The following is a 57,066-nucleotide window of genomic DNA, read 5'->3' on the forward strand; positions in this document are numbered from 1 at the left end:
AGGAGCTTCGGGTACGCGGCGAGGTGGACGCCGCGACCGAGTACCTGCAACTGGCTTACCGGGCGTCCGACGACGCCGGCGCCCGGGCCGCGCTGCAGGTGGAGACCGTGGCGAGCGAACGCCGCCGCAACCCGCTGGCCCCCAGCCGGCACCTGGACGAGCTGGCCGCCGCCGCCCGTGCCGGTCTGCTGTCGGCCGAGCACGGTGCGCTGACCGCCCACTGGCTGGCCGACGCCGGGCGCTCCGGTGAGGCGGCCGAGGTGCTGGCGCTGCAACGTGCGCTCACGGTCACCGACCAGGACCGGGCTCACCTGCGGGCCGCCGAGGTGTCGCTCGCGCTGTTCCACCCCGGCGTCCCGGATCCGGACCGGAACCCGCACCCCCTCGCGCCGGAGGAGCTCGCGACCCTGTCCCGGGCCGCCCGGCACGGTGTGACCGCCGACAACGCGTTGCTGGCGGCGCTGCGTGGCCGTCCCGAGTCCGCCGCCGCCGAGGCGGAGAACGTCCTGCGCAACGCTGACGCCGCGGCGGCCGGGCCGACCGCTCTGGCCGCGCTGACGGCCCTGCTCTACGCCGAGAACACCGACGCCGCGCAGCTCTGGGCCGACAAGCTGATGGCGGGGACCGGGGCGGCGGAGGGCGAGGCGGGCTACGCGGGACCGCGGACCGAAGCCGCCCTGCGCCGAGGTGATCTGGCCGCCGCTGTGCAGGCGGCCGCCGCGGTCCTGGACCGATGCCCGCTGCCGCCGCTCGGCATCTCCGCCGTGTTGCCGCTGAGCAGCGCGGTGGCCGCCGCCGTCCGGCTGGGCGAGATCGAGCGGGCCGAGAAGTGGCTCGCCGAGCCGCTGCCGGACGCCGTCCACGACAGTCTGTTCGGTCTGCACCTGCTGATCGCGCGCGGCCGGTACAGCCTTGCGGTGGGCCGGCCCGAGGCGGCGTACACGGCGTTCCGGGACTGCGGGGAGCGGATGCGCCGGTGGGACGTCGACGTTCCGGGGCTGGCCCTGTGGCGGGTGGAGGCCGCCGAGGCACTGCTGTCCGGCCGCGACCGGGAGGAGGGCCGGCGGCTGATCGACGAGCAGCTCACCCGGGCGATGGGGCCCCGGTCCAGGGCCATGACCCTGCGGGTACGAGCGGCCTACGAACCGCCGGCGAGGCGGATCGACCTGCTCGACGAGGCGGCCGACCTGTCGCTGTCCGGCAACGACCAGTACGAGCGGGCGCGGGTGCTGGCCGATCTGAGCGAGGCGTTCAGCGCGCTGCGGCAGCACGGCCGGGCGCGGGGCGTCCTGCGGCAGGCCCGGGACCTGGCCGCCCAGTGCGGGGCGGTCCCGCTGCTGCGCAGGCTGGGTGTCAAGGCCGGCCGGCGTGGCCGCCTCGGCCGGCCGCCGCGGGGGATCAGGTCACTGACCGACGCCGAGCGCCGGGTGGCGACGCTGGCCGCCGCCGGACAGACCAACCGCGAGATCGCCGACCAGCTCTTCGTCACCGCCAGCACGGTCGAGCAACACCTCACGAACGTCTTCCGCAAGCTGGGTGTGAGGGGCCGCCAGCAGTTGCCGGCCGAACTGGCCGGCCCTGAGCGTCCGGGCTGACCTCCCTTTCCGGGACGGCCACGCTCAGGCGGCGCCCCAGGTGACCCGCAGCTCGGCCGGGCTGAACAGGCCGAGGCCGTTGTTCATCGGCACCTCGCCGGCCGGCCGGACGTCCGGGAAGCGTTCGAACAGGCGGGTCACGGCGACCTTGATCAGGACCCGGGAGAGGTGCTGGCCCGGGCACTTGTGAATGCCGTACCCGAAGGCGAAGTTGTGCTCCTGCACCCGGGTGACGTCGAAAGTGTCCGGGTCGGCGAAGACCCCCGGGTCGCGGTTGGCCGTCGAGTAGAGGGGGATGACGTTGTCGCCGGCCGCGATCGTCTGGCCGTGCAGCTCGACGTCCTCGACGCAGACCCGGGGCACGCCGAACTGGTTGAGCGGCAGAAAGCGCAACATCTCCTCGACCGCGCCGTCGATCAGCGCCGGGTCGGCCCGGATGGCCGCCGCCTGCTCGGGGTGGGCCAGCAACGCGTACAGGCAGTAGCCGACCATCTGCTGCACCGAGTCATGCCCGGCGAACAGCAGCACGGCGAACACCCCGGTCGCCTCCTCGTCGCTGAGCAGGATCTCGTCCTCGCCGGCCTCGGCCAGCCGGTGCAGCAGGTTGTCGCCCGGTTGCGTCCGCTTGGCCCGGACCAGGGCGAGGGCGTGCGCGAAGAACTCGTCGGTCAGGCTCTTGACGTCGCCCAGGTCGGTGGCGCCGGTGATGGCCCGGATACGGGACTCCAGCCCGGCGCCCTCGTCCTCGGCCAGGCCGTACAGGTCGTTGATGACCAGGGACGGCAGGCGTTTGGCGTACCCCGGGACGAGGTCGGCGCCGGGGCCGGAGGTCTCGATGTCGTCGAGGCAGGCGTCCGCCGCCCGGCGGACGAACTCCTCCTGCCTGCGCGCGGCCCGGAGGGTGAAGTCGCCGGCGATCTTCTGCCGGTACCGGTTGTGCTCCGGCGCGTCCATCCCGGAGAACCAGCCCGGTCGCCGCTCGGGCAGCATCCCGGAGGGCGCCGCCGAGCTGAAGCGTGGGTCGTTGGTGACCAGCTTGACGTCGTCGGCAGCGGCCACGAGCCAGTGCTTGACGCCGAACATGTCGAAGGAGCCGATCGTTCCGCTCTCCAGGACCGCGCGGTGGCCGTCCTGGATCGCGAACGGGCACCGCCCGGCCGCGGTGTTCTCCTGGTGAACTTCGGTGCTCATCGGCGGTCCTTTCCGGCCGGGACGGTGACGACACCCTCGATCTCGACCAGCAGGTCGGAGCGCGCGATGTCGGTGTTCAGGATGGCGACGGTGGCCGCGCGCGCCAGACGATCGGCGCAGATCCGGCGTACGGCCGGAATGTCCTCGCGGTGGCGGACGTAGACCTTCAGATGGTCGAGGTCGGCCAGGGTGTGGTGCCGGGACAGCCCGTGCCGCCCCAGGTTCCCGGCGCTGATCACCCGGCCGATATTGGCCAGCGCCACCTCGCACTGGCCGGCGACGTCGCCGCGGTGGACGGTCTCGTGGCCGAGGATGCCGCCGGTCGCGGAGACGAAGAGCCGGCCGTCGCCCGGCCCCGGCGGCGCCAGCCAGGTGGCCCGCGAAAAGATCGGCGGGCGCGGGCCGTAGTGCTCCGGATAGCGGTGAGCCGTGAGTACGGCCGGGTTCTCCACGTTGACCCGGTCACCGCCGCGGGCAGCAAGGAAATAGCAGGTGATGCCGCCGCCGTGGGCTCCGACACCGGTGGCGGCCGGCATGGTCGCCGGGTCGATCCCGCAGGCGTCCAACGCCTCCGCCCGGCCCACGCAGAAGTCCCGGTAGACCTCCAGGCCGTCGGCGTTCGCCGTGTTGATGCCGCTGAGGTAGTTCCAGGTGCGGACCAGGCTGGGGTAACCGAGGGTCGCGGTCAGATCGAAGATGCCGGTGTACGCGGCCGCGGTGCCGGCCGCGTACCGGTCGGCCTCGGGCACCCGGGCGACGCCGAAGAGATAGTGGGGCGTACGGGCCCACGCGACGCCCCCGTGGCGCCCGGACTCCTTCGGCCCCTCCGCGCGCCACGCCTCGGCGAAGGACTCGTCCTCACCGGTCGTGGTGTGCACGGACGCCCGCGGGTGACCGTCGGCCAGGGACACCTCGGTGTGCCCGGTGCCGTGTTCGATGACGCCGAGCAACGTCTCGTCGCCGTCGAGATCGGCCGATCCGAGCTTCTCGAAGCTGCAGTACGGTGCCATGACTGGCGCGGACAATCGCCTCACCCTCCCTTGCCGCTCCCGGGCGCATGCCAGTTAGAAAATATGTGCGTGTCAATTACCGCAACCCCCTAGGAGAAGGCGCATTCGGCGACCGCACATTCCCAGGGGGATATTTAGGGGGTGACCGTCCTCGACCGGCTGCTAACGTCGCCGTCATCCTCTCGCGAATTGCTTTGGTGCCGTTTCTCATTTGTTGTGTCCGTCAGCGATTCATCGTTTACTCGCCCGCGCCGAGAGAGAGGTGGCATGCAGACCAGAATTCTGTGCCAGCGCGACATCAAACGGATTCTCGCGGTGGTCGGCCGCGACGTCGTGATGGATCGGCTGATCAGCGAGCTGCAGCGGGAATTCGCGCGGCTGGGACGAGGCGAGACGGACCCGCCGCCACCACGCACCGGTTTCGCCCGGCGCGGCGACGTGCCGGGCGTCATCGAGTTCATGCCGCACCGGGCGGCGGGCGTCGGCGTGACGATGAAGACGGTCAGCTACAGCCCGCAGAACCCGGAACGGTTCCACCTGCCGACCATCGTCGGCACGGTGTCGCGGCTGGACGACGACAGCGGCAGCCTGGTCGCGCTGGCCGACGCCGGCACCATCACCGCCATGCGCACCGGGGCGGTCGCCGGCATCGCCACCCGGCTGCTAGCCCAGCCCGGCAGCACCACCCTCGGTCTGATCGGGGCCGGTGCCCAGGCCGTCACCCAGGCGCACGCCCTCAGCCGCGTCCTGCCGCTGGAGCGCATCCTGGTCAGCGACATCCGGCCGGCGCACGCGGAATCGTTCGGCTTCCGGGTCGCGTTCCTCGGGCTGGCGGTCGAGGTCACCGACCCGGCGACGGCCACGGCCGCGGCGGACGTCCTCAGCACGGTCACCTCGGTGCCGGTGGGCGGGGGACCGGTCGTGCCGGCCGCCCCCCGGTCTGCCCACCTGCACGTCAACGCCATCGGGGCGGACGAGCCGGGCAAGACCGAGCTCCCCCGGGCACTGCTCGACGACGCCTTCATCTGCGTCGACCACCCGGGGCAGGCCCGCACCGAGGGCGAGTTCCAGCAGCTGCCCGACCGGGAACTGGGCCTGTCCCTGGCCGACCTGTGCGCGGCGCCCGAGATCGCCGCCCCGCACCGCCGAGGCGTGAGCGTCTTCGACTCGACCGGCAGCGCGTTCGCCGACCACATCGCGCTCGACGTGCTGCTCGGCTTCGCCGACGAGCTTGGCCTCGGCCGCAAGATGACGATCGAGTCGGCGCCCGAGGACGTCCTGGACCCGTACTCGCTGCAGTGGTGACCGGGGCTCCGGTCACCGATCGGATGCGCTGGCCCGGTGGGGGTCGGCGCCGGCGGTGGTGGAGCGGGTGTCGCCATGACCGCCGTACCAGTCCAGGACCAGCAGGCACGCGTCGTCGGGCAGGGCGGGGCCGGCCACGTCGAGGACGAGGTCGCCCAGCACGCGGACGACCTCTCGCGGGTGCAGCCGGGTCAGGTCCTGCAATCGGGCGGGCAGATCGATCGCGGCAGCGCCCCGCTCCAGCATGCCGTCGGTGACCAGCACCAGACGATCGCCGGGCAGCAGCTGCAGCGAGCTCGCCCGGTACGGCTTGTGCCGTAGCACCCCGAGGGGCCGGTTGACGGACAGCGCCACGTGCTCGACGCGCCCGTCGCGGACCAGCAGCGGCGTGGGGTGTCCGGCGTTGACGACATCGAGGACACCGGAGGACAAGGTGAGGCGGCCGAGAAGCCCCGTGGCGAACAGCGACCCGGCCGGCGTGTTGTCGAGGACTGCCTGGTTCGCGGCCTGTGCCTGGTCGAGCAGGGTCGCGCCGCGACGGCGGGCGTTGCGCAGCCCGCTGACGCACAGGGTCGCCGTGATCGCGCTGTCGACACCGTGGCCCACGGCGTCGGTGATGCTCAGATGCAGCAGGTCACGGGCGAGGCTGTAGTCGAAGGTGTCCCCGCCGATGCTGGCGGCCGGTTCCAGCCATGCCGACAGGGTGAACGAGTCGGCTTCACAGGTGAACGCCTCGGGGAGCAAGCGTCGCTGGATCTCCGCGGCGAGAGTGAACGGGGTGGTTCGCTGACCCCATTCGAACAGGTCGGTGTGCCGTCGGTTGGCGATGACCACGAACGCCAGGGTGTGCGCGGCTCGTGACACCTGCTGCACCGTTGTCTCGGTCGGTGCGGACGGCAGCGCGATCTCCAGCAGGCCGATGGCTTCCCCGCGCTGGGTGACCGGGGCGAGCACCACGAACTGGTCGCCGTCCCGCTCGACCAGGACCTGCTGCGTACGCAGCGCCTGCTCCTGAGGTCCGCCGTTGAACGGCAGCACCAGCGCGACGTCCTGATCCTGTCGGCGTGCGCCGGAAACCCGTCCGGTCGTGGTGTGGACCAGGCGTACCAGAGCGCGGCCGCTCATGTCCGCGACGAGAAACGACACCCACAACGCATCGAGGTTCGACCCGATGGTGCGGGTCACCGCCTTCACCGCGTCGACGGGGGCTGCCTTCTCCACCGCGAGCAGGACGTCATTCAGGTCGGCACCGCTCGCCGGGCTCTCGGTCACGGTGGCAGCATAGGCGCGATCGAACACGGCACCTTCAACTACCAGGTCGCGGCGGAAGTCTGCCGGTCACGCCGCGGTCGCTCCTGGCCGGCGACGCTAGGAGTTGGCGCCGCTGATGAGCACCGTGATGCGGTGGCCGGCCAGGTCGCGGGCATGGTGGAGGGCGGCTGCCAGGGCGGTGGCACCCCCGGGTTCGACGGCGACGCGGAGGTCGTCCCGGCCTCGGACGGCAGCGCCCCACCGAGGGTCAGCTGATGCGGCCGACGCCGCCGAACAGGTAGACCTCCGGCTCGTCGGACTCCGGGTCGGGGCGCCAGCGTGAGCACGTCACGACGCCGGGCTCCAGCAGATCCAATCCGTCGAAGAAGCGCTCGAGCTCCACCTTCGTCCTTGCCCGGATCGGCGTACCGCCGCGCTCGGTGGTCTCCCGCATCACGCGCAGCATCGGCTCGCCATGAATCTCGGCGGTGGAATGGGTGAGCACCAGGTAGCTGCCGGCGGGCATCGCCTGCACCAGCCGCGCGACGCTGCCGTACGCCACGTCGTCGTCCATGAGGTGGTTGACGACGCCGAGGAGCATGAGTCCGATCGGCCGGGAGAAGTCGAGGGTCTGCCGCGCGGCCTCGAGGATCGTCTCCGGCTCCCGTAGATCGGCTTCGACGTAGTCGCAGGCACCCTCCGGAGTGCTGGACAGCAGCGCACGCGCATGCGCCATGACGAGGGGGTCGTTGTCGATGTAGACCACCCGGCAGCGCGGGTCGAGGGACTGCGCGACCTCGTGGGTGTTGTCCGCCGTGGGGAGCCCGGTGCCGACATCGAGGAACTGACGGAGACCGGCGTCCTCGACGAGGAAACTCACCACGCGCTTGAGAAAGGTGCGCTCGGACTTCGCGCCGACGGGGATGTCCGGGATGTGGGCCATCACCTCATCGCCGGCCTCCTGGTCGGCCTTGAAGTTGTCCTTGCCGCCGAGCCAGTAGTTCCAGATCCGCGCCGAGTGCGGAACCGTGGTGTCCAAGTCGGAGCCTGTGGGGAGTCCGTGGTCCTCGGTCATGAAGGCATTCTTTCGCGCCGAAGGGGCGGTCACGCAAGTGCGGGCTCTGACGGCCGCCGGATAGGTTTGGCCGTATGTCACCGAGCCCCGCGCAGCTGCTTCCCGAAACCCGACGTGCGTTGATCCATCGGCTTGCCACGGGTCAGGTGGAGGGACGGGCGCCCTCGGTCGTCGCCGCCGTGGTGCGTGACGGCCAGGCTGTCTGGGCGGACGGGTGGGGAGCGGTCGACGGGAGAGCGCCGGATGCGGACGTGCAGTACCGGATCGGCTCGATCACCAAGATCTTCACGGCGGTCCTGGTGCTTCGTCTGCGTGACGAGGGGCTATTGGCGCTGACCGATCCGCTCGACAAGCATCTACCCGGCACCGTGGTGGGCCACGCCACGATCGGTGCCCTGCTGGCGCACACTGCCGGGCTGGTCGCTGAACCGCCGGGCGCCTGGTGGGAACGCACCCCCGCGGAGCTGCGACCCGAGCTGACCGACTTGCTGGGCAGTGATCCGCAAATCCATCCGGCCGGACAGCGTCATCATTACTCCAATCCGGGGTACGCGCTGCTCGGCGCTCTGGTGGAGAGGGTTCGTGGCCGGGCGTGGGGCGACGTGTTGCGCCGCGAGGTGCTGGAGCCGCTCGCGATGACCCGGACCACCTTGCTGCCGGTTGCGCCGCACGCCACGGGCTGGGCGGTGCATCCCTGGGCCGATGTGCTGCTGGCCGAGCCTGCCGTGGACACCGGCCTGATGGCGCCGGCGGGGCAGCTGTGGTCGACCGCGGCGGATCTGGCAAAGCTCGCCGCGTTCCTCATCGAGGGCGATGAGCGGGTTCTCCATCCGGACACGGTTGCGCGGATGCGCGCTCCCATGAGCCCACCGGAAACGACGGGTGCGGACAACGCGTACGGACTCGGCCTGCAGCTGGTGCGCCGTGACGGCCGGTCGCTGGCGGGGCACACCGGCTCGCTGCCGGGCTTTCTCGCCACCGTGTGGGTCAGCCCCGAGGATGCGCTGGGTGCGGTCGTGCTGGGCAACGTGACCGCGGGCCTGGCCGTCAGCGCCCTCGCCGCCGACCTGCTCGACACGGTCGCCCAGCGGGAACCGCGAATCCCGGCGCCGTGGCGCCCGCTCGCCTCCGTCGACCCTCAGCTGCTCAACCTCGCCGGCCCCTGGTACTGGGGACCGGCCACCTGGGTGCTACGCCCGTCGGCCGACGGTTTCCTGGAGCTGGCCCCGCTGGCCGGGGGCGGACGCGGAACGCGCCTGCGCCCCCTCGGCGACGAGGAATGGGAGGGGCTGAGCGGGTACTTCGCCGGCGAGCGGCTACGGATCCGGCGCGACGCGGCCGGCGTGGTCAGCCACCTCGATCTCGGCACCTTCGTCTTCACCCGGCAGCCCTACGACCCCACCACCCCGGTGCCCGGCGGTGTCGACCCGGCCGGCTGGCGACCTGGTCAAGCCCCTTGATCACCCCGAGGAAGCCACCGCGCCTGACGTGCTGGAGTCGCCGATCCGGCGGGCCTGCGTGGCCGCGGCCTCGGCTTGCTCGTTCAGCTGTTCCAGGGAGTTTCGCTGGTAGGTGACCTCTTCGCGGATGAGGACGCTGCTGCTGCCGATGTCCGCGATCCCCGCCGCCATACCCTTGATGGACTCGGCGACGGCTGCCGCGTCGTTGCGAAGGGAGCCGATGGTCTCCGTGATCTCCTCGGCGAAGCGGGAGGTGTCCCGGGACAGGTCTTTGACCTCGCTGGCGACCACGCTGAACCCGCGCCCGGCTTCGCCGGCGCGGGCGGATTCGATGGTGGCGTTCAGTGCGAGAAGATTGGTCTGGTTGGCCACGCGATTGATCGAGGCGGCCACATTGCGTACGCGGCTCAGGCTCTCCGTCAGCGCGAGCATCACCGAGTCTGTCTCACGCGCCTGGTCGACGACGCGGGTGGTCGCCGTGTCAGCGGCCGCCACTTGACTCTCGATCGAGGTCGCCGTCGTCCGCACTGCCTCGACCTGGGTGACGACGTGGCGCAGCGGGCCGGTGAGTAGCTCAGTCGTGGCGTCGAGGAGTACAGATGCACGGTACCGAGCATGTTTTTCCGCGTCGTTCTGCTTCTCCAGCACGCCGCGCATCTGCTCATCGAGCTTGTCGCGAGCCTCGAGGCTGGTACGCAGCTCCTCCTGCGCCTGGTCGCGGGCGGTGATCTCGCGCTCGTTGGAGGCGATGATGCGCTGATTCTCCCGCATCGTGATCACCATGCGGGCGAAGACGATGAGCAGCGCGCAGCCGGCCAGGGCTACGCCGGCCCAGATGAGGTCGAGCGGCTGCGCGAGGACGAGAACGCCCAGGGGGAGCAGCCCGAATGCGAGGGTGACGAAGATGGCTCGGTCGCGAGGTCCCTGGCCGGACCGCGGAGGCTGGTTCCATTGCGTCACGGCGACGGTGAGCATGGTTACTCCGGCGAGAACCAAGGGGTCGCCGAGTTTGTCGAGGCTTTCCGGGCCGATCAGATAGATGAGGTCGGCTGCTTCCCACGCCAGGACGGCGGTGGCCAGGACCGCGAGCTGGCGATCCAGCCGCCATCCGTTCAGCGAGATGGCACTGACCACCGCACCCAGCAGAACGAGGTCGGCGATCGGATAGAGAACATCGGTGAGCTGAGCCAGGAACGACGCGTCGCCGCCGGCCGCCAACGCGGGAGGCAGGGTCACACAGACGACCACCGAGGCGATGGCGAGGCCGCTGAGCATCCCGTCCAGCTTGGTCGCCCAGCCGGTGAGCCCGACGCGCTGCCGCGTCAGCACGAGCAGAGCCACATACTCACACGGATAGATGGCCAGCCATAACGGGTCCGCCAGCGACGGCACGGGAAGATCGCCGCCCCGTTCCAGAACCATGGCCGTCAGCCCGCCGAGAGCGTCGGCTATCAGCCCGGCGCCGATCACCGCCGGGACGACGCGGTTCTCGAGCCTCGCGGAGGCGCACCAGCAGCAGCACAGGGCACAGATGATGAGTACGGCGTTGAACAGCCAGGTGGCGAAGAAACTGGTGCCGGCTTCCCCGATGTCGAAGGCGGCGGGCACCCAGGCAGCCAGGCAGAGTCCGGCGCACAGGGCCAGCAGCTTCCGCACCCCGGCAGGAGCCGGTCGGACATCGGCCATATCGACAGCCTCGCCGATCCGGAGGTCCGAGGAACGCGTTTCGTGAACTTCGCCCCGCGGGATCCCGCGAAGAGGTTAGCGGGTGCCGAGCCCTGCCCGAACGGTCACTCCGGGTCTCGGCGCCAGGATCAGTAGCTCGGGCGGGGCTTAACGGTCGCTTTACATCGATACGCGTAAGCAGGCTCATACCAGTCAGGGGCACTGTAAACGGGTGAAGGGAATGATTGGATGCGCAAACTACGAGCGATGGCGGCCGTGGCCGCCATGGCGGTGACGGTCACGTCCATCTGGCCGGGCGGAGTGGCTCAGGCCGACCCGCCGAAGCCTCCGGCCACGCAGATCATCGGTGGCACCGACGTGCCTGACGGGAAGTACCCGTTCATGGCTTCGCTGCAGTTCCAGTGGGAGGGCGAAACCTCCTGGCAGCACGGCTGCGGCGGAACTCTGATCGATGGCCGCGGCGTGGTGCTCACCGCGGCACACTGCGTGAACTGGCTCGAGGAGGAGGGCGCGCCGCAGCTGCGCGTCGTCGTCGGTCGCACGGCCCAGTCCGCCGACGACGGCCTGGTGCGCGGTGTCGCCGGCATCTCGGTCTACGACAAGGCCGACGCGGCTCTGGTGTTCCTGGACGACTTCGTGCCGGGTATCACGCCGATCCAGCTCGTCACCCCGGGCACGGACGCGGCCGAGCGCCCGGGCAGCGACGTCATCACGGCCGGCTGGGGCAGCACCGTGCTCGACCCGGACGGCCCGGGCGGCGGAGGTCCCGGCGAGTACGCGCCGGACCGCCTGCAGGAAGTGACCGTGCCGATCGTGTCCGACGACGAGTGCAAGGTCTCGTATCCCAACCTCAAGCGGGGTACCGAGATCTGCGCCGGCCGTGCGGGCAAGGACTCGTGCCAGGGCGACAGCGGCGGCCCGCTGTTCGTCAAGGTTCCCGGCGCCCAGCCGAAGTACCTGCAGATCGGCATCGTCAGCTGGGGTTACGGTTGCGCCGCGACCGGCCGTCCCGGCGTCTACACGCAGCTGAGCAACAAGAAGCTCGGCAAGTGGGTCGCCCGGTTCGGTTCCTGATCGGACGGACGCGCCAGGGGTGGGTGGTGGCACTTGTCCCTGGCGCGACGCCCGTGGACGGCAGGGATGGTGATCTGCCCACCTGCTCACCGAACTCCGCGCGCACGGTCAGGCGAAGTGGTAGAACAGCGGCCAACCGGCGCCGAGCACCGCATTGCACAAGTAGAGGTAGCCCACCGCGTAGTGCAGCGCCCAGTCCTTCGTGACGATCGTCCAGGCGGCGGCCTGGATCGCCTTGCCCAGGATGGCCCGCGTTCATGCGGCGATGGCTCCACCGTCCACGGGCAGCACCGCGCCGTGAATGTAGGCGGCTTCGTCGCCGGCGAGGAAGGCGACGGCGGCCGCCACTTCCCGGGGGTTGCCGAGGCGGCGGGCAGGCAGTGCGGCGGCAACGGATTCGAGCCCGGCGCCGTCGTCGGTGCCCTCCGTCCGGATCGGTCCGGGGCTGACGGCGTTGACGCGTACGCCGCACGGCCCGAACTCGGCCGCCCAGCCCTGCGTCAGCAACAACAGCGCCGCCTTGCTGGAGCCGTAGAGTCCCGCGGCGACCGAACCGCGGTGGGCGGCGCCGGTGAGGATGTTGACCACCGCGCCGGAGCCACGCTCGGCCATGGCCGGTGCCAGCGCTTGAACCAGGAAGTACGGCGCTTTCACGTTGATGGCGAAGGTCGCGTCGAACCCTGCCTCGGTGGTGGCCGACGTCGGCCCGAAGGAGAACACGCCGGCGTTGTTGATGAGGATGTCGATCTGCCCGGTGACACCGAGCGCGCGCTCTGCCAGGCCGGCGGTTCCCGTCCTGGTGGTCAGGTCGGCGCCCAGGAAGTCCGCACTGCCTCCACGCTCGCGGATCAGCGTGACGGCGCTGGTCCCTCGTCCGGCGTCGCGGCCCGAGACGATCACATGGGCACCACGCGCGGCGAGGTTGTCGGCCACGGCGCGGCCGATGCCGCTGGTGGAACCCGTGACGAGCGCCGTACGACCGTCGAGGTTGGAGGGCGTGGAAAACGTCTCCCGCGATGCTGGCTCAGTCATGTCGGTCAGGTTCGCGGTCGTCGGCGAGTAGATCCAAGTCTCTTGCCAATCCGGCAAATTGTTGCGCTGACACTCGTTCGAAGGTGCACCCATGTCGACCCGAAGGACTGAGCCGTGCCCGACCGACCTGAGATTGTCTGCATCTGCGGCTCCACCCGCTTCGTGGACGAGATGCGCGCGGCGAACCGTGATCTGACCTTCGCAGGCGTCATCGTCGTCGCGCCAGGCGTCTTCCCGCGCGGCGGGGACCACGAAGCAGACGAGCCGATCACCGACGAGCAGAAGACCGTGCTGGGCGCCCTCCACCTGCGCAAGATCGATCTGGCTGACCGGGTTCTGGTCGTCAACCCAGGCGGGTATGTCGGCGAGTCCACGAGCAGGGAGATCGCCTACGCCCGCGCCACCGGCAAGCCGGTCTCGTTCACCGATCCGGTCTGACCCGTGGACGCTTCGTGGTGCGCGCGGCAACGAGTCTCCGTCAGCGGCGGAGCCGGGGGAGCAGGGTGATCAGGCCGGCGAGCAGGTAGACCGGGCCGAGGGCGGCGAACGCCGAGGTGAGGTACTGGCCGGCGGCCGCCGCTGTGTGGTCCCAGGACGCGAGGTAGCGCAGCCAGATCGCCGCGCCGATCAGCAGGGTGGCGGCGGGGGCGAGGGCCATCGCCGGCACCAGCCCGGCGCGGCCGCGCCGGGCGAGCAGGGCGGCGACGACCAGGCCGCCGGCGGCCGTCATCGTCCCGAGGTCCCGGTACAGGGAGGTGAGCTGGTCGGTGGGGCTGTTGACGACCAGCCACCGGACGGCCAGGGTGGCGACCACCGGAACGCCGACCAGCAGCGCCGTGCGAGAGGGGCGGGGACGCACGGCGGTCCAGCGGAGGCCGAGCACCCACAACACCGCCACCGTGATCGCGCCCGGCTTGAGCATGGCGTAGTAGCCCATGGTGGTCGTCAGCCCGGAAACCCAGCCGCGGGCGTTGACGATCGAGAAGATGTCGATGCTGATCCATAGCGCGCCGGTGAAGAGCAGCGTGTTCAGGATGGTGATCGCCGCCCAGGTCAGTCTGCCCGCCGGGCGACCGGCCGAGTGCCGGGCCCAGGCGCGGGCCAGCAGGCCGCTCGCCGCGGCCGCGCCTCCGACGGCGGGCGGGAGCAGGACGAGAATGGTGTTGTTGTCGAACACACCCCGCCCGAGGAACAAGGCTCCCGAGATGTGCGCCAGCAGCCCGGCTGCGGTCGCGACGGCCAGCGTCGCCGAGGTGACGCGGAGCCGCATCGGGCGGCCGGTGTGCTCCGCGACCAGCGCGGCCCGCCACAGCGCTGTTCCCCAGACCAGCGCGAAGAGGATTCCCGCGACCAGGCCGGTCAGATGGGTGGTCTGGCTGACCAGCCAGTTCCCGGGGCTCGTCGGCAGGGCCAGGTGCAGGACGGGCATCATCATCGCGATCAGCAGCCCGGCCGTCGCGGCGTCCAGGGGGCGAAGTTCCATCGTGCGGTGCGGATCATCGAGCGCCGCCAGGCGGCGCCGCGGTGAGGGATGGATCGCCTGGAGGCGGCGCCACCACCGGTGCCGTGGCGACGACGAGCCGCGCAGCAGGTCCAGCATGCCCGCCTCGCCGCCCTCCGCGGCGGTGAGGTCGGCCTCGTGCTCGCGGGACCGGAGCACGGCGGCCGCCACGACGGCGGCTACGGCGAGCAGGAGCAGGCTGCGTAGCGCGTAGTTCCAGTAGAAGGCGTGGGTGACCATGTTCATCAGCAGGAGCAGCGAGGCCTTGGGCAGCTCGTCCGGATAGGACCTCAAGACCTGCAGGTTGATCATCAGAATGGGCGTGAGCAGCGCGGGGATCAGCGCCCACCACAGGCCGCGGGTCAGCCAGACGAGGGTGACGTCGCCGGCGCGTACGTGGGCCGCCTCGTGCCGGAGCACCGCGTCGATCTGGTCATCCGGCAGGCGGCGCAGTCCACGGGGAAGGATGATCCGGGTGCCGCGCAGGGTGCGTACGGCGAACGCCTCCGTCAGCCGTTCGCCGCCGAAGAACACCTTGACCGCCGTGCCGGTCCGGGTGGTGATCCGAGGCTCGGCCGGGCTCAGTGGCCCGGCCCGCCACAGCAGCCGGTACGGCAGGAGCACCATCAGCAGCGCGCCCAGCAACAGCACCACGAGCGCTCCGCCGAAGGTGTACCCGGCCCGGTCCCACTCCACCGCGCTCAGGCACCGCAGGTAGACCGCGCCGGTGGCGACGTCCGGCACCGCGTCGAGCGGGCGTCCCGCGGCGCACACCTTGACGATCGCCACCCACCGTTGCCCCTGGATCGCGTTGAAAGTGGTATGCCCGGCGAACATGCCGGCCGCCGCCAGCAGCAGGAGAACAGCTCCGTACCGGGCCACGCCGGGAGAGGGCAGACGAACCAGCCGTGCCGGGGTCGCCGTGGCCGTCGCCATCTGGCGGACCGCGGTCACGCGGCGCGATCCGAACAAGGCAGTCCTCCGATGGGCGGGGTCGGGCGCGCCGAAACTGTCACAGGTCCCGTCTTGATCGCAGATTCGTGAAATCGGCCAGGTCCGGCATTCCGCTGTTATCCGGACCTTGCTTCAGCCGATCGGGTTCGCCGGTTCCGGTGTCCTGGCCGAGCCTCGGAGACGGTTTCTCATCGGCGTTGCCGCTCCGGACGGTGGCTGGCTCCGGCTCGGACGACGGCGACGACGCGGTGCAGGTTGGCGACGTCGGCGGTCGGATCGGCGTCCAGCAGGACCAGGTCGGCGTCCCTGCCCTCGTGCCGCTGCTCTCGAAGCCGTAGATGTCAGCCGTTCTGCCGGGCGAGGCTGAAGATCGCTATATTGGTGGTGGACGTGCGAAAGTCACGGCCCGGTAGGTAGTCCGGGTGGCACTTGTTGCTCGTACGAGATGGGGTTCTGCAAGGGCCTCCTCCCAGTGCGTCCCTTCCGAACAGTGAAGGGACTCCCCATGTCAGAACCCACCGTCCTGATCGCCGGTGCCGGCCTCGGCGGACTCAGCCTCGCTCAGGCATTGCTCGGCCACGGCATTCCGGTGCAGCTCTTCGAGCGCGACGCCACCCCGTGGGATCGGCCCCAGGGCTACCGCTTGCACCTGGAAGCCGACGCGCTCCACGCCCTGCGAGAGGTGCTGCCGCCCGAGCGCCACGCCCTGTTTCGGGCCACCGCCATGCGGACGACCGCCTTCACCACGATCCTGAACACGTCCCTCGAGGTCGTCAAGCAGATCCCGACCGATGATGGTCAGGACGCGGAGCACTGGCCGCAGTACGTCAGCGACGAGAACGTGCACTGCAACGTCGACCGCGCCACACTGCGGGAGATCCTGCTCGACGGTCTCGAGGAGCACATCCACTTCGGCAGGCAGGTCGCGTCGTACGAGTCCACTGCCGACGGCGTGACGGTTGCTTTCGCGGACGGGACGACCGCCCACGGCACCATCCTGGTCGGCGCTGACGGCATCCGCTCCGCCGTACGCGCTCAGCGTGCCCCGAACCTGCGGACCATGGACGCCGGGGTGCAGGCGATCTACGGCCGTATCCCCTGGGAGGCCGCCGTGGCGGTGTTGCCCGACGCGGTGCTGCAGGACATCTTCGCGATCGGCATGGACAACCGGAAGGTGTTTCTCGGCCTGGGCGCCGTCGACTTTCCCACCGAGCCGTCTGCCGCGGCCCGCGGGGCCGGCCGGCCCTGCCTGCTCGAGCCGCGCGGTAGATACGCCGTGTGCATCGTCGGCGGCCGTCACGAGCATTTTCCGCACAGCCACGACGAACTGCGAGCCATGCCGCCGGCTCGGCTGCAGGACGTGGCCCTGTCGGTGCTCACGGATTGGCCCGAGCCGGCCCGGCACGCGCTCGCGGCCGCGGAGCCGGAGTCGTTCTTCAGCGTCGGGATGGACACCAGCGTGCCGGGTCAGCTGGAGCGGCACGGCACCGTGACCCTGCTGGGCGACGCCGTGCACGCGATGACGCCGACGCTGGGCCGGGGCGCCAACCTCGCCATGCGAGACGGTGCTCTGTTGTCGCGCCGGCTCAAGAGGGTCGCTGACGGCACGTCCACTGTCGCGGAGGCACTCGCCGCATACGAGGACGAGATGGTCGCGTACGGATTCGACGTCGTCCGTGAATCGGTTCGGATGGGTGAACAGCGTATGTCGCAGAATCCTCTCCCGCGCTGACCGATGACGCGGTCGCCCCGGCCGTTCGCGACCGGGGCAACCGTGCCGGAATCTGTCGCCTCTACCAGCCGGCGGTCTCCTCGGCCCGGCGTAGCTCGCGGCTGGCCGGCTGGGCCGCCAGGAACAGAGACAGCACGGCGAACGCGCCGCCGGCCACGAACAGCAGCGACGGTGTCGGCCGGTCGAGCAACTCCCACGGCTGCAGGCCGCCCGCCCGTGGCCGGCCGCGCAGGGACGACGCGAGCAGCGCGGTCGCCGCCGGCACCGCGGCCAGGCAGAACAGCATGGCCAGACCGAACGGGAACGCGACCGCCAGTCGCGCCGGGTGGCCGGGCCGGCCCGTGCGGCGGCTCGCCCAGGCGAAGATCAGGAACGCGACCGTTGCGGCCGGCAAGCCACCGGCCGTGGCGCCGATCCAGACGCCGGCCGGGGTCGTGCGCTCGAATTCCGCCAATATCGAGGCGGCCGTGCCCGCACCGGCCGGGTCCACCGTCAGGGTCAGCACCAGGCCGTCGCGGTTCGCGCGGATGCGCGCCGGCGTCGAGGCTCGCACCGACCAGCCGGACGCCGCCAGCCGTGCGGACGTGTGACCGGTCAGTGCTGCCGGGTCGACGCCGGTCGGGATCCGGGCCTGCGCGACCGCCGCCGTCGCCTGGTACCCGGCGCCCGTGCCGAACAGCAGGCCGTCGACGTCGTCCCAGCTCAGATCCGTTCCCAGAAGCTCGAACTCGGTCTCCGCCGGCGACGGCCCCGGGTCGTGGATCGTGGCGAAGGAGCGGCCGGGCAACGCGTCGGCCAGCACTGTCCGCATCCGGGCGGGTGGCGGCAGCGGGTCGGCGGTCCGCCAGCCTGCCAGCGAGCCGAAGGCCGCGCCGAACAGGCCCGTCATCGCCGTGACGAGCACCGCCCAGGCGACCACCGTGCGGCTCGTGGGCCGGCCGAGCCGGGTGCGGAAACCGTGCGCGACCAGGTTCGCGGTCTCGCGTACGGTCGGGCGGCGGGCCTCGGCGATCAGTGGTTCCAACAGCTCGGCGCCGTGCTCGCGGCGGTAGTCGCGCGGGTAGGCGGCCAGCAGCCAGGCGTACGCCATCTCAGGCCACCCCCGGCCGGAGCGCGCCGCCGAGCCTGGCCTCCGCCGCGGTCGCGAGCTGGCGCAGGCGGGCGGTCTCGGCCCGCAGCGCGTCGCGCCCGGCCCCGGTGAGCCGGAAATAGCGACGACCGCGGCCGTCGACCAGTTCCTCGTGATCGAGCACGACGAGGCCCTCGGCGGTGAGCCGCTCCAGCGCCGTGTAGAGCGTGCCGGTCAGCAGCCTGACCCGGCCATCGGACAGCTCACGGACCACCTGGATCACCCCGTACCCGTGTCGGGGGCCCTCGGCCAGCGCGGTCAGGATGAGGAACGTGGGTTCCCGCATGGCCTTCATGACCCGGAAGTATAGGTAAATGATCAACCTATGGTCAACCGTGGAGCACGGTCGGGAACAGCGGTGCGTACGCGCTCTGGGCATTGCCGATGACCATCACCATCAGCAGCGGGCAGGCACCGGCCGACAGGACGCCGCCGCCCAGCGTCAGCCGGCGGCCGCGTCCACGGACCGTTTCGCCGGTGGCCGCCTGACGGAGGAGCCTTCGCCAGAGAAGGACGGTCAGCGTCACGAAAGCCACCAGCAGAACGCTGCAGATGACGGCCTTGGGCAGCTGCCACGCGAGACGGTCGTCGATCGCCTGCTGGAGCGGCGGTGAGATCTGCGCGCTGCCCGCCCGCAGCCACGCCTCGCCGAGCGGGGAGAACGTCGTTCCGGCAAGCGTCCGCCGAGGGTTGGCGACACTGGTCACGTTCGCCCAGAAGACCACGGACATCACCAGGCCGAGGGCCAGGCTCACCACTGCGAACACGACGTAGGTGCGCCGCGCGAAGGTGCGGCGGGATGCCCGTCGGCCCCGCACCCACGAGAACACGGAGAAGAGCAGCAGAAGGAGGGTGAAAAGGCCGCCGACGACCAGGAGCGCGGCGTGATAGTTCCGATCCTCGGTCAGTAGCAGGTCGTAGGCCGGGCTTGTCGAGAATGGCATGGATCGACCGTAGGAAAGGGCGGGTCGAGTCGGCATCGGACCTCGGGCCGGTTTCTGCCAGGCAGATCTCCCGCCCGCGGCCGATGGCGCGGCTCGCGCGACGAGACGCTGTCCCACGACTACGGCCGTCTGTCCATGCCGCACCTGTGCGGCATGGACCCGGCCGCGCGCCGTCACTCATACTCCTCGATGGGAGCTGACGCCGGACGCAACCTCGGGGGGCCCGGATGACGGCGATTCACGAAGACCGGGAAAGGCGCGCCGACCTGCGTCGCACGGCGCCCGCCGCGGTGGATCGGAGCGACGCCCTCGCCGAACATGCCCCGGGCGCTCTGATCGGTCTGCAACGCTCCGCCGGCAATCGAGCCGTCACGACGATGCTCCGGGGCGCGGCGACCGCGCAGCGTGCCCCCGCCGCGCCTTCGACCGCCGGTCGGGTCGCCGCGATGAGCCCGACCGAACGGCTCGTCGAGGCGTTCCAGCGGGCGCCGATCGCCGCCGCGGTGCGGGAGCGGATCCTGTCCGTCCTGTCGCCCGAGGCGCTGGTGGCGGCGCTGCTGTCGTTCGCCGCCGTGTTCGCGATCTCCCAGTTGACCCCGGTCGGGTGGGCCGCCGACCTGGTCCTGGCGCTCAGCGTCGTGTTCGTGGGCGCCGGGCTCCTGCGCGCCGCCCAGCATCTGGTCGCCTTCGCCGGCGCCAGCTCCGCGACCTCCGAGGAGGAGCTCGACCAGGCCGGTCAGGAGTTCGCCGACGCGGTCGCCGAGATCGGCGTCGACGCGGTTCTGCTGCTGCTCACCAGGAAGATCGGCCCGTCCGGCCCGTCCGGTGGCGCACCGCCGGCCGCCGGCCCGGTCGTGCTGATGGAGAAGGGCGGCACGCTCGCGGTAGTCGCCGTGAACACCGTGCCGGCCCAGGTCGCGGCCCAGGCCGGCATCGGGACCGGGGCGCTGATGTCGACCGCGTCGGGCGGCGGCGGGGGAGGGTCGGACAAGCCACCCGAGAAGGGTGAACAGACCGCCGCCGAGCGCGACTGGGAGAAGGCGGAGGCCGAGGCGGAGCGCCAGAGATCGGCGGCCGACCCGCCCAAGGACACCGAACACGGCCTGTTGCGGCAGCTGGAACGCGGCAAGCTCACCCCGGACGAGCTGGAACTCCTCAAGCAGGCCTTCCCACGCCGGCAACCGGACGGCGCGGTCGTGAAGATCCTCAACAAGGGCAAAGGCAGTTACACGGTGGTGGTGACCAACGCCAAGGAACAGAGCGTCACGGTCATCCGCGAGAAGTCCAAGGTGGAGCTGCGCGGCCTGTCCCGCAACAACGGCTGGGATCCGCCGTACGACTGACGAGCAGGTGTGGACGGTCGTGGGTCCGGTGGCGGTCACCGTCAGCTCTTCCCGGCGGTCGAGGAGCCACAGCCGCACCTGTGCGCCTCGGCGTCAGCTCCACGGCTCTTCGGCGGCCAGGTAGGGCTTGTCCGGTAGCGCCTTTCCGGTGAGGAAGGCGACAGCGGCGGCGCCGGTCTCGTCCGGCCTGTCGGCGAGGACGGTGTGCCCGGCACCGTCGATGGTCTGCATCACGGCCCTCGGGAAGGTGTCCCGGTAATCGCGGGTCACTTCCCAGTCGAGGTAGTCACACTGGGCGCGCAGCACCAGCAGCGGCGTTTCGTCGTGGCGCAGCTTGGGGCGGGGGTCGGCCGTCTTCGCCGCGGATCTGAGCGTGGCGATGTTGGCCCAGAGGCCGTAACCGGCCGGCCGGGCGTGGACCTCGGCCGCCGCGCCGCAGCCGGAGCTCATGTTGAGGCTGCCCACGAACTGCTGATAGAGCGCGTCCGCGGTGCGGTCGGACATCAGTGTGGCGGCGGCGCGCAGCCCGCCCACCTGACCCAGGAAGAACGTCGCCGCGAAGCGCCGGTGAGCCGCCGGCTGACGGCTCTGGTCCTGGCCGCCCGGTGCCGGGCTGCCGTCGCCGAAGGAGTCGCCGGACATGGCGCCGGGGCTCGCCACGATCGCCTTCGCGACCTTGCCGGGATGGGCCGCGAGATATTCAGCGGTGAGCTGGCCGCCCCAGGAAGACCCGACGAGCACCATCGCCGGGACGGCCAGCTTCTGCCGGATGGCCTCGAGGTCGGCCACATGCCGGGCCACCGTGTACTCGCTCGTCTCCAGCCGGCTCGACCGGCCCGAACCGACCTGCTGATAGTCGTAGACGGCGAAGCCGGCGGCCACGAGGTGCGGGGCGAACTCGTCGTTGCCGGATGACGGCGCGCCGGGACCGCCATGGACCATGATCACCGGCTCGGGGTGCGTCACCTTGTCCGCCATCCGGACGTAGGCGATCCGTGAGCCGGTCGGCAGGTCCCAGTACCGCACGGCCGCCGAGCCGGGCATTGCCGTGCCGGTGATCGGAGCGCCGAACCAGGCCCAGGAGAGCCCGGCCGCCATCGCCAGGGACAGGCCGGCCCGGACGCCGGCCCGGATACTCCCGCGACGCGCCCCGACCGTCGCGATCAGGGACGCGATCAGGGCAGCGGCGGCGTACGAAAGAATGGCATTTCCTGTCGCCCCGGCGGTGACGAGTAGCGCGGCGAAGAAGAACGGGACGGCGACGAGCACCGCCGCGGCCGCGAGGAATGCGCCGAGCAGTTTCCGGAATCGTCCCGGCGTTGTGGCGTCGATCATGGATGCGACGCTACGGAGACGACCGTGTCCTGCCATCCGCCTGCGGTGCTGCCCGCGCGTGGTACCGCGGTACCACGAGACTCCTCAGACGAGGCCGAGCCGAGGTATCCGGATGGCTGGGTGCCCGAGGGGCGGAACGCCGGGCCGCGTCGCGCACCTCGTACTGCGATCTTCGTATCCGGAGCCTGCGCCTGCACGACGACGCGGCCGTGGCCGGGCCGAGAGGCTGTGAGCAACGTTCACCACAGAAGTGGAGTGTCGCGTCATGGCAGGCATGCTCAGTCGTCTCGGTCGCTTTTCCTATCGCCGGCGGTGGCTGGTGGTCGCGGTGTGGTTGCTCGCGCTCGGCGGGGCGGTGCTGCTCGCCACCGGGTCGGAAGGACCGGTCAACACCAGGGCGACGATGCCGGGAATCGAGTCGCAGCAGGCTTTCGACCTGATCGCGGAGCGGTTCCCCGGTGCCGCCGCCGACGGGGCTTCGGCGACCATCGTGTTCGTCGCTCCGCCCGGCGAGGCGCTGACGTCCGCGGCGAACGCGCGGGCCGTCGACGCGGCGCTGGCGTCGGTTGCCGGCGGCACTCAGGTGTCGCGGGTCGTCCCGCCCTCGGCCGGCGGGAGCATCAGCGCCGACGGTTCGACCGGGTTCGCGTCGGTGTCGTACGGGGTGTCTTCGTCCGAGGTGACCGAGGAGTCACGCGCCGCGCTGGCCGGCGCGGTGGAACAGGCGCGCGGTGCCGGGCTGACGGCGGAGATGTCCGGCTCGGCGCTCAAGACCGGCACCAAGATGGGTGCCATGGAGCTCGCCGGGGTCGCGATCGCCGCGGTCGTGCTGCTGATGACCTTCGGGTCCATGGTGGCAGCGGGTCTGCCGCTCCTCACGGCGATCATCGGGGTGGCCGTCTCGTTCCTCGGCGTCTGGGCGGTGGCCGGCCCGCTGAACATGACCGTCACCAGCGGCATGCTCGCCCTGATGCTGGGGCTGGCGGTCGGTATCGACTACGCGATGTTCGTGGTGTCGCGTTTCCGGGAGGAGCGCCACGGCAACGATGATGCGGAGCGGGCGGCCGGTCGCGCGGTGGGGACGGCCGGCTCCGCGGTGGCCTTCGCCGGGACGACCGTGGTGATCGCGCTCGCCGGGCTGTCGGTGGTCGGCATTCCGTCGCTGGCGAAGATGGGTCTGGCCGCCGCGGGTGCGGTGGTGGTGGCCGTCCTGGTGGCGCTGACCCTGGTCCCGGCGTTGCTCGGCTTCGCGCCGAATCTGGTGCTCTCCCGGGCGCAGCGCCGCGGCGGTGACATCCCGGCCCGCCGTTCGGCGGCGGGTCCCTGGATGCGGTTGGTGCTGCGCCGCCCGCTGCTGATCACGCTGGCCGGTGTCGCGCTACTGGCCACGATCGCCGTACCGGCCTTGTCCTTGCAGCTCGGCACGCGCGGGGATGCCTCGCTGCCGGTCACCGAGACCCAGAGACGCGCGTACGACCTGCGGGCGGCGGCGTTCGGTCCGGGGTTCAACGGTCCGCTGACGGTGGTGGTCGACGCGCGCGGCGTCGCCGACCCCGAGAGAGCGGTGGCGGCCGTGGCGGACAGCTTGCGGACGACCGGTGGCGTGGCGTCGGTGTCGAAGGCGACCTTCAACCAGCGGGGCGACACGGCGATCCTCACCGCCGTACCGTCGACCGGCCCGGCCGACGAACGCACCGAGGATCTGGTGCGGAGGCTGCGGGCCGCGCGGCCGGGTGTGGAGGCCGCCGGTCACGTGACGTACGAGATCACCGGCACCACCGCGCTGGACATCGACATGGCGCACAAGACGCGGTCGGCGCTCGTGCCGTACGTGGCGATCGTGATCGGTCTTGCCGTGCTCCTTCTGCTGGTGGTGTTCCGTTCGGTCTGGATCCCGGTCAAGGCGGCGCTCGGTTTCCTGCTGTCGCTGTTCGCCGCGCTCGGGGTGATCGTCGCGGTGTTCCAGTGGGGCTGGGCGGCAGATCTGCTCGGCGTCGAGCAGACCGGGCCGGTGATGAGCCTGATGCCGATCCTTCTGGTGGGCATCGTGTTCGGGCTGGCGATGGACTACGAGGTCTTCCTGGTGTCGCGGATGCGGGAGGCCCACGCGCACGGCAGGCCGGCTGACGACGCGATCGTCACCGGGTTCGAGCAGAGTTCGAAGGTGGTCGTCGCGGCCGCGGTGATCATGATCGCGGTGTTCGGCGGGTTCGCGGCGGCCGACGAACCGTTGATCAAGATGGTGGGTCTCGCGCTCGCGTGTGCGGTCTTCTTCGACGCTTTCGTGGTGCGCCTGACGCTGGTGCCCGCGGTCCTGCACCTGCTCGGCGAGCGGGCCTGGTGGCTGCCGCGATGGCTCGACCGGATGGTGCCGCACGTCGACGTGGAGGGCGAGTCGACGGGCGAGCCGGAACCTGAGCCGGAGCCCGTTCCGGTGCTGATCGCGCGTTGATGAGCCAGGTAGTGTCGGCCCGATGAACGTGCTGGTCGCGCTGGTCGCGTTCATCTTCGCCGCCCTCGGTGCGAGTCTCAGCACCGAGGGCATCCTCCGGCCGGCCGAGCTGCTTCCCGGTGTGCTGCTGAGCCTGGTCGCGAGCGGGGCGCTGTTCGCGGCGGGCCGCCATCCGCGCGCGGCGACCGTGGTGGCGATCTGCTGCGAGGCAACCGCGTGCGCGGCCGGCTACCTGCCGACGCCGTTGCTGCTGGCCCCGCTGATCGGATGCCTGTATCGGCTCACGGTTCTCGGCGAGACGAAAGCGGCCGCCTGGTGGACGGGGATTTCGGTGGGCGCGGTGATGCTGGGCGGTGCGGCGGGCGACGCGGACCCGACGGGAGGCTCCTTGCTTCTGCGGACCGTCGGCGTCGCCCTGTGGCTGCTGCCGGCGGTGTTCGCCGGGCGGATGACCCATGCCCAGCGGGCGTACCTGCGGATGGTCCAGGCCCGCGCCGAGGACGCCGAACGCGGCCGGGAGGACGACCTGCGTCGCCGGCTGAGCGAGGAACGCCTGCGCATCGCGCGTGACCTGCATGATGTTGTCGCGCATCACCTTGCCGTCGCGAACGCGCAGGCCGGGACCGCGGCCCATCTGCTGGCGAAGCGTCCCGAGCAGGCACGCGAGCTGCTCGCCGGGCTGGGCGGCTCCACGTCGGCTGCTCTGCGGGAGCTCAAGGCGACCGTGGGGTTGCTGCGTGGCCCCGGCGACGACTCCTCTGCGGGCACCTCGGCGGGCACCTCGCCGGCGCCCGGCCTCGACCAGCTGCAGGAGGTGATCGAGGCCTGCCGGGCGGCCGGGATCGACGTCTCCGTGGTCACCGACGGGACGCCGCGGCCCTTGCCGCCGCTGGTTGAGCTCACCGCGTTCCGGATCGTCCAGGAGGCCCTGACCAACGTCACCAAGCACGCGGTCCGCCCGGTCGTCACGATCTCTATCGCGTACGAGGAGGACACGTTCTCCGCCGACGTGGTCAACACCTCTGCCCGGCCCACTCCCGCGGGAACGGGGGGTTACGGGCTGATCGGCATGCGCGAGCGCGCGCTCGCGGTCGGCGGGTCGGTCCGGACGGGTCCGGCCGGCCACGATCGGTACGCGGTCGCCCTCACGATCCCACTGGCCCCCTGGCAGGAAGACCGGGTACCCCGATGATCCAGATCCTGCTCGCCGACGACCAGGCGTTGCTGCGCTCGACGTTCCGCATGCTGATCGACTCCTGTGACGACATGACGGTCGTCGCCGAGGCCGCGAACGGCGAGGAAGCCGCCGATCTCGCCAGCCGGCACCGGCCGGACCTGGTCCTGATGGACATCCGGATGCCGGTCCTCGACGGGCTGGCCGCGACACGGCGCATCTGCTCCACGCCCGAGCTCGCACGCACCCGGGTGCTGATCCTCACCACGTTCGAGACCGACGAATACGTGGCCCGCGCGCTCGAGGCGGGCGCCAGCGGATTCCTCGGCAAGGACGTCACGCCGGAGAGCCTGCTCGCCGGGATCCGGACCGTGGTCGGCGGGGAGGCGCTGCTCTCGCCGGCGGCCACCCGCGCGCTGATCGATCGCTTCCTGTCCGCTCCCGGCCGCACCGGCGGGCCGCCCCGGGGATCGCTGGCGGCGCTGACCGACCGGGAGCGCGAGATCGCCGCGCTGGCCGCCCACGGCCTGTCGAACCAGGAGATCGCCGAACGGCTGGTGGTGAGCCCGTTGACGGTACGGACGCACATCCACCGGGCGATGATGAAGGTGCAGGCCCGCGACCGCGCCCAGCTGGTCGTCGCCGCCTACCAGCAGGGGCTGGTCCGGGTGCGATGAGCGGCGGGCCGGCTACCGCTTCGCGGGCTTCCGGGCCGGCTCGCCGCACCAGTGCAGGAGCGCGGATCGCAGGCCGGTGGTGTCGGCCGGGGAGCCTGACCACGCCGCGTACGCGTCCGGGCGTACCAGAGTGATCCGGTCGCCGGCCGGGGTCGCCCCGGTGAGGGTGACCCGCTCGGACCAGGCGCCGATGTCGAGATCCGGCTTGCCGAGCAGCGCGAACCGGCCGTCCCGCAACACCTCGTAGACCCGGCGGCCGTCGGCCAGCGGACCGTCCGGCACCCGGGCCGCGCCGTCGCCGTAACCGATGCCGACCCCGGAGATCATGATGGCGCTCTTGCGGCGGATCGCCGGCACGCTCAGCGGGATCCGGATCGCCGCCATGCGTAGCGCACGCTGCAGCGGCGAACGGGCGATCCCGGAGCGGACCAGGGCGCCCGAGGTCTTCACCGCTTTCCGGCCGATCGGGTACCGCTCCGACTCGTAGCTGTCCAGCAGCCGGTCGTGCCCGCGGACCGCGGCGGCCAGTTTCCAGCCGAGGTTGGCGGCGTCCTGGATGCCGGTGTTCATGCCCTGTCCACCGGCGGGGGAGTGGCAGTGCGCGGCGTCGCCGGCCAGGAAGACCCGCCCCACCCGATAGCTCGGCGCCTGGCGTTCGTCGGAGTGGAAGCGCGACATCCAGCGCGGATCGTGCATCCCGAAGTCGGTGCCGCACGCCGTGCGGACCGTCGCCCGGATCTCGTCGAGCTCGACCGGCTCGGAGACCAGCCGCTCGTCGCTGTTCCAGCTGAAGATCCGGTACCAGCCGTCGCCGAACGGCGCGATGAAGGCCATGGCGCCGACGGCGGAGCTGACGGTGAGCGTCTCCGCGGGCACCTCGGCCAGCCGCACGTCGGCCAGCATGATCGAGCGCAACACGGACCGGCCGGGGAAGGACAGCCCGATCGAGCGGCGGACCACGCTGTGCACGCCGTCGCAGCCGACTAGGTAACGGGCCCGCAGCGTACGACCGTCGGCGAGGGTGGCGGTGACGCCGTCGGCGTCCTGGTCCACCGACTCCACGGCGGCGGCGGAGGTCACCCGGGCGCCGCGACCGGCCAGTACGCGCTCGGTCTCGTACTGCGGGGTGACCAGGACGAAGGGGAAGCGGCTCGGCACGCCGGCCAGGCTCACCGTGGCCCGGTTGAAGAGCCGGATGCCGGGGAGTCGCCGGCCGGTCGCGACTAGTTCGTCGGCGACCCCGCGTACGTCGAGCTGCTCGAGGGTCCGGGCGTGCACGGCGAACGCGCGGGTGGTGTTGGGCTCCGACGATCGACGTTCCAGCACCTGGTGGGCGACCCCGGCCCGGGTCAGGTCACCCGCCAGCGTCAGGCCGGTCGGGCCGGCGCCGACGATCAGGACATCGGTATCCATCGCGATCACCCTCCGCTTGCCAACAACTGTTGGCCCATCCTCCCGGACGCCGGACGGGAGAGTCAACGGGTGTAGGCCTACAGTTGTTGGCATGACCGTGGACCAGGATGTGCCGCCCCGCCGCTCCGACCGCACCCGGGCGGCGATCCTGGCCGCGGCCCGGGAACGCTTCGCCGCCGACGGGTACGCGAAGGCCACCATCCGCGCCATCGCCGCCCAGGCCGGCATCGATCCCTCGATGGTCATGCGCTACTACGGCTCCAAGGAGAAGCTGCTGGCCGCGGCGGCTGACTTCGGTCTGGAACTGCCGGACCTGACGCTGCTCGCTCCCGCCGAGCGGACCGTAGCGCTGGTCCGGCACCTGCTCGACCTCTGTGAGCGCAATGACACGATGATCGCGCTGCTGCGGGTCGCGGCGACCCAGGAGGCGGCGGCCGAGCGCTCCCGGTTTCTCGTCGCGAACCAGATCGAGCCGCTGATCGCCACGATCGAGCCCGATCCGGAGCTGGCCCGGCAGCGGGCCGGCCTGCTGGCGACGCAGATGCTGGGCCTGGCGCTGACCCGCTACGTGCTGGAACTGCCCGCGGTGGTGGCCATGAGCGCCGATGAGCTGGCAGCCTGGATGTCCCCGGTGCTCCAGCACTACCTCACCGGCCGGCCGGACTGACCCCTGCTCCCTACGCGTCGCCTCGTGCGCGCCCCGCCGGGCTCCTCGACGAAGAGACATATTGCATTTGATTTCGTTGAACCCCTGCAAAGGCGCAGGTGTCGCGTATTAAGGGCGCGTTACCCGATAGGGACGCAAAGTAGTTTCAAATACCGTGCCACCTTCGCTGCCGTCGTTTCCGTCAAGAGGGCATGGCGGATCAATCGAGCGAGCGGAAAGCGCCGAAGTCGCGTCACCGGCGGCGGGGTCGTGGGCGTCGTCGGCTGAGATGGGTGGCGGCGGCGATCGCCGTGCTGATCGCGGGCGCCGGCGTCACGGTCGCCGTCTACGTGAACTCGGTGGACCTCCCGGCCGATCCCGTCAAGGTGCAGGCATCGACGCTCTACTACCGTGACGGCAGGACGATCCTGGCCCGGGTCGGCACGCAGAATCACAGTGACGTTCCGTTGTCCGCGGTGCCCGAGCACGTGCGGCAGGCGGTCCTGGCCGCCGAGGACCGAGACTTCTACGACCATCCGGGGTTCTCGGTGCGCGGCATCCTGCGCGCGGTGATGGCGAACATCAGCGGGAAGCGCGAGGGCGCCTCGACCATCACCCAGCAGTACGCCCGCAACGCGTACCTCACCCAGGATGTCTCCCTGGACCGCAAGGCCAAGGAGTTCGCGCTCGCCGTCAAGCTCGAGCGCAAGCTCGGCAAGGACCAGATCCTGGAGCGCTACCTCAACACCATCTACTACGGACGGAACGCCTACGGGATCGCGGCGGCGGCGTACGCCTACTTCGGCGTGACCACGGACCGCCTGACCGCGGCACAGGGCGCCGTGCTGGCGGCCACCATCAAGGACCCGTTCGGGTACGACCCCGCCAACAACGCCCTGGCGGCACAGCAGCGATGGACGTGGATCATCGGCGCCGCACGGGAGAAGGGCTGGCTGGGTGGCGCTCTGGCGTACCCGGACGTGTCCCGTCCGTCGGCGGCCGACGCGGGGCCGAGCGGCATCGTGATCGACCGGGTGGAGCAGGAACTGGCCGCCCGCGGCGTGACCTCGAGGGCGTTGCACACCCAAGGCCTGTCCGTCGTCACCACGCTGGACGCCCAGGCGCAACAGGCCGGACTCGCCCAGGTCGCCAAACACCTCGCCGGTCAGCCGAAGGATCTGCGGGTGGCGCTGGTCGCGGTCGACCCGCACAGCGGCGGTGTCCTCGCCTACTACGGCGGCAAGCAGCGCGGCAACTTCGACGACGCCTCCGCCGCCCACCCGGCGGCCTCCACGTTCAAGCCCATCGTGCTGGCCGCCGCGCTGGAGGTCGGGATCAGTGCGCAGTCGCTGTGGGACGGCAGCTCGCCGCGGCTGTTCCCGGGCCGGCTGGGCGTGCCGCTGTACAACCATGACGACCAGCAGTGCCCGGCCTGCACGCTGACGGAGTCGATGGTCGACTCGCTGAACACGCCCTTCTACGCGGTCACCGAGAAACTGGGCGCGGACCGGGTCCGCGAGAAGGCCTTCGACCTAGGCATCTCACCCGAGTACGGGAACACCCGCGCGCTGGTCGACGCCAAGGGCGACCCCAAGCCGGGCCGGACCCGCCCGGACATCGCGATCGGCCGCTACGCGGTCACCCCCGCCGACCTCGCCACCGTGTACGCCACCTTCGCCGGCGCCGGTGTCCGGCACGACCGGCACTTCGTCGATTCGGTCACCGGCGCCGACCAGCGCCGGCTCTGGAAGGCCGAGGCTCGGCCCCGGCGGGTGCTGGACCGTGCGGCCGCCGCCGACATCACGTCGGTGCTCGCCGCCGTCGTCGACAAGCACGCCATGACGCCGGACCGGCCGGCCGCCGGCAAGACCGGCACCCAGCAGTGGGGCAACACCAAGGACAGCCAGGACGCCTGGATGGCCGGTTACACACCCGAACTGGCCAGCGTGGTGTGGATCGGCAAGGCGAACCCCGGCCCGATCCGTGACAAGCGCGGCAAGGCGATCGACGGCGACACCATGCCGGCCCAGCTCTGGACGGCCTTCACGCGAGAGGCACTGCGCGGCCGCCCGGTGACGCCCCTGCCCGAGCCGGGCAACGTCGGCAAGGCCGGCGCGTTCGATGTCAGACCGTCCGCGCCCGAGAGCGAACCGGGCGGGAAACCCGTTCCGCGCGACCTGTCCACTCCGGACCCGAGGGACCTGGCGAAGGACGCTCGCCAGAAGGCCGCGGCGGCACAGCGTAAAGAGGCGCCTGAGCCGGACACCTCGCAGGAACCGACCACGCGCCGAAGCGGATAGGCCGGCGTATCCGGCCGGCCTTCCGTCGCTCTCAGCGGCGCGTGAGGTCGGCCGGGGTGAAGGTGCCGTCGGCCAGGTGGCGTTCGATTCCTTCGAGGCTGCGGCCGCTCAGCTCGGGCATCTTCTTGTAGAGGAACCCGAACGCGATCAGATTGAACACCGCGTACATCCAGAAGGTCTGGCCCGTGCCGATGGCCTTCATCGTGCTGAGCAGGGTCAGGGTGATCAGCACGTTCGTGCCCCACAGGGACGCCGACTGCACGGCGGCGCCCGCCGCCCGGGTGGCCAGCGGATAGATCTCCGAACCGGTCAGCCATCCCATGAGCTGGATGCCGCCGGCGGTGAAGGCCATGAAGGCGATCAGGGTGGCGACGATCCACGGGATCATCGACTTGCCGTCGTTGCCGGTGACGAAGAACGAGCCGAGCACGATGAGCGCGACCGCGGCGCACGGCAGGGTCAGCAGCGTCAGCCGTCGGCGGCCGACCCGGTCGATGATGGTCAGGCCGATGAGCTGCGCAATCAGGTAGGTCAACCCGAGCGCGACGGAGACCCGGAGAGCCGTCGACTCGCTGAAGCCGTTGTCGGTGAGGATCGTCGGCGTGTAGTAGACGATCATCTCGATGCCGGACAGCTGGGTGAAGATGGCCAGCCCGCAGCCGACCACCAGCGCCGGGCGTACCCATGCCGCCTTGAGACCTGCCCACCCGCGGGTCTTCGCCTGCTTCTCGGCCTTGACGTTGTCCTCGATCTCGCCGAACTCCTCGTCGAGGTCGCTCTCCGGGTGACGCACCCGGGCCAGCGCCTCCCGCGCACGGTCGGCGTGACCCTCGCGCAGCAGCCAGCGAGGGCTCTCCGGCAACCGGAACATCAACCCGAACATGATCGCGGCCGGCACGGCGGCCATGCCGATCGCGACCCGCCAGTCGATCACCTCAGACGCCCCGACGATGGTGGCGATGACGATGCCGACGCCGATCGCGATCTGGAAGAACAGCACCAGACGCCCGCGATAGGCGGTCGGGGCAAGCTCGGCGACGTACACCGGGGCGGTCTGGGTGGCGCCGCCGACGGCGAAGCCGAGGACGAGCCGGCTGATCGACAGCGTGACCGGATCCGGCGAGAGCGAGGCGGCGAGGGCGCCGACCACGAAGACGATGCCGACGAGCAGCAGCGTTCCGCGCCGGCCCCGGCGTTCGGCCAGCCGGCTGCAGGTGAGGGCGCCGATGACGGCGCCCACCAGGATCGACGCCGCGATCACCTGTTCCCAGCCGTGACCGATGTCGAAGTCCTTGCCGATCTGGAGCAGGGCGCCGGAGATGATGCCGGTGTCGTACCCGTAGAGCAGCCCCGAGACGGCGGAGACGAGGGCGACCACGATCACCGAACCGGTGAGCCGGTCCGTACGCCGAGTTTCCTGCTTGATCCGGCTCATCCGGTCAGTCTCAGCGGGCCCGCCGGACCCCGCAACTCGGTGGATCAAAGGGCTCGGCCGAGGGCCTCGGTCAGCGCGACCGGCGTGACGACGAGCTTGTCGAAGCGCCAGCCGTCCTCGGTGCGCCGGGCGCCGTAGGTGTGGAACCCGGCGGCGATGGCCTCCGTCGTGTCGTCGATGACGAACACGCCGATGTCGTGCGCCCGCACGGTGGCGGTCTCGCCGTCGATCTCGATGACCAGGTTGGATTTGCAGTGCAAGGTCCGGGCGTACGTGCCCTGGCTCCTGCCGACGAGCTCGTTGAGCGCCGCGATGCCGCGTGCCTCCCCACGTGGCGACCTGACGACGACGTCGTCGGTGAACAGCCGGCCGGTCTCGTGCCGGCGGCCCTCGTCGACCCACAGGCTGTGCCGGGCAACCAGGTCGGCAAGCTCGGCGCGGTCGGTGAGCGCCCGGATCATGGTGTCGGTGCTGGTCACGATTGTCTCCCCACGAACTCGTTCGTACGACTAACGTTAGTCCTCCGAACGGTATCACAATCGTTAGTGGTCTGAACGATTCGGTAGAGTGGCTTCATGGAGCCGGCCGAGGAGAGGACGCAGCCCGGGTGGGCGCGCCTGCCCAGCTGGCTGCTGACCCAGACCGCCGCGCAGGCGCACCGCCTGGTGGGCGAGGGCTTCGCGGCGGTGGACGCCCGCGGCTTCCACTACCGGCTGCTGGCGACGCTGGCGGAGCACGGACCGGCCAGCCAGGCCGCGCTGGGCCGCCGCAGCGGCATCCACCTCAGCGACATGGTCGCGACGGTCAACGAGCTCGCCGACCGCGGCCAGGTCGAGCGCGCCCCCGACCCGTCCGATCGGCGGCGCAACATCGTGTCGCTGACGGCAGCGGGGGAGCGGCAGCTGCGCCTGCTGGAGAAACACCTGGCCGCGACCCAGGAGGCGTTGCTGGCGCCCCTCACGCCCGAGGAACGGCAGCAGCTGATCGACCTGCTGTCCAGGCTGCTCGACCACCACGACCGGGCCTGAGCACTTCCGTCCGCGGCGGCGGGGCCGCTGAGCGGCGTCACGGGTGCCCCGCGATCAGCCGCAGGAGCCGACGAACCCTATGAGCCGGCCGCGATGTCGACGAAGCCGTGCACGAGGGACCTGCGTTCGCGCCGCCGCCAGGCGACGACCAGCGGGCTCGGCGCGACGCCGTCCACGGGGACGACGACGATGCCGTTCGCGCGGTTGATCGTGAGCGGGGCGAGACCGACCGCGTCCGACCACAGGACGGCCTGAATGCACTCCCGTACGGTCCGGACGACGGTGTCGACGCCGGGCACGGCCTCGCGGCCGCCGGCCCAGAAGTCCCGCCAGAGCGGGTCGGCGGAGTCCGCGAGGCGGAACCAGCGCCGGTCCCGCAGATCGCTCAGCCGTACCCGGTCCCTGGCGGCGAGCGGATCGGACTCCCGCAGGACGACCCCGACAGCGTCCCGGCGGATCTCGGCGACGGCGATTCCGGCCGCGTTGAAGGGGCCGCGGGTGACGGCGACGTCGGCCAGCCCGCGGTCGACACCCACGGTGGGATCGGTGAGGTCGCCCTCCACGATGCGGATCTCCACGCCGGGATAACGTTCCCGGAAGGTGTCGATCATCGCCCGGCCCGCGTGATCCAGGCTGTCGGCCAGCGTCCCGATCGTGATGACGCGGGTGTCGGACGCCTGGGTCACCAGCGACGGCAGCGACTCCACCCGGGCGAGTACCTCGCGTGCCTCGGGCAGCAGTGCGTGACCAGCCGGCGTCAAGGTCATCCCGCGAGCGGTACGCGTGAACAACTCGACGCCGAAGTTGTCCTCCAGCGCCTTGATCGCCCTGCTCAGCGGTGGTTGCGACATGTGCAGCCGGGCCGCCGCCCGGCCCACGTTGAGCTCCTCCGCCACCGCGACGAAGTAGGTGAGCGAACGGAGATCCACCCCACCGACGATACCCACAAGGTATGGCATGGGCGGAACGGGTCTTGGACCCGGGCCGCCGATCGAGATCCAATGAACCGGTGACCGACGGATCGCGCCTCGAACGAGGCATCAGGGTCTACGCCGAGACCTTCGGCGTGGACGAAGAGGCGCTCCCCGGCGTGTTCGCCGACCGGGTCGGCAGCCGCTTCGCGCAGGAGGCCATCTTCGCGGCGGGCGGCCCGGCCTGGAACGACACGGCGCTGGACGACCGGAGCCGCAGCGTCGCGATCCTCACCGCGCTGATCTGTCAGGGCGTGCGGGGCGACCGGCTCTCCAGCCACCTCGAACGCGCGGTCCGCGCCGGGCTGGACCAGCCGGCGCTGGAGGTTCTGACCGTGCTCCTGTCGCTGTACGTGGGCCAGGCTCGCACTTCCTTGGCGGCCGAGGACATTCACGCGTTCTTCATCGACCGAACAGCCCACGAGCGCGAGTCGCGCGGGCAGGAAGGAACGGCAACACCATGGCCATCCTCTGGACGGGCGTAGCGGTCGCCGGTGTCGCGGCCGTGCTCCTCGCGATCCGGTCGTTCCGGCCCTCGCCGCTGCCGGCCCCGGAACCGTGGACGGATCCGCTGCCCCCGGCCTCGCCGCCGGCGGACATGGCGATCTACCGGCTCCCCACCGGCACGTACGAGAACAAGGCCTTTCTGGCGTACCGCGGCGGGTCGTTCTCCGAGAACCGGCGCTTCGCCGCGACCGCCGTGCTCATCCGGCATCCGGCGGGCGACCTGCTGATCGACGCCGGGTTCGGCGAGGACGTCGCCGCGCACATCGCCACGATGCCGGCCTATCAGCGCAGCCCCCACGAGGTCGGCACCACCGTCCATCAGCAGCTGCTGGCGAAGAACTACGACCTGACCCGGATGCGTGGCGTCATCATCACGCACGCCCACTGGGACCATGTGAGCGGCCTGGACCGGCTTCCCGTACCCATCTGGATGAATGCCGAGGAGAGCAGGTACGTCGAACGGGCCAAGGGCGCGGTCGTGTTCCGCGACGTGTCGCGCGGCCACGAGATCCACCGGTACGCGTTCGACGGGCCGGCCTATCTCGGGTTCCCGGCCAGCCACGACGTGCACGGCGACGGCTCGGTGGTCATCGTCGAGGCCGGGGGGCACACCGACGGCTCCGTGGTGGTCTTCGTGACCCTTCCCGACGGCCGCCGGTTCGCCTTCATCGGCGATCTGACCTGGCAAATGGAAGGGGTGACGCTGCGGGCGGAGCGGCCGGGGCTGCTGCGGATGCTGGCCGACGTCCGGCCGGCCGACGTGCGTACCGGTCTCCTGCGGATCATCGCCCTGTCCGATCGGGTGCACGTGGTGCCCGCCCACGACGTCGGCGCGTTCGACGCGATCCCCGAATGGCAATTCACCCCTGCGGGGGCCTGAGGATCGTCAGTTCCGCATGGCCGAACGGTCGCGCGGCGGCTGCGATGAGCACCTGGTGGGACTGGCGCCGCGGCGGTACGGTGCACCTTATGTCCGGAGAGTGCGCGTCGCGCACGGCATGGTGGCGCCGATGGGCGGGCCTTCCGGCCTTCGTCGCCCTCTTCTTCGCCACCTCGGTGGTCACCGGGACCGCGCAGACAGCGCAGGCATCAACGGCTGTTCCGGGGCCGTCGGCGGTTCAGGTCGTCATCGTGCCGGCCCCGCACGTCCTGGGGCAACGGCCGGACCTCCCGGTCGTCGGGCACGGCGGGCAGCGCCGCGTAGCACCGGATCCGGCGGGGCTCGCATGGCTGCCGGAGCGGGCCGGCGTCGGGACCGTCACGTGGTGGCACCTGCGATGCGACAGCGACGTACAGCGGAAACAGACGGGCCGGGACGCCCGTCAGGTCAGGGGACCGCCGGGACGGCGTGCAGCAGACGCCTTGTCCTGACCCCGGCGCCGCGGGCGGTCTCGCCGTGCCGTGCGCCACCCCTGCCCTAGGAGAATCATCGTGTCGCGCGCTACTGCCGTGCGCGCATTTCTTGCCCTTGTCGTGCTCGTCGTGTCCGGGTGGCTCGTCGCCACCCGGCCGGCGCGGCTGGGGCTCGATCTGCGCGGCGGAACCCAAATCGTGTTGCAGACCCGGGACGGCGATCAGACCCGAGCCGACGCCGCCACCACCGACGAGGCCATGGAGGTGCTGCGCCGGCGGGTCGACGGGCTCGGCGTCAGCGATTCGACGCTGGTCCGTTCCGGCGACCGGCGGATCATCGTGGAACTGCCCGGGGTCACCGACCCCCGGGAGGCCGCCGAGGTCATCGGCCGCACCGCCCAGTTGTCCTTCCGGCCGGTGCTGACCCCCGCCGGTCCCGGACCCGCGAAGCCGCCGGCCGGGGGGCTCGCGGTGCCCGACGAGACCGGCAGTCCCTTGCTGCTGGGCCCGGCGGCCTTGTCCGGCCGGCAGATCGACGACGCTCAGGCCATCACCGAACCCCCGGTCGGCTGGCAGGTGGCGGTCGACTTCGCCGGCGACGGCACCCAGGCCTGGCAACGGCTGACCGCCCGGGCCGCCTGCTCGCCACCGGGTGACCCGGGTCGCCGGGTTGCGATCCTGCTCGACGACCAGGTGGTCTCGTCTCCCCAGGTCAGCCCGGAGGCGGCCTGCGAGGTCGGGTTCGCCGGGCCGGCCATGCGGATCACCGGCTCCTTCACCGCGGACGAAGCCCGCGACCTGGCCCTGCTGATCCGGGCCGGGGCGCTGCCCGTGCCGGTCGACGTCATCCAGCAGCAGCTTGTCGGCCCCACTCTCGGCGAACAAGCGATTGACGACTCGGTCCGGGCGGCTCTGCTCGGTGCGCTCGCCACCATCCTGTTCATCATTGCCGTGTACCGCTTCGTCGGTGCGCTGGCGGCCTTGGCGCTCGTGGCGTACGGGCTGATCTCGTACGCGGCCCTGCTGGTGGTCGGCTCGGCTCTGACCCTGCCCGGGCTGGCCGGGTTCGTGCTGGCGATCGGAATGGCGGTCGACGCGAACGTCCTGGTCTTCGAAAGGGCACGGGAGGAGTACGCCGCGAAGCCGTCCCTGCGTACGGCCATCCGGGACGGATTCAGCCGGGCCTGGTCGGCGATCGCCGACTCCAACATCACCACGCTGGTGGCCGCCGCGCTGCTGATCCTGCTGGCGTCCGGCCCGGTACGCGGCTTCGGCATCACCCTGGCCATCGGCGTGCTGGTCTCCATGTTCACGGCGCTGGTCCTCACCCGGCTCCCGGCCGAGGCCTTGCTGCGGCGACGGTGGCTGGTCGTCCGGCCCCGCTGGAGCGGCCTGGCCCACCAGGGCTGGGTGCGGCGGACCATCGTGGCCCGCGATCCGAACCTGATGGGTCGCCGCCGCCGGTGGCTGGTCCTCTCGGCGGCGGCGGTGCTGCTCGCCTTCGCCGGTGTCGCCGCCCGCGGCGTGGACCTGGGCGTGGAGTTCGTCGGTGGCCGGCTGGTCGAGTACTCGACCAGCCGGCCTTTGACGGCCGAGACGGCCCGGGAGGCAGTGACGGCCGCGGGCGTGGACCGGGGGATCGTCAGCAAGATCGGCGGCGGCAACCTGTCGGTACGCGCCGGTGCGTTCGACGACGCCACGGAGCAACGGGTACGCGACGCCCTGACCGCCCGCGGGGGTGGCGATGTGCAGCGGCTCCGCGACGACAAGGTCGGGCCCAGCCTCGGCGCCGAGTTGCGGAACAAGGCGCTGCTCGCGCTGGGCGTCGCGCTGGCGGCGCAGATGGCGTACCTGTCGCTGCGGTTCCCGTGGCGCTGGGGCGCCGCGGCGGTGCTGGCGATGGCCCACGACGTGATCATCCTCATCGGAGTGTTCGCCTGGCTCGGCAAGCCCGTGGACGGGGTCTTCCTGGCGGCTCTGCTGACCGTCATCGGGTACTCGGTCAACGACTCCGTGGTGGTCTTCGACCGGATCCGGGAACTGGTCCGAGCCCAGCGGGGCCGGAGTCCCCGGTTGCGTACACCGTTCGCCGCGCTGGCGAACGCGGCCTGCCTGCAGACCGTCCCCCGGACGGTCAACACCGGGCTCGGGGCGGTGTTCGTCCTGGTCGCCCTGGCTGTTCTGGGCGGGTCGTCACTGGGCGACTTCGCGATCGCCCTGCTGATCGGGATCCTGGTGGGCACGTACTCGTCGGTGTTCCTGGCGACGCCGCTGTCCATCACCTTCAGGTCCCGCTGATCGAGAGAAGGGGCCCGGTCGTCCTTCTCAGAACAGGGGCAGCCGGGCACCCGGATCGAGTTCACGCCCGTTGTGACGGGGCCCATATTCGCGAACCGTGCCGCCGCCGGCCACGGTGCCGACGACTTCATCGCCATGCGGCGCGTCCTGGAAGCCCGCGACGCCTGACCGCACAACCGAGTGCGCTCAGCACCCGGGCAGCGCTACCCGGCCAGGCATGCCTGGCCGCTCAGTCGGCGGAACCGTACGGCCCCGCGCTGTCCGGGTCCTTCGCCGGCCGGCCCGGCGAGCGGGACGAGTCGGGCAGGCGTACGAGATCGGACCGATGGTCGACGAGGGCCGCGGCGAGTGCCGGCTGGTCGCGTTGGCGGATGGCGCGGGCGATGCGGACGTGGACGAGGATGTTCTCGTCGATGACCTTGGCCGCGCCCGAGCCCGAGAACTCCGCCCGGACGAGCGTTCCGCGTACCAGCGTGACCATCGACTCGTACATGCCGGCCAGGACCGGTACGCGCGCGGCGCGGGCCACCGCGGTGTGGAAGCGCAGGTTGACGTCCAGGTAGCGGCGTGCATCCTCGCGCGCCTCGCGCAGTTCCTCGAGTGCCCACTCCATGTCCCGGCAGTCCTCGGGGGTAGCGCGCTCAGCCGCCACCCCGGCCAGGCTGTCCTCGAGCATCGAGCGCGCCTCGAACAGATCCACCGCGTCCACGAAGAGTCCCCGGAACCAGACGTCGATGGCGCCGAGCCGCAGCTGCGGTGGGGGCTGGGCGACGAAGACCCCGCCCTGGACGCCCGGCCGCACCTGGATGACCCCGCGCTCGCGCAGGATCCGCAGGGCCTCGTTGATGGCGTTGGCGCTCACCCCGAAGCGGTCGATCAGCTCGGTCCGCAGCGCGAACCGGGCGCCCGCGGCCAGCCGGCGCTGGAGGATCTCCTCCTCCAGGTCGGCGGCGATGCGTTCGGCGACCGACGGCATCAGCCGCGCCCTGACACCCGGTTCATCGCGACATCATCGCACGGGGTTGAGGCCGGTCCACGGCAGCGGCGAGCCCGGCGTCCTCCGTACCCGTGCCGTCGGCCAGGAAGGCCTCGACCAGCCCGGCGAACCGCTCGGCCCGCTCGATCTGGACCCAGTGCCCGCACCGGGGGAAGACGTGCAGTTCGGCGTGCGGGATGAGGTCGAACAGCCGCATCGAGCTGGCCAGCGGGATCACCTTGTCGTCGCGCCCGTGCACCAGCAGCGTCGGATGCGGCAGGGCCGCGATGCGTTGCTGGTCGACGGCGAGGGCGTCGACCATCGCCTGCCGCGGCGCCGGGAACATCGACCGGTACGCCTCGTGCACACCGGGGCGGGTGGCGGCGGCGAGGCGTAGCTCCGCGAGGTCGTCGGTCAGCCGGCCGGTGTCGAAGGTGAACCAGCGCAGGAGCCGGCGCATGGCGTCCAGCGACGGTTCGAAGCCCCACACCGCCTCCAGACCCGGGGTGATGGGGAACGGCACTCCCACGCTCCCCATCAGCACGAGGCGGTCCACCCGGTCCGGTGCCTCGGTGGCCAGCCGCAGCGCGAGCGCTCCGCCGAAGCTGTTGCCCACGACCGAGACGCGGGGCAGGCCCAGCGCGTCCAGGAAGCCGAGCAGGTGGTCGAGCCAGCTGTCCGGACCGTAGACCGCCGCCCGGGGCCGCTCGGTGTAGCCGAAGCCGAGGATGTCCGGGGCGAGGACCCGGCGCTGCCGCGCGAGCGCCGGCAGGACCGTACGCCAGTTGGCCCACGCCGAGACGCCCGGCCCGGAACCGTGGATCAGCAGGACCGGGGCGCCGTCGCCGCGGTCGTGGTAGTTGGTGCGCACACCGCCGACATCGACCGTGCGGCCTTCTTCCGGAGCACCTGCGTTCATCGCCCAATACTTGCATAAGTTTTAGAAACATTGCAGTCACGCCGATGTGGAAAACATCTTCAAGCTGTGGTTACACTCACGAAACCTAAGGAAGTTTCAGAAGATCCGGCGGTGTAGCCATGCCCCACATCACTGTCGGTCCGGACGGGCCGGCGATCGACGTCCCTCCGGGCGAGACCATCGTCGAAGGACTGCGCCGCGTCGGGTGGCGCGCCCGCTACCGCTGCCGGGGTGGTGGATGCGGGATCTGCAAGTGCCCCCTGGTGGACGGCGCCGTCACGTACCCCGGTCCGGTGGCGGAGTCGGCGCTCAGCGCGGCCGAGCGTTCGGCCGGTCTCTGCCTTCCCTGCCAGGCCGTCCCGCTCGGCGACGTCGTCATCGAGCAACGCGGACGACCGTTGCGACCCATGCTGGCCAGCGCGCCCCGCGTGGCCGCCCCCATTCGCGAGGAGAAGTAGCCATGTCCGTCATCCGTCTCGGTTACGTCCACGTACGCGTCACCGATCTTGCCCGCGCCCGCGACCACTACCAGAACACCCTCGGCATGGACGCGGTCCACGAGGAGGACGGCCGGGTGTACCTCAAGTCGTGGGACGAGGACAACCACCACTCGGTCGTGCTCGAGGAGGGTGGCGTCGGCCTGGTCAAGTTCGGCTACAAGGTGACCGGCGAGGACTCACTGGCCGCCCTGGAGAACCGGGTCGCCGGCTTCGGCGCGACCGCCGAGCGGATGAGCAAGGGCGACAACGCCGGGGTCGGTGACGGGCTGCGGGTCACGCTGCCCAGCGAGCACGTGCTCGAGCTGTACTCAGAGGTCGAGTACCTCGGCACCAAGGTCGGGAAGATCAACCCCGATCCCTGGCCCCGTACGGGCCTGCGCGGCATCGGGGTGCCCCGGATCAACCACGCCCTGATCACCACCGAGGACCCGGCGCTGCTGGAGCGGTTCTTCGCCGAGGTGCTCGGGTTCCGGCCGGCCGAGCGGCTGGTGTCCGGCGATGAGCCGGGCGACCTGGTCGGCTCGTGGATGTTCTGCGGCGAGAACCCGCACGACATCGCGTTCGTGAACGGGCCCAACGGCAAGCTGCACCACTTCGCGTACCAGATCGACGACTGGAGCGCGCTGCTGCGGGCCGGCGACGTGATGTCGATGGACGAGGTGCCGATCGACTTCGGCCCGGCCCGGCACGGGATCACCCGGGGCGGCACCATCTACTTCTTCGACCCGTCCGGCAACCGCAACGAGGTCTTCTCCGGCGGCTATCGGACGGGAGCGGACTTCCGCCCGATCACCTGGACGATGGACCAGGCCGCGCGGGGGATCAACTACACACACCGCGAGATCGACCAGGACTTCCTCCAGGTGGTGACCTGAACCGCTATCGGGCCGCGGCGCCGAGGTCCAGGGCGATGTCGACCAGCAGGTCCTCCTGGCCGCCGACCAGCCGGCGTCGCCCGGCCTCCAGCAGGATCGCGCGCACGTCGACCCCGTACCGGCCGGCCGCGGTCTCGGCATGCCGCAGGAAGGAACCGTAGACGCCGGCGTAGCCCAGCGTCAGCGTCTCCCGGTCTACCCGGACGGGCCGGTCCTGCAGCGGCCGGACGAGCTCCTCGGCGGCGTCCTGCAGCGTCAGCAGGTCGCCGCCGTGCTCCCATCCGCGCAGGTCGGCGACCGCCACGAACGCCTCGATCGGGCAGTTGCCGGCGCCCGCGCCCTGTCCGGCCAGCGACGCGTCCACCCGGGTCGCGCCTTCCTCGACGGCGACGACCGAGTTGGCGACCGACAGCGACAGGTTCTCGTGGGCGTGGATGCCGATCTCGGTCGCCGGGTCGAGCACGTCGCGGTACGCCCGGACGCGCTCGCGTACGCCGTCCATCAGCAGCCGCCCCCCGGAATCGGTGACGTAGACGCAGTGCGCGCCGTACGACTCCATCAGCCGCGCCTGCGCGGCCAGCGCGACCGGCTCGGCCAGATGGCTCATCATCAAAAACCCGGAGACGTCCATGCCCAGCTCACGCGCGGTGGCGATGTGCTGGGCGGCGATGTCGGCCTCGGTGCAGTGGGTGGCCACCCGCACCGAGCGCACCCCCAGCGCGTACGCCCGCTTCAGGTCGGCGATCGTGCCGACCCCGGGCAGCAGCAGCGTGGTCAGCCGGGCGTGTCTGACGGTGGCGGCGGCGACCTCGATCCACTCTTCGTCGGTGTGCGAGCCGGGCCCGTAGGTCAGACTGCCGCCGGCCAGCCCGTCGCCGTGCGCCACCTCGATGCCGTCGACCCCGGCGGCGTCGAGCGCACGGACGATCTCGGCGACCGCGTCGGTGCTGATCCGGTGCCGGACGGCGTGCATACCGTCCCGCAGCGTGACGTCCTGGAGGAACAGCCGGGTCATGAACGCGCCTCCTTCAGCAGGCCGCCACGTGCGACGGCTATCCGCTCGGCGACGGCGATCGCGGCCGAGGTCATGATGTCGAGATTTCCCGCGTACGCGGGCAGGTAGTGCGCCGCGCCCTCGACCTCGAGGAACACCGACACCTGATGGGTCACCGTGGCGGCGCCGGCGAGCGTGTGCACCGGCTGGTCCGCGGGCACCGGCGTGACCTGAACGGGCTGCTTGAGCCGATACCCGGGCACGTACCGGGCGACCGAGGCGACCATCTCCTCGACCGAGGACCGGATCGCCTCCCGGGTCGCGGCGTCCGGCGCGTCGACCAGGCACAGCACGGTGTCGCGCATGATCAGCGGCGGCTCGGCGGGATTGAGGACGATCAGCGCTTTGCCGCGGGCCGCCCCGCCGACGCGCTCGACGGCCCGCGAGGTGGTCTCGGTGAACTCGTCGATGTTGGCCCGGGTGCCCGGGCCGGCCGACTTCGAGGCGATCGAGGCGACGATTTCCGCGTACGGCACCGGGGCGGACCGGGAGACGGCGGCGACGACCGGGATCGTGGCCTGTCCGCCGCAGGTCACCATGTTGACGTTGCCGATGTCCCCGGCGGCCAGATGCTCGTCGAGGTTCACCGCGGGCACGACGTACGGCCCGATCGCCGCCGGCGTCAGATCGATCAGTGTTTTCCCGTACGGTCGCAGCACGGCCTCGTTGGACAGATGGGCCCGGGCCGAGGTGGCATCGAAGACGATCTCCACGTCGGCGAATCCGTCGAGCGCGACGAGCCCGCGGGCCCCGTCGGCGGTCGTGGCCACGCCGAGCCGCCGGGCCCGGGCCAGACCGTCCGAGCCGGGGTCGATGCCGGCCATCGCGGTCATCTCCAACGTCTCCGACAGCCGCAGCAGTTTGATCATCAGGTCGGTGCCGATGTTGCCCGACCCGAGAACGGCGACCTTCGTACGCATCAGACCTCCCCGAACTGGGCGGTGACTGTGCCGAGCCCGGTGAAGCCGGCGCTGACGTGCATGCCCGGCCGCACCGCGACCATCGGGCCGAGCGCGCCGGCCAGCACCACCTGTCCCGCGCGCAGCGGATCGCCGAGTTCCCGGGCCGCGCCGGCCAGCCAGGCCAGCGCCGCCAGCGGGTCGCCGAGGCAGGCCGCGCCGGAGCCGGTGGAGACCACCTCGCCGTCGACGCTCATCTCCATCCGCACGTCGACCGGTTCGACCGCCCCGAGCTCGACCCGCTCCGGGCCAAGCACGAACAGGCCGCTGGAGGCGTTGTCGGCGATCGTGTCGGCGATGCTGATGTCCCAGCCGGCGATCCGGCTGTCGACGATCTCCAGCGCCGGCACCATCGCGCCCACCGCGGCCCGGACGCTGTCCGCGGTGACCTCGTCGGCCAGGTCCGTCCGCAGCACGAACGCGATTTCGGCCTCGATCCGCGGTTGCAGCAGCCCGCCCACACCGATGGCATCCTCGCCGCTGACGTCCATGTCGTCGAAGAGGATGCCGAAGTCGGGGCGGTCGACGCCGAGCTGTTGCTGAACGGCCGCCGAGGTGAGCCCGATCTTGTGCCCGACGATCCGGGCGTGACCGGCCAGGCGGGCGGCGGTCAGCTCGGTCTGGACCCCGTAGGCTGCCTTGATGTCGCCGGCGCCGATCAGGTCACGGACGGGCGGGCACGGGGTCCGGGTCCGCGCGGCGTCGAGCAGGCGTTGTGCTGCAGGCGATGTCATGCCGCCACCCTGCCCGGCCGGTCGGTCGGCACTCCAGCATTGTGTTCCGCTATGCGGAACTCATGGTGGCGCGCCGAGCCAGGACGGCCGCGATGCCGGCGGCCGCGGCCTTCACCGCGCCCAAGTGCTGCCGTGGCCGGAAGCGCCCGACCGGCCCGGCGACGCTGACGGCGGCCACCGCCAGATCGTCGGCGTCCAGGATCGGAGCGCCGACGCACACGATGCCGACCGCGGACTCCTCCGCCTCGAAGGTCACCCCCGCCTCGGCCGCCCGGTCGAGCTGCCGGCGCAGCAGAGCCGGCGAGGTCACGGTCCGCGGCGCCAGCCGGGCCAGCGGCGCTGCCAGCACCTCGGCGCGGACGGCGTCCGGCGCGAAGGCGAGCAGCGCCTTGCCGATCGCCGTGGCATGCAAGGGGAGGCGCCCGCCGAGCCGCGACGGCGCCCGCGTCTGCCGGTGACCGCTCACCTTGGCCACGTAGACCACCTCGGTGCCCTCACGCAGACCCAGATGGACCGTCTCGTGGGTACGTTCGTAGAGGTCCTCGAGAAAGGGCGTCGCCACCTCGAGCAGGCCGCGCTCGACCGAGGCGCGCATGCCCAGCGTGAACAGATGCCCGCTGAGGTGGAACCGCCCGTTCACCCGGTCGAGCAGACGGGCCACGACCAGCTCGGCGGTCAGCCGGTGCAGCGTCGCCTTCGGCAGGCCGGTACGCCGCTGCAACTCAGCGAACCCCACGCCGCGATCGTCCGCGGTGAAGGCGTCGAGAATGGCGGCCACCTTCGCGATCACCGTCATCTCCGCAGCGTATGCCGCTCCGCCCCGGCGCCGCGACCACCACTACCGCGACAGCACGGGCCGAGGTACCGGCTGCTCGCGCCCGGCTCGGGCGCGGCAGCGGGCCTCGGGCGAACCGGCTACCTCTCGTCGTACGGGTGCACGGTCACGCCCTTGACGACGCGGTTGACCTCGCCGGACGGGAACGGTGAGTCGGGGGTGAGCCCGAGCGACAGCGAGGTGCCCACCGCGAACAACTGCGCCACCAGGACGAAGGGCAGGGCTGCCAGGACGTCGGGGGCGTCGTCCAGCCCGGGGACCAGCCAGACCGGGTCCAGCCGTCCGCTGGGCTTCGCCGCGACGACGACAACGTTGCCGACGCCCATCCGGGACCGGAGCTCGACCGCGATGTCCTCGTCGTACCGCCTCGTGTAAGGGTCGCCGGACAGGTAGACGATCGCGAGGCTGTGACCGTCGATGACCGAGATCGGACCGTGCCGGAAGCCCAGGGCGGAGTCGAAGAAGCTGACGATGGAACCGGCGCTGAGCTCGAGCACCTTGAGTGCCGACTCCCGGGCCAGGGCGGTGAGCGGGCCGCTGCCCAGATAGACGATGCGCTGGTAGCCGCGTGCGGCGAGGCCGGCGACGGCGTCCGCGTGGTCGCGCAGCACCGCCGTCCCGGCGTCGGCGAGGCGCTCGGCGGTCTCGGCCTCGCCGGCGCCGGGGGCCAGGGCCAGCCAGGTGGCCAGCACCATCGAGGTGAAGCTCGACGTCATCGCGAAGCCGGCGTCGTTGGTCGCCGGAGGCATGAGAAGCACATACGAGCGCTCCGCCGCGCCGTGCGTCTTCGCCAGCTCGCCGTCGGGGTTGCACGTGACGATGAGGTGGTGCACCGAGCCGAGGAAGCGGTCGGCGAGGACGGTCGCCGCGACACTCTCGGGGCTGTCGCCCGAGCGTGCGAACGACACCAGGAGCGTCGGGAGATCCTCGGCGAAGGCCTCCGCGGGGTTGGAGACGATGTCGGTCGTGGCGACCGTGTCCACGCGCCGGCGCAGCCGTCCGGTCAGGGCGGGCGCGAGCAGGTCGCCGGCGAACGCGGAGGTGCCCGCACCGGTCAGGACGATACGCAGGTCGTCGCGCGCGAGCAACGGGCCGAGGAAGTCGTGGAGCGCCTCCCGGTGGGACGCCAGATCCGCGGCCACCTGCCGCCACATCGCCGGCTGCTGGGCGATCTCGCGGCCGGTCGCTCCGGCCCGGTCGATGTCGGTCAGGGTGCCCGATGGTGGGGTCAAGGCAGGCTCCTCGCGGGTTCGGGGTTGCAGGCGGTCGAGTAGAGGCGAAGGACGTCGCGGACGTGGTCCACCGCCAGGGCGATCGGGTCCGGTTCCAGTACGCCGGCCCGGACGCGCGCGTACTGCTCGGGAAGGTGGGCGCTGATCAGCGACGGCGGCGGCGGGTACGCCCGCAGGTTGCCGATCAGCCGGTCGACGGCGTCCGACACCCGATCGTCCGGCCAGTAGTAGCGCATCCGGTCGCTGTAGCTGTAGCGGCGCGCCAACCGCCGAGTGGCCTCGTCGCCCTCGTAGTAGCCGTTCCACCACTTCGGTTCGCGGACCATGACCTCGTCGACGACGTCGGGCAGCCGCGACGCTTCGCCGGCCGGGACGAGCTCGGCCTCGATGGCGGCGAGCGCGAACAGCGCCTCCCGCAGTGCGAACGTGAGGCCGGGGCCGACCTTGAGGATCGCCCAGTGGTCCTGCACGAGCGCGGTGAGGTTGGCCGAGGTCTGGTAGTCGGTGGAGTGCGCCTCGAAGACCAGCTGTCCGCCCTCGATCATGTGGCTCAGCGCGCGGGCGCGACCGCGGTCGTAGTCGACGACGCGGAGCGCGTCGAACTCCACGCCGGGCTGGACGACGAGGGCGACGACGCGGGTCCACGCCTCATCCAGGCCGGCGCCGGCGAACGCGGCCCGGTGCGCCTCGATGGTGGCGCGCGCAGCCTCCGGCGAGGTCGGTGTCAGCGCGTCGATCTCCTCGTGGGCGCCGCCGGGCACCGGCACCTCGGTGCCGACGACGTACCGCAGGTCGCTCCGGCCGAACGTGGTCCGGGCGCTCTGCTCGGCGACCCGCGCCAGGCGGGCGGCGCGCCCGGCGACCTCCTCGTCGGTCAGGGGGTCGCGATCATCGGCGCAGGCCATCGTGCAGTCGAGGTGGATCTTCGTGTAGCCGGCCTCGACGTACGCCGCGACGAGGTCGTCCGCCCGGCTCATGGCCTCATCGGCCGGCAACGACCGCCACACGTTCGGACCGAGGTGGTCGCCGCCGAGGACGACGCGCTCGCGGGACAGGCCCGCGCGGTCGGCGATGCCGTGCACCAGGTCGCGGAAGTCGGCCGGACGCATCCCGGTGTAGCCGCCGAACTGGTCGACCTGGTTGCTGGTCGCCTCGATCAGGACCGCGGTGTCGTCGGCGACCGCTTGCTCGCAGGCGGCCTGGAGCACGAGCGGGTTGGCGGAGCACACCGAGGTGATGCCGACGGCCTGGCCGCCGCGGTGGCGGGACAGGATGTCGTCGAAGGCGTCACTCATGCCGTCATCTCCCCTTCCGTCGGTCACTTGGTGCTCCCGGCGAGGAGTCCGTTGACGATGTAGCGGTTGAACCCGAGGGCGATGACGGCGGGCACGGCGATCGCCAGCATGCCGGCGGCGCTCATCAGGGTGGAGGGCACGATGTGCCGGCCCTGCAGGGCCGCGATCTGCACGGTGAGCGGCTGCGTGGACAGGTCGGTGGAGAGCACCAGCGGGAAGAGGAACTGGGCCCACCCGAACAGGAACGTGATCAGGGCGATCGAGATCACGCCGGGGATCGCCAGCGGCAGTACCAGGCGCCAGAACACCTGCAGGCGGTTCGCGCCGTCGACGAGACCGGCCTCCTCGATGCTCTCCGGGATGCTGGTGAAGTAGTTGTGCAGCACCCAGACGGCCAGGGGCAGGAACCCGGAGACGTACACCAGGACGATGCCGGTGTAGGTGTTCACCAGGCCGGCGGAGCTCATGATCCGGTAGAGCGGGATGAGCGTCGTGTACGGCGGGAAGGCCATCGTCGCCAGGACCGTGTAGAAGAGCACGGTCCGGCCGCGGAACTTGAAGCGGGCGAAGGCGTACGCGGCGAGCGCGGCCAGCGTCACGGTGACCACGGTCGCCGCGGCGCACTCGATGACGATGTTGAGCAAGCTCTGCCGGATTCCCGAGGCCAGATCGCCGTTGCCGACCAGCAGCGTCCGGAAGTTGTCCAGCGTCGGGTGCACCGGGACGTACTGGGCCGGGCGTGAGCGTGCGTCACTCTCCGTCTGCAGGCTCGACTTCAACGCCCAGTAGATCGGGACGACCGACCAGAGGATGACGAGTACGAGCGACACGGCTCTCACCGGATGCCGGCGGGTCCTCACAGCTCGACCTTTCGGTAGACGAAGCGGATGACGAGGAAAGACAACGCCACAGTCACCAAGGCGATCAGCAGCGAGAGCGCGTACCCCTGACCGAAGTTGAGGTTTTGGAAGCTGATGAAGTAGGTCTGCATCGTCACCGAGGCGCCCGTCGAGGCCGCGCCGTTGAGCACATACGGCTGGTCGAAGATGTTCAGCGTGGTGATCAGCGCCTGAACCATGGCCACGGCAATACCCGGGCGGGCCAGGGGCAGCGTGATGGTGGTGAATCGGCGCCACTGGCCGGCGCCGTCGACCATGGCCGCCTCGTAGAGCTCCTCGGGGATCAGCTGGAGCGCCGCGAAGATCAGCAGCGTCATCAGCGGCGTCATCTGCCAGACCTGGACGAGCTCGATCAGCCCGATCGTCAGCAGCCGGTTCTGGCCGAGCAGCACACCGTCGCCCGCGCCCAGGTGCAGCGTCGCGATGAGGCTGTTGACCAGGCCGGCGTTGGGATCGAAGATGCCCGACCACAGGATGCCCTCGACCACGCCCGGCAGCGCCCACGGCAGGATCAGGATCGCCATGACCACGCCCCGCCCGCGAAAGGGGCGCTGCAGCAGCACCGCGAACGCGATGCCGAGGACGGTCGACAGCGCCACGCCGACGATGACGTAGAACGCCGTGTTGACGGCGCTGTTCGTCACCGCCTCGTTCCGGAAGAGCTCGACGAAGTTCGACAGCCCGGTGAAGCGGGTGGGCGGGTCCAGCTCGTCGACCTTGAAGAACGACTCGATGATCGTGAACAGCGCCGGAACGATGGCGAGACCGATGATGAAGATCGCCACCGGGGCGACGAGCACGTACGGCAGCAGCTCGAAGCGCCGCCCGCGCGGACGGGTGGCCGGGCGCGGAGCGTCCCCGGCCACCTCGTCACGCATGGTGTCGTCGCCCCGCGGCGCCGGCTGCACCGGTCCCCGCGGGGCGGCCATCACGAACCGCCCGCCTTGCTGTTCGCGACGGCGGCGATGGCGTTGATGGCGTCGGCGACGGTCATCGAGCCGGTCGCCGCGGCGTGCAGGTTGGTGTAGACGGCGTTGGAGAACGCGGGGTACCAGGCCGGGGCGCCCTCAGGGAACACCGGCTTCGCGGTCTTGAGCATCGCGGACAGCCGTTCGCCGTCGGCCAGGCTGCCGGCCTTGGACAGCTTCTCCACCACGCTCAGGCGTGAGGGGATGAAAGACGAGCCCCACACCTTGTCCTCACCGTTGAGCCCGGAGAAGTTCTCCTGGGTGGTGGCGCTGGTGAACCACTCGATGAACTTCGCCGCGGCCTGCGGGTACTTCGCCTGCTTGGGGATGCCCATGCCGTCGGGGTTCGACAGGTTCGAGGCCGGCCCGCTCACGCCCGGCGTGTTCAGGTACTGGATCTTGCCGCTCACCTTGGAGCTCTTCTTGACGTTGTAGAGGCTGTTGATCAGGCCGGAGTAGTCGGAGAAGGTGCTTGCGGCCTGACCCTGCGCCATCAGGGTCTGCTCGCCCTGGCTGTCGTTGACGTTGACGTTGCCGGGCGGCACCAGGCCGCTCTTGACCGCGTCGACCATCCACTGGGCGGCCTTGTAGCCGGGCGAGTTGGGGTCGGTGAACTGCGGCTTGCCCTTGGCGTCGAGCACGGTGCCGCCGAACGCCTGCGTCGTCTCGTACCAGTAGGTCGACAGACCCTCGGCGGCGGCGAACGGGATGTTGAGCGGGTGCTTGACGACGCCCTTGGACTTGATCTGCTTCAGATCGTTGGTGTACTCGTCGATGGTGGTCGGCATCTTGGTGATGCCGGCCTTGGCGAACAGCTCGGTGTTGACGGTGGTCACCATGTACGACGCGTCGTACGGCACGCCGATGATGTGCCCGTCGAGCGTGAACGAGGCCAGCTGGGGCATGTCCGACTTGAGCGAGTTCGCATCGAGTTTGGTCTCCAGCGGCTGGAACCACTTGAGCTTGCCCAGCTGACCGACGCGCGACCAGTCGACGTTGGTGACGTCGGCGAAGTAGGTGTTCGCGCTCGCGGCGGCGGAGATCTTGGTCTGCAGGCTGTCCCAGTCGGAGGATGCCCACTTGACGGTGATGCCCGTCTGCTTGGTGAACTCGTCCAGGGCCGCGGCCGGCGGCGGGTCTGTGGGAAGGGCGACGGTGATCGTCACCCCGGTCGTCTTGGACGACTCGTCCGACGTGCTCCCGCCGTTGCCGCCGCAGCCGGCAGCGAGCAGGGTGATGACGCCGAGCCCGGCGAGCCCTCGCCAGGTCGCCCGCAATGGTCTTGTTCTCATGATCCTCGGCCCTCCCTTGGGTCCGGTCCCCACGCCCGTCAGGAACCAGCCCTGATCACCTGCGCAGCTATGGCCGTTATCTTTGCAAGGTGTTGCGCACTCACGCAGACGGTAGGTCTCAGAGCTCATTCCGGTCAACGCCAGCTCGCCGTTTGATCAAAACTAGGTGCGCAAACTTTCATTTGCGCAGCTGGACTGCGTGTCTTAGTCTCGTGAGGTGCGCAAGACGGATCGAATGTCGGCAATCCTCGAGCGAGCCTCCGAGACCGGCCGCGTGGATGTGGCCGAGCTGGCAGCGGCCCTCGGGGTGTCCGGGGCGACGATCCGCCGCGATCTGCAGTCGTTGAGCGCCAGCCACCTGCTGCAGCGAACCCACGGCGGCGCCGTCGTGGCGGACACCGGCCAAGAGCTGTCGGTACGGGTCAAGGCGACGCGCAACCAGGCCGAGAAACGGCGCATCGGCACGGCGGCGGCCGAGCTCGTCGAGGACGGCGCCGTCGTCGGCCTCACCGGCGGCACGACCGCGGCCGAGGTGGGCCGCGCGCTCGCCGACCGGCGCGGCATCACGGTGGTCACCAACGCCATCGACATCGCCGCCGAGCTGGTCCACCGCCCGCAGATCACCCTGGTCGTCATCGGCGGCGTGGCCCAGCCGTCCAACGAGCTGGTCGGTCCGGCCGCCGAGATGATGCTGGACAACTACCATCTGGACATCGCGTTCATCGGCGTCGACGGACTGTCGGCGCAGGCGGGCTGCACCACATACCGCGAGATGGAGGCGCAGACCGACCGCAACTTCCTCGAGCGCGCCCGCCGCAGCGTCGTCATCGCCGACCGCTCCAAGATCGGCCGGGTCACCTTCGCGCGGATCGTGCCGCTCGCCCGCGTCGACGACATCATCACCGACAAGGACGCCGACCCGGAGCGGCTGCGCGAGTTCAGCGAGAGCGGTGTCCGGGTGCACGTGGTGTAGTCGTCGCTGGCTGAGCAGTTGTGCGCATTACTTGCGTAAAACTGCGCACGGCGGCCCTTGTCGAGGTCGGCCACGGGGTGGTTCGTTCACCTCGGCAGGCCGCAGCCCGGTCGCCGGAGCGGGGCGATCGCCGCGCACGACGGCCGCGCCGGCGGGGCGATCGGCTCCGCGATGACCATTCGACGAGTGCGCCTCAGCGTCTGTAACACGCCGTTCTCTTGTCGATGGAATCGAATCGCTGCCGAGATTGACGCTGGAGAATATAGTTTGTCCACATCTGACAGTCAATGGGTCCCCGAGGTTCACCTCCTGAGCGGCCCGAGCTGATCGACGAGGCAGCCTGGGTCGGGGCATGGCCACCCGCCTCGGCACACGACCCAGGGCCACACAGCCGGCGACGACGGCGCCGGCAGTTGGGAGTCCCACATCATCGAATTGCCGACAATGTCTGGCAACCGTCCGGTTTAGGGTCGCCGCGTGCGGTTTCTCATCCTGGGCCCGCTCGAGGTCCGCGACGGCGAGCGGCTCGTCGCGCTGGGCGGGCCGCAGCAGCGCGCACTGCTCGCGTTGTTGCTGGCGAGACCGGGCCGGGTGGTGTCGATCGACCAGATCACCGAGCAGCTCTGGGGTTCGTCCGCCCCGGCCGCTGCCCGCAGCCTGGCGCAGGGGTGCGTCGCCGGCCTGCGCCGGGCGCTGACCACCGGACGAGAGGGAGTGCTGCTGACCCGGGCGCCCGGATATCTGCTGAGCCTCCCTCCGGGCACATCGGATCTGGACCGATTCGACGAGCTGGTCAAGGACGCGAAGCAGCTCGCCGAGACGGCGTCCTGGGAGCGTGCCGCCGCCACGCTGCGGGAGGCGCTGGCGCTGTGGCGCGGACCCGCGTTCGACGGCATCGACCTCGACCCTTGCCGGACCGAGGCCGCCCGGCTGGAGGAGCACCGGCTCACCGTCGTCGAACAGCGCGTCGCCATCGAGCTGCGGCTTGGCCGGCACGCCGAGCTCGTCGCCGAGTTGCAGACGCTGAGCGCGGACCACCCGCTGCGCGAGCGGTTCTGGGCCCAGCTCATCACCGCGCTGCACCGCTCGGACCGGCAGGCCGACGCGCTGGAGGCATACCGGACGGTCCGGGCGACGCTGGTCGGCGAGCTGGGCGTCGAGCCCGGGCCGGCGCTGCGGCAGGCGCACCAGGACGTCCTGTCCGGCGTGTCGTCCGCCGTCCCATCCGCCGTCCCATCCGCCGTCCCGTCCGGCGTGCCGGCCACCGTCCTGCCCGGTGCGGCGGCCGCCGTCCCCGCCCAGTTACCGACCTCGGCGTCCGCCTTCACCGGCCGCGAGCAGGACCTGAGCCGTCTCGACGAGGTGCTGGGCGACAGCGCGGACGCGCGGTCGATCGCCGTGATCTGCGGGACGGCCGGTGTCGGCAAGACCGCCCTCGCGGTGCGCTGGGCCCACCGCGTGCGCGACCACTTCGACGGCGGCCAGCTCTACGCCGACCTGCGCGGGTACGCCGCGGCGCCGCGGTTGCGCCCGATCGAGGTGCTGACCGGCTTCCTCCGGGCGCTCGACGTGCCGATCGAGCGTATTCCGGCCGATCAGGACCAGGCGTCCGCCCTGTACCGCACGATCCTGGCCGACCGCCGGATCCTGGTCGTGCTGGACAACGCGAGCAGCGCCGACCAGGTCCGCCCCCTGCTGCCCGGCGGGCGGCCCGGCCTGGTGCTGGTCACCAGCCGCGACAAGCTCGGCGGGCTGGTGGCCCGGGACGGCGCCGCGCACCTCACCCTCGACGTGCTGTCGCCGCCGGAGGCGAGGGCCCTGCTCGAAACAGTGCTCGGCGGGGACCGGGTCGCCGCGGAACCGGCCGCCGTGGCCGAGCTGGCCGCGCGGTGCGCGTACCTGCCGTTGGCCCTTCGCATCGCCGCGGCCAACCTGACGCTCTACCCGCAACGGACCGTCGCCGACCAGGTCGCCGAGATGGACGCTCTCAGTCCGCTCGGGGTGCTCGCCGTGGGAAATGACGAGCAGCACGCCGTCCGCGCCTCCTACAACCTGTCCTACTCCGGCCTGGCGACCCCGGCCCGGCGCCTGTTCCGCCTGCTCGGCATCGCGCCCAGCGCCGATCACACCGCGGACGACGCGGCGGCCGTGCTCGGTGACACCGGTCCGCGGGAGGCCGCCGGTCTTCTGCGCCACCTCACCGACGCGCACCTGCTCGACGAGCACGCCCGCGGCCGGTACGTGTCACACGACCTGCTCCGGCTCTACGCGATGGAGCGGGCGGACGACGAGGACCCGCCCGATCGGCGGCGTGCGGCGATCGACCGGCTCTACGACGGTTACCTGCGCCGCGCCCGGGCCGCCGCCGACACGCTCTACCCACACATGCTCCGCCTCCCCAGCGCCACGCCGGTCCCGGCCACCGGCCGCCACACGTACCCCGACGAGACGGCCGCGCTCGCCTGGCTGGAGGCTGAGCGGCACAACCTGGTGATCGCGATCAGGTACGCCGCGGCGCATGGTCCGCGGCGCGCCGGATGGCAGCTCGCCGACACCCTGCGCGGATACTTCCACCTGCGCCGGTACGCCGCCGACTGGTTCACCGCGGCGGACGCGGCGCTGCTCGCCGCCCGGCACGAGAACGACCCGGCCGCGGAGGCGGCGGCCCGGCACAGCCTCGGCACGGCGTACCGCAGCGTCGGCGAGCACGGCGAGGCGATGCGGCAGTACCACGAGGCGCTGCGCCTGGCCCGGGTCGCCGGCTGGCCGCAGTCCGAGGCCACGACGCTGGGCAACCTGGGCATCGTGTCCCGCAAGATCGGCCGGCTCCCGGCGGCGGTCCGCTGGCTGGAGGAGGCTCTGGCCATCGACCGGCGCCTGGGCCGTCGGGCGGGGGAGGCCAACAACCTGAGCATGCTGGCCGAGGCCTACCTGGAGATGGGCCGGCTGGACGACGCCTTCCGGCATTTCGCCTCGGGCCTGGAGCTGAGCCGTGCCGTCGGCAGCCTGCACGGTGAGGCGCTGGCGCTGACCGGCCTCGGGCGGGCCGGCCTAGAACTGGGCCGGCTCGACGAGGCCTGGGACCACCTGATCGCCGCGAAGGACCGCTACCTGCGGGTGGGCGATCGGGACGGGACGGCGGTGACCGACTGCTACCTCGCCTGGCTGGAATGCGATCGAGGGCGGCCGGGCCCGGCCCGGGCCCAGGCGCTCGGCGCCCTGGAGACGGCCCGCCTGATCGGGGATCGGCAGACCGAGGCGATCGCGCTGAACGTCGCGGGCCTCGCGGACCGGCTCCTCGGCCGCCACCGCGGCGCCATGGAGAAACATCGGGCCGCCCGCGACGTCGCCCGGGAGACGGCCAGCCGGCGCCTGGAAGGGGACGCACTGGTCGGACTGGCCGCCGCCGGGTTGCGGCTCGGCCGGCACGACGAGGCCCGCTCGTACGCCCGGGAGGCGCTGGAACTGGCCCGGAAGGACGGCTACGAGGTGCTGGTGGGCGACGCGCATGCCATGCTCGCCGAGATCCACCACGCTCGCCGCGACGGCCAGAGCGCCCGGCACGCCGACCAGGCCGAGGAGAGCCGGCGCCGGACGGGCCACCATCCCGCCGCGTGAGGCGGGACGGTGACCCGCGCCATTCATCGAGCGCAGAACACCGTGGCGTCCATGTCCCACGCCGTGTCCGGCGTCGGCGCCGACTGGGCACCGAAGGAGGCGAGGTTCGCCGGTCGGCCGCCGGCAACAGTCGGCCGGATCTGCTGGAGGTGCGTGCCGGCCCGGACGGTCGCGCCGGCGAGACCGGTCAGCGCCATCCCGGACGGGCAGGCGATCACGGCCGTCTGGCTCGGCACGGCGCCGGCGGACCGGAAGGTCTGCCGGACCATCTCGAAGTCGAGCGGGTGGTTCGGCAGCGCACACACGGAGTATCCGGTGAGCGTGTACTGGCCTGCGAAACCGTCGGCGTCCTCCTTCGCCAGCGCCGCGCTCGTGGCGGTGGCGCCCCCGCTGCTGCCCGGCACCGTGCCGAGGTCGACCTGCCCGCCGCCGTTGTCGATCTTTCCGCCGGTACCGACCACCAGCTTGCCCGGCGAGCATCGCGTGCCCGCCTGGGAAACGGGGGCCGAGGTCGACGGGTTGGTGAGCTGCTGGATCTCCAGTTGAGCGCTGGCCGGCACAACACCGCAGAACGCGAACACCTGAATGCTCCACACCCCGGCGATGCCGAACTGGTCGGCCGCGGCGGTGACCTGGAACCGGTCCGGGCCGGTGGCCGGGTGGATCGGCTGCATCTCGGTGATCACGGCGTGGATGCCCCCGACGGTGAAGGCACCGCCGCCGAGGACCCGCTCGCCCGCCGGACACGGGGTGCTGTGGGGCTTTTCGGGCCGCAGATCGGGCACGGACTGCGTCACGAAGGCCCTGACAGTGCCGAACGGCAGGGTCGCGGCCGCCGCTGGGGCGCTGTTCACGGCCTGGGCGGCGAGTACGGCCACAACCGCACCCATCGCCCACAAAATTCTGGTCCGCACTTGCATGTGGTTCCTCCTCGAATCCCGGTGATGCCTGCGCCGGAACCGTGGCGCACCACCATGGGCATTCGATGGGCAACCGGTGGGCAACCGGCCGGATCGGCCCGCTCAGCGAGCCGCGAGTCGGCTGGTGGGCAGCCGCACGGCCCGGGCCTCACTGCCGACGGTGATCGCTGTGGCGGGCTTAGTTCTGGCTGTGAGGGGGATGCCGGCCCAGACGATCTTGACGTGGTGGCCGGCGCGGCTGCCTCGTTCGCGTTTACTGCGTCCGGCGTAGTGCGAGGACCGCCGCGTCGTCGGTGAGCGGCTCGGCCGTCGCCTCGGCCATGGCGGCGGCGCAGGTCAGGTCGGCCGACGCCGGTGTGACGTGGCCGCGCAGCCGTCGCAGGCCTTCGTCGATGAGTTCGCCGCGACGCTCGATCAGGCCGTCGGTGTAGCAGACGAGCACCGCGCCGACCGGCAGTTCCACGGTTGCACCACGGCGGGCGCGCTGGAGCCGGCGGATGCCCAGGGGCGGGTCGATCGGCATGCCGATGTGCCGGGCGGGCTCGCCGGGCCCGGCGATGATCGGTGCGAAGTGCCCGGCCGACGACAGCCGCACGGTGCCACGGTCGGGGCTGATCATGGCGTAGAGGGCGGTGGTGAGACTGCCGGCCTCGAAGTGGTTGATCTTGCGGTCGAGGTGGGTGAGGACCTCGGCGGGCTGGTCGCTGATCAGCGCGTACGAGCGCAGGGCGCTGCGGACCCGGCCCATCACCACGGCCGAGGCCAGACCGTGGCCGGAGACGTCGCCGATGACCACCCCGAGCCACCCTGTGGGCAGGGCGAACACGTCGTACCAGTCGCCGCCGATGTCGAGGTGGTGGCCGGGCACGTAGCGGGCGGCGAGCTCGAGGCCGGGCACCGGGGGCAGCCGCGCGGGCAGCAGACTGCGCTGCAACGCGGCTGCGGCGGTGCGGTCGTCCTGTACCGAGCGGTCACGCCAGGCGACGGCGGCGCGGTCAGCGGCGATCTGCAGCAGCTGGGCATCGTCGGCGGTGAACTCGCGGGTGTGGAAGGTGCCGACATGCAGCACACCGATGACGTCGCCGCCGAAGAACATGGGCACGCCGAGCAGCGACGTGATGCCCTTGCGCCGCAGAACAGGGCTGA

General features: G+C 71.3%; 50 protein-coding genes (2 of these 50 only partly in view). 22 read left to right on the top strand and 28 right to left on the bottom strand.

What is annotated here, in order from left to right; all coding sequences use genetic code 11:
- On the top strand, positions 1–1,595 hold the 3' portion of the coding sequence (locus QSK31_RS06190) for an AAA family ATPase (RefSeq protein WP_285681844.1). 1,117 nt of this gene lie to the left of the window's left edge; only the last 1,595 of its 2,712 coding nucleotides appear in the window; the start codon falls outside the window, past its left edge; its stop codon occupies positions 1,593–1,595.
- A gap of 24 nt (positions 1,596–1,619) precedes the next feature.
- On the opposite strand, the gene QSK31_RS06195 is transcribed toward QSK31_RS06190, so the two are convergent.
- Positions 1,620–2,786: a C9 hydroxylase cytochrome P450 gene (locus tag QSK31_RS06195; RefSeq protein WP_285681845.1), complete on the bottom strand. Its 1,167-nt coding sequence runs from the start codon at positions 2,784–2,786 to the stop codon at positions 1,620–1,622.
- Positions 2,783–3,811, bottom strand: a complete 1,029-nt coding sequence (locus QSK31_RS06200) for an FkbO/Hyg5 family chorismatase (RefSeq protein ID WP_285681846.1) — start codon at positions 3,809–3,811, stop codon at positions 2,783–2,785. The genes QSK31_RS06195 and QSK31_RS06200 overlap by 4 nt, the downstream gene beginning before the upstream one ends.
- Positions 3,812–4,063: 252 nt before the next feature.
- Between QSK31_RS06200 and QSK31_RS06205 the strand changes: the two genes are divergently transcribed.
- The gene (locus QSK31_RS06205) at positions 4,064–5,101 is read left to right on the top strand and encodes an ornithine cyclodeaminase family protein (RefSeq protein WP_285681847.1); all 1,038 of its coding nucleotides are present in this window, start codon (positions 4,064–4,066) and stop codon (positions 5,099–5,101) included.
- A 12-nt stretch (positions 5,102–5,113) separates the two neighbouring features.
- On the opposite strand, the gene QSK31_RS06210 is transcribed toward QSK31_RS06205, so the two are convergent.
- On the bottom strand, positions 5,114–6,373 hold the full coding sequence (locus QSK31_RS06210; RefSeq protein WP_285681848.1) for a PP2C family protein-serine/threonine phosphatase: 1,260 nt from the start codon (positions 6,371–6,373) through the stop codon (positions 5,114–5,116).
- A 132-nt stretch (positions 6,374–6,505) separates the two neighbouring features.
- Between QSK31_RS06210 and QSK31_RS06215 the strand changes: the two genes are divergently transcribed.
- Positions 6,506–6,628: a hypothetical protein gene (locus tag QSK31_RS06215; protein WP_285681849.1), complete on the top strand. Its 123-nt coding sequence runs from the start codon at positions 6,506–6,508 to the stop codon at positions 6,626–6,628.
- Here QSK31_RS06215 and QSK31_RS06220 read toward each other — a convergent pair.
- Positions 6,621–7,427, bottom strand: a complete 807-nt coding sequence (locus QSK31_RS06220; RefSeq protein WP_285681850.1) for an SAM-dependent methyltransferase — start codon at positions 7,425–7,427, stop codon at positions 6,621–6,623. The genes QSK31_RS06215 and QSK31_RS06220 overlap by 8 nt on opposite strands.
- Before the next feature lie 146 nt (positions 7,428–7,573).
- On the opposite strand from QSK31_RS06220, the gene QSK31_RS06225 reads away from it, so the two are divergent.
- Positions 7,574–8,887, top strand: coding sequence for a serine hydrolase domain-containing protein (locus QSK31_RS06225; protein ID WP_285681851.1), 1,314 nt, complete (start codon positions 7,574–7,576; stop codon positions 8,885–8,887).
- Here the strand turns inward: QSK31_RS06225 and QSK31_RS06230 are convergent, their stop codons facing one another.
- A complete protein-coding gene (locus tag QSK31_RS06230; protein ID WP_285681852.1) occupies positions 8,888–10,573 on the bottom strand; it encodes a methyl-accepting chemotaxis protein in 1,686 nt (561 codons plus the stop codon).
- Positions 10,574–10,801: 228 nt separating this feature from the next.
- On the opposite strand from QSK31_RS06230, the gene QSK31_RS06235 reads away from it, so the two are divergent.
- Positions 10,802–11,647, top strand: coding sequence for a S1 family peptidase (locus QSK31_RS06235; protein ID WP_285681853.1), 846 nt, complete (start codon positions 10,802–10,804; stop codon positions 11,645–11,647).
- A gap of 255 nt (positions 11,648–11,902) precedes the next feature.
- On the opposite strand, the gene QSK31_RS06240 is transcribed toward QSK31_RS06235, so the two are convergent.
- Entirely contained in the window at positions 11,903–12,772 is an 870-nt protein-coding gene (locus QSK31_RS06240) for an SDR family NAD(P)-dependent oxidoreductase (protein ID WP_285681854.1), read from the bottom strand.
- Between the two features lie 21 nt (positions 12,773–12,793).
- Here QSK31_RS06240 and QSK31_RS06245 point away from each other — a divergent pair, with 21 nt between their 5' ends.
- Positions 12,794–13,117, top strand: coding sequence for a hypothetical protein (locus QSK31_RS06245; protein WP_285681855.1), 324 nt, complete (start codon positions 12,794–12,796; stop codon positions 13,115–13,117).
- A 40-nt stretch (positions 13,118–13,157) separates the two neighbouring features.
- Here QSK31_RS06245 and QSK31_RS06250 read toward each other — a convergent pair whose 3' ends face one another.
- A complete protein-coding gene (locus tag QSK31_RS06250) occupies positions 13,158–15,134 on the bottom strand; it encodes a M48 family metalloprotease (RefSeq protein WP_285681857.1) in 1,977 nt (658 codons plus the stop codon).
- A gap of 212 nt (positions 15,135–15,346) precedes the next feature.
- On the opposite strand from QSK31_RS06250, the gene QSK31_RS06255 reads away from it, so the two are divergent.
- A complete protein-coding gene (locus tag QSK31_RS06255; protein ID WP_285681858.1) occupies positions 15,347–15,472 on the top strand; it encodes a hypothetical protein in 126 nt (41 codons plus the stop codon).
- 167 nt (positions 15,473–15,639) lie between these two features.
- Positions 15,640–16,866, top strand: a complete 1,227-nt coding sequence (locus tag QSK31_RS06260) for an FAD-dependent oxidoreductase (RefSeq protein WP_285681859.1) — start codon at positions 15,640–15,642, stop codon at positions 16,864–16,866.
- A 61-nt stretch (positions 16,867–16,927) separates the two neighbouring features.
- Here QSK31_RS06260 and QSK31_RS06265 read toward each other — a convergent pair whose 3' ends face one another.
- Genes QSK31_RS06265 through QSK31_RS06275 form a run of 3 tightly spaced genes read right to left on the bottom strand, consistent with a single transcriptional unit; the run spans position 16,928 to position 18,939 of the window.
- Complete coding sequence (locus QSK31_RS06265) at positions 16,928–17,956, bottom strand: hypothetical protein (RefSeq protein ID WP_285681860.1); 1,029 nt, start codon at positions 17,954–17,956, stop codon at positions 16,928–16,930.
- Position 17,957: 1 nt separating this feature from the next.
- Complete coding sequence (locus QSK31_RS06270) at positions 17,958–18,281, bottom strand: PadR family transcriptional regulator (protein WP_285682051.1); 324 nt, start codon at positions 18,279–18,281, stop codon at positions 17,958–17,960.
- A 43-nt stretch (positions 18,282–18,324) separates the two neighbouring features.
- Positions 18,325–18,939 (bottom strand): hypothetical protein, encoded by a 615-nt coding sequence (locus QSK31_RS06275; protein WP_285681861.1) that lies wholly within the window; start codon positions 18,937–18,939, stop codon positions 18,325–18,327.
- A gap of 227 nt (positions 18,940–19,166) precedes the next feature.
- Between QSK31_RS06275 and QSK31_RS06280 the strand changes: the two genes are divergently transcribed.
- Positions 19,167–20,282: a hypothetical protein gene (locus tag QSK31_RS06280; RefSeq protein ID WP_285681862.1), complete on the top strand. Its 1,116-nt coding sequence runs from the start codon at positions 19,167–19,169 to the stop codon at positions 20,280–20,282.
- Positions 20,283–20,375: 93 nt separating this feature from the next.
- Here the strand turns inward: QSK31_RS06280 and QSK31_RS06285 are convergent, their stop codons facing one another.
- On the bottom strand, positions 20,376–21,617 hold the full coding sequence (locus QSK31_RS06285; protein WP_285681863.1) for an alpha/beta hydrolase: 1,242 nt from the start codon (positions 21,615–21,617) through the stop codon (positions 20,376–20,378).
- 274 nt (positions 21,618–21,891) lie between these two features.
- On the opposite strand from QSK31_RS06285, the gene QSK31_RS06290 reads away from it, so the two are divergent.
- Genes QSK31_RS06290 through QSK31_RS06300 form a run of 3 tightly spaced genes read left to right on the top strand, consistent with a single transcriptional unit; the run spans position 21,892 to position 25,920 of the window.
- Complete coding sequence (locus QSK31_RS06290; protein WP_285681864.1) at positions 21,892–24,069, top strand: MMPL family transporter; 2,178 nt, start codon at positions 21,892–21,894, stop codon at positions 24,067–24,069.
- Positions 24,070–24,091: 22 nt separating this feature from the next.
- On the top strand, positions 24,092–25,261 hold the full coding sequence (locus tag QSK31_RS06295; RefSeq protein ID WP_285681865.1) for a sensor histidine kinase: 1,170 nt from the start codon (positions 24,092–24,094) through the stop codon (positions 25,259–25,261).
- Positions 25,258–25,920, top strand: a complete 663-nt coding sequence (locus QSK31_RS06300) for a response regulator transcription factor (RefSeq protein WP_285681866.1) — start codon at positions 25,258–25,260, stop codon at positions 25,918–25,920. The genes QSK31_RS06295 and QSK31_RS06300 overlap by 4 nt, the downstream gene beginning before the upstream one ends.
- Positions 25,921–25,932: 12 nt before the next feature.
- On the opposite strand, the gene QSK31_RS06305 is transcribed toward QSK31_RS06300, so the two are convergent.
- The gene (locus QSK31_RS06305) at positions 25,933–27,333 is read right to left on the bottom strand and encodes an FAD-dependent monooxygenase (RefSeq protein WP_285681867.1); all 1,401 of its coding nucleotides are present in this window, start codon (positions 27,331–27,333) and stop codon (positions 25,933–25,935) included.
- A gap of 91 nt (positions 27,334–27,424) precedes the next feature.
- On the opposite strand from QSK31_RS06305, the gene QSK31_RS06310 reads away from it, so the two are divergent.
- On the top strand, positions 27,425–28,000 hold the full coding sequence (locus QSK31_RS06310; RefSeq protein ID WP_285681868.1) for a TetR/AcrR family transcriptional regulator: 576 nt from the start codon (positions 27,425–27,427) through the stop codon (positions 27,998–28,000).
- Positions 28,001–28,272: 272 nt separating this feature from the next.
- Entirely contained in the window at positions 28,273–30,279 is a 2,007-nt protein-coding gene (locus tag QSK31_RS06315) for a transglycosylase domain-containing protein (RefSeq protein WP_285681869.1), read from the top strand.
- A 31-nt stretch (positions 30,280–30,310) separates the two neighbouring features.
- Here QSK31_RS06315 and QSK31_RS06320 read toward each other — a convergent pair whose 3' ends face one another.
- Together QSK31_RS06320 and QSK31_RS06325 are read right to left on the bottom strand one after the other, a co-directional pair.
- Positions 30,311–31,714: a sugar porter family MFS transporter gene (locus QSK31_RS06320; RefSeq protein WP_285681870.1), complete on the bottom strand. Its 1,404-nt coding sequence runs from the start codon at positions 31,712–31,714 to the stop codon at positions 30,311–30,313.
- A gap of 44 nt (positions 31,715–31,758) precedes the next feature.
- Positions 31,759–32,193, bottom strand: coding sequence for a nuclear transport factor 2 family protein (locus QSK31_RS06325; RefSeq protein WP_285681872.1), 435 nt, complete (start codon positions 32,191–32,193; stop codon positions 31,759–31,761).
- 96 nt (positions 32,194–32,289) lie between these two features.
- Between QSK31_RS06325 and QSK31_RS06330 the strand changes: the two genes are divergently transcribed.
- Positions 32,290–32,742 carry a MarR family winged helix-turn-helix transcriptional regulator gene (locus QSK31_RS06330; RefSeq protein ID WP_285681874.1) on the top strand — a complete coding sequence of 151 codons (453 nt, stop codon included), beginning with the start codon at positions 32,290–32,292 and terminating at the stop codon, positions 32,740–32,742.
- Positions 32,743–32,819: 77 nt separating this feature from the next.
- Here QSK31_RS06330 and QSK31_RS06335 read toward each other — a convergent pair whose 3' ends face one another.
- Positions 32,820–33,671, bottom strand: a complete 852-nt coding sequence (locus QSK31_RS06335; RefSeq protein WP_285681875.1) for a LysR family transcriptional regulator — start codon at positions 33,669–33,671, stop codon at positions 32,820–32,822.
- Positions 33,672–33,751: 80 nt separating this feature from the next.
- Here QSK31_RS06335 and QSK31_RS06340 point away from each other — a divergent pair, with 80 nt between their 5' ends.
- The 3 genes from QSK31_RS06340 to secD all read left to right on the top strand — a co-directional run bounded on the left by QSK31_RS06340 (position 33,752) and on the right by secD (position 37,871).
- A complete protein-coding gene (locus tag QSK31_RS06340) occupies positions 33,752–34,198 on the top strand; it encodes a carboxymuconolactone decarboxylase family protein (RefSeq protein ID WP_285681876.1) in 447 nt (148 codons plus the stop codon).
- A complete protein-coding gene (locus tag QSK31_RS06345; RefSeq protein WP_285681877.1) occupies positions 34,174–35,100 on the top strand; it encodes an MBL fold metallo-hydrolase in 927 nt (308 codons plus the stop codon). The genes QSK31_RS06340 and QSK31_RS06345 overlap by 25 nt, the downstream gene beginning before the upstream one ends.
- A gap of 551 nt (positions 35,101–35,651) precedes the next feature.
- Positions 35,652–37,871 carry a protein translocase subunit SecD gene (gene secD / locus QSK31_RS06350; RefSeq protein ID WP_285681878.1) on the top strand — a complete coding sequence of 740 codons (2,220 nt, stop codon included), beginning with the start codon at positions 35,652–35,654 and terminating at the stop codon, positions 37,869–37,871.
- 229 nt (positions 37,872–38,100) lie between these two features.
- On the opposite strand, the gene QSK31_RS06355 is transcribed toward secD, so the two are convergent.
- Both QSK31_RS06355 and QSK31_RS06360 read right to left on the bottom strand, forming a co-directional pair.
- Complete coding sequence (locus QSK31_RS06355) at positions 38,101–38,847, bottom strand: FadR/GntR family transcriptional regulator (RefSeq protein ID WP_285681879.1); 747 nt, start codon at positions 38,845–38,847, stop codon at positions 38,101–38,103.
- 22 nt (positions 38,848–38,869) lie between these two features.
- On the bottom strand, positions 38,870–39,766 hold the full coding sequence (locus QSK31_RS06360) for an alpha/beta fold hydrolase (protein ID WP_285681880.1): 897 nt from the start codon (positions 39,764–39,766) through the stop codon (positions 38,870–38,872).
- 119 nt (positions 39,767–39,885) lie between these two features.
- Here QSK31_RS06360 and QSK31_RS06365 point away from each other — a divergent pair, with 119 nt between their 5' ends.
- Complete coding sequence (locus QSK31_RS06365) at positions 39,886–40,224, top strand: 2Fe-2S iron-sulfur cluster-binding protein (protein WP_285681881.1); 339 nt, start codon at positions 39,886–39,888, stop codon at positions 40,222–40,224.
- Between the two features lie 2 nt (positions 40,225–40,226).
- Positions 40,227–41,141: a catechol 2,3-dioxygenase gene (locus tag QSK31_RS06370; protein WP_285681882.1), complete on the top strand. Its 915-nt coding sequence runs from the start codon at positions 40,227–40,229 to the stop codon at positions 41,139–41,141.
- A 4-nt stretch (positions 41,142–41,145) separates the two neighbouring features.
- On the opposite strand, the gene dmpG is transcribed toward QSK31_RS06370, so the two are convergent.
- The 9 genes from dmpG to QSK31_RS06415 all read right to left on the bottom strand — a co-directional run bounded on the left by dmpG (position 41,146) and on the right by QSK31_RS06415 (position 50,409).
- On the bottom strand, positions 41,146–42,156 hold the full coding sequence (gene dmpG / locus QSK31_RS06375; protein ID WP_285681883.1) for a 4-hydroxy-2-oxovalerate aldolase: 1,011 nt from the start codon (positions 42,154–42,156) through the stop codon (positions 41,146–41,148).
- A complete protein-coding gene (locus tag QSK31_RS06380) occupies positions 42,153–43,115 on the bottom strand; it encodes an acetaldehyde dehydrogenase (acetylating) (protein ID WP_285681884.1) in 963 nt (320 codons plus the stop codon). Before QSK31_RS06380 ends, dmpG begins: the two co-directional genes overlap by 4 nt.
- The gene (locus tag QSK31_RS06385) at positions 43,115–43,888 is read right to left on the bottom strand and encodes a 2-keto-4-pentenoate hydratase (protein ID WP_285681886.1); all 774 of its coding nucleotides are present in this window, start codon (positions 43,886–43,888) and stop codon (positions 43,115–43,117) included. Before QSK31_RS06385 ends, QSK31_RS06380 begins: the two co-directional genes overlap by 1 nt.
- A 49-nt stretch (positions 43,889–43,937) precedes the next feature.
- Positions 43,938–44,684: an IclR family transcriptional regulator gene (locus QSK31_RS06390; protein WP_285681888.1), complete on the bottom strand. Its 747-nt coding sequence runs from the start codon at positions 44,682–44,684 to the stop codon at positions 43,938–43,940.
- Between the two features lie 119 nt (positions 44,685–44,803).
- Positions 44,804–45,955 (bottom strand): SIS domain-containing protein, encoded by a 1,152-nt coding sequence (locus QSK31_RS06395; protein WP_285681890.1) that lies wholly within the window; start codon positions 45,953–45,955, stop codon positions 44,804–44,806.
- The gene (locus tag QSK31_RS06400) at positions 45,952–47,250 is read right to left on the bottom strand and encodes a D-tagatose-bisphosphate aldolase, class II, non-catalytic subunit (protein ID WP_285681892.1); all 1,299 of its coding nucleotides are present in this window, start codon (positions 47,248–47,250) and stop codon (positions 45,952–45,954) included. The genes QSK31_RS06395 and QSK31_RS06400 overlap by 4 nt, the downstream gene beginning before the upstream one ends.
- 23 nt (positions 47,251–47,273) lie before the next feature.
- The gene (locus QSK31_RS06405; RefSeq protein WP_285681894.1) at positions 47,274–48,080 is read right to left on the bottom strand and encodes a carbohydrate ABC transporter permease; all 807 of its coding nucleotides are present in this window, start codon (positions 48,078–48,080) and stop codon (positions 47,274–47,276) included.
- Between the two features lie 26 nt (positions 48,081–48,106).
- Complete coding sequence (locus QSK31_RS06410) at positions 48,107–49,078, bottom strand: carbohydrate ABC transporter permease (RefSeq protein WP_285681895.1); 972 nt, start codon at positions 49,076–49,078, stop codon at positions 48,107–48,109.
- Positions 49,078–50,409: an ABC transporter substrate-binding protein gene (locus QSK31_RS06415; protein ID WP_285681896.1), complete on the bottom strand. Its 1,332-nt coding sequence runs from the start codon at positions 50,407–50,409 to the stop codon at positions 49,078–49,080. Before QSK31_RS06415 ends, QSK31_RS06410 begins: the two co-directional genes overlap by 1 nt.
- A 217-nt stretch (positions 50,410–50,626) precedes the next feature.
- On the opposite strand from QSK31_RS06415, the gene QSK31_RS06420 reads away from it, so the two are divergent.
- Together QSK31_RS06420 and QSK31_RS06425 are read left to right on the top strand one after the other, a co-directional pair.
- Complete coding sequence (locus tag QSK31_RS06420) at positions 50,627–51,382, top strand: DeoR/GlpR family DNA-binding transcription regulator (RefSeq protein ID WP_285681897.1); 756 nt, start codon at positions 50,627–50,629, stop codon at positions 51,380–51,382.
- A gap of 477 nt (positions 51,383–51,859) precedes the next feature.
- Positions 51,860–55,000 carry an AfsR/SARP family transcriptional regulator gene (locus QSK31_RS06425; RefSeq protein ID WP_285681899.1) on the top strand — a complete coding sequence of 1,047 codons (3,141 nt, stop codon included), beginning with the start codon at positions 51,860–51,862 and terminating at the stop codon, positions 54,998–55,000.
- Between the two features lie 23 nt (positions 55,001–55,023).
- Here the strand turns inward: QSK31_RS06425 and QSK31_RS06430 are convergent, their stop codons facing one another.
- Positions 55,024–55,920 carry a hypothetical protein gene (locus QSK31_RS06430; RefSeq protein ID WP_285681900.1) on the bottom strand — a complete coding sequence of 299 codons (897 nt, stop codon included), beginning with the start codon at positions 55,918–55,920 and terminating at the stop codon, positions 55,024–55,026.
- Between the two features lie 253 nt (positions 55,921–56,173).
- On the bottom strand, positions 56,174–57,066 hold the 3' portion of the coding sequence (locus tag QSK31_RS06435; protein WP_285681901.1) for a PP2C family protein-serine/threonine phosphatase. It continues 313 nt past the right edge of the window; the window shows 893 of its 1,206 coding nt (coding positions 314–1,206); the start codon falls outside the window, past its right edge; the stop codon is at positions 56,174–56,176.

It is taken from the genome of Actinoplanes sp. NBRC 103695, from assembly GCF_030269485.1.
Classification (GTDB): Bacteria; Actinomycetota; Actinomycetes; order Mycobacteriales; family Micromonosporaceae; genus Actinoplanes.

Bases quoted from the DNA above. Each gene is read 5' to 3' on its own strand.
- QSK31_RS06390 (WP_285681888.1), bottom strand. From the start codon at position 44,684: ATGACGGTGATCGCGAAGGTGGCCGCCATTCTCGACGCCTTCACCGCG.
- QSK31_RS06220 (WP_285681850.1), bottom strand. From the start codon at position 7,427: ATGACCGAGGACCACGGACTCCCCACAGGCTCCGACTTGGACACCACG.
- QSK31_RS06415 (WP_285681896.1), bottom strand. From the start codon at position 50,409: ATGAGAACAAGACCATTGCGGGCGACCTGGCGAGGGCTCGCCGGGCTC.
- QSK31_RS06230 (WP_285681852.1), bottom strand. From the start codon at position 10,573: ATGGCCGATGTCCGACCGGCTCCTGCCGGGGTGCGGAAGCTGCTGGCC.
- QSK31_RS06360 (WP_285681880.1), bottom strand. From the start codon at position 39,766: ATGAACGCAGGTGCTCCGGAAGAAGGCCGCACGGTCGATGTCGGCGGT.
- dmpG (WP_285681883.1), bottom strand. From the start codon at position 42,156: ATGACCCGGCTGTTCCTCCAGGACGTCACGCTGCGGGACGGTATGCAC.
- QSK31_RS06385 (WP_285681886.1), bottom strand. From the start codon at position 43,888: ATGACATCGCCTGCAGCACAACGCCTGCTCGACGCCGCGCGGACCCGG.
- QSK31_RS06310 (WP_285681868.1), top strand. From the start codon at position 27,425: ATGACCGTGGACCAGGATGTGCCGCCCCGCCGCTCCGACCGCACCCGG.
- QSK31_RS06365 (WP_285681881.1), top strand. From the start codon at position 39,886: ATGCCCCACATCACTGTCGGTCCGGACGGGCCGGCGATCGACGTCCCT.
- QSK31_RS06290 (WP_285681864.1), top strand. From the start codon at position 21,892: ATGCTCAGTCGTCTCGGTCGCTTTTCCTATCGCCGGCGGTGGCTGGTG.
- QSK31_RS06400 (WP_285681892.1), bottom strand. From the start codon at position 47,250: ATGAGTGACGCCTTCGACGACATCCTGTCCCGCCACCGCGGCGGCCAG.
- QSK31_RS06410 (WP_285681895.1), bottom strand. From the start codon at position 49,078: ATGGCCGCCCCGCGGGGACCGGTGCAGCCGGCGCCGCGGGGCGACGAC.
- QSK31_RS06265 (WP_285681860.1), bottom strand. From the start codon at position 17,956: ATGGCGTACGCCTGGCTGCTGGCCGCCTACCCGCGCGACTACCGCCGC.
- QSK31_RS06275 (WP_285681861.1), bottom strand. From the start codon at position 18,939: ATGCCATTCTCGACAAGCCCGGCCTACGACCTGCTACTGACCGAGGAT.
- QSK31_RS06355 (WP_285681879.1), bottom strand. From the start codon at position 38,847: ATGCCGTCGGTCGCCGAACGCATCGCCGCCGACCTGGAGGAGGAGATC.
- QSK31_RS06320 (WP_285681870.1), bottom strand. From the start codon at position 31,714: ATGAGCCGGATCAAGCAGGAAACTCGGCGTACGGACCGGCTCACCGGT.
- QSK31_RS06330 (WP_285681874.1), top strand. From the start codon at position 32,290: ATGGAGCCGGCCGAGGAGAGGACGCAGCCCGGGTGGGCGCGCCTGCCC.
- QSK31_RS06195 (WP_285681845.1), bottom strand. From the start codon at position 2,786: ATGAGCACCGAAGTTCACCAGGAGAACACCGCGGCCGGGCGGTGCCCG.
- QSK31_RS06305 (WP_285681867.1), bottom strand. From the start codon at position 27,333: ATGGATACCGATGTCCTGATCGTCGGCGCCGGCCCGACCGGCCTGACG.
- QSK31_RS06280 (WP_285681862.1), top strand. From the start codon at position 19,167: ATGACGGCGATTCACGAAGACCGGGAAAGGCGCGCCGACCTGCGTCGC.
- QSK31_RS06285 (WP_285681863.1), bottom strand. From the start codon at position 21,617: ATGATCGACGCCACAACGCCGGGACGATTCCGGAAACTGCTCGGCGCA.
- QSK31_RS06295 (WP_285681865.1), top strand. From the start codon at position 24,092: ATGAACGTGCTGGTCGCGCTGGTCGCGTTCATCTTCGCCGCCCTCGGT.
- QSK31_RS06370 (WP_285681882.1), top strand. From the start codon at position 40,227: ATGTCCGTCATCCGTCTCGGTTACGTCCACGTACGCGTCACCGATCTT.
- QSK31_RS06430 (WP_285681900.1), bottom strand. From the start codon at position 55,920: ATGCAAGTGCGGACCAGAATTTTGTGGGCGATGGGTGCGGTTGTGGCC.
- QSK31_RS06380 (WP_285681884.1), bottom strand. From the start codon at position 43,115: ATGCGTACGAAGGTCGCCGTTCTCGGGTCGGGCAACATCGGCACCGAC.
- QSK31_RS06235 (WP_285681853.1), top strand. From the start codon at position 10,802: ATGCGCAAACTACGAGCGATGGCGGCCGTGGCCGCCATGGCGGTGACG.
- QSK31_RS06240 (WP_285681854.1), bottom strand. From the start codon at position 12,772: ATGGGTGCACCTTCGAACGAGTGTCAGCGCAACAATTTGCCGGATTGG.
- QSK31_RS06205 (WP_285681847.1), top strand. From the start codon at position 4,064: ATGCAGACCAGAATTCTGTGCCAGCGCGACATCAAACGGATTCTCGCG.
- QSK31_RS06260 (WP_285681859.1), top strand. From the start codon at position 15,640: ATGTCAGAACCCACCGTCCTGATCGCCGGTGCCGGCCTCGGCGGACTC.
- QSK31_RS06270 (WP_285682051.1), bottom strand. From the start codon at position 18,281: ATGCGGGAACCCACGTTCCTCATCCTGACCGCGCTGGCCGAGGGCCCC.
- QSK31_RS06345 (WP_285681877.1), top strand. From the start codon at position 34,174: ATGGCCATCCTCTGGACGGGCGTAGCGGTCGCCGGTGTCGCGGCCGTG.
- QSK31_RS06300 (WP_285681866.1), top strand. From the start codon at position 25,258: ATGATCCAGATCCTGCTCGCCGACGACCAGGCGTTGCTGCGCTCGACG.